The 57,671-nt window shown below is 73.4% G+C and carries 51 protein-coding genes and 1 pseudogene (1 of these 52 running past the window's edge); 29 read left to right on the top strand and 23 right to left on the bottom strand.

Going from position 1 to position 57,671, the window contains the following annotated elements; genetic code table 11:
* Positions 1–894, top strand: partial view of a leucyl aminopeptidase family protein gene (locus tag ACMXGY_RS07420; RefSeq protein WP_483776212.1) — the 3' portion only. 798 nt of this gene lie to the left of the window's left edge; the window shows 894 of its 1,692 coding nt (coding positions 799–1,692); the start codon falls outside the window, past its left edge; it ends in the stop codon at positions 892–894.
* A 7-nt stretch (positions 895–901) separates the two neighbouring features.
* On the opposite strand, the gene ACMXGY_RS07425 is transcribed toward ACMXGY_RS07420, so the two are convergent.
* Positions 902–1,567 carry an O-methyltransferase gene (locus ACMXGY_RS07425; protein WP_483776213.1) on the bottom strand — a complete coding sequence of 222 codons (666 nt, stop codon included), beginning with the start codon at positions 1,565–1,567 and terminating at the stop codon, positions 902–904.
* Positions 1,568–1,751: 184 nt separating this feature from the next.
* On the opposite strand from ACMXGY_RS07425, the gene sigE reads away from it, so the two are divergent.
* From sigE to ACMXGY_RS07460, 7 genes are all read left to right on the top strand, one after another.
* A complete protein-coding gene (gene sigE, locus ACMXGY_RS07430; RefSeq protein ID WP_483776214.1) occupies positions 1,752–2,399 on the top strand; it encodes an RNA polymerase sigma factor SigE in 648 nt (215 codons plus the stop codon).
* A complete protein-coding gene (locus tag ACMXGY_RS07435) occupies positions 2,396–3,319 on the top strand; it encodes a zf-HC2 domain-containing protein (protein WP_483776215.1) in 924 nt (307 codons plus the stop codon). Before sigE ends, ACMXGY_RS07435 begins: the two co-directional genes overlap by 4 nt.
* A complete protein-coding gene (locus tag ACMXGY_RS07440) occupies positions 3,316–4,797 on the top strand; it encodes a S1C family serine protease (RefSeq protein ID WP_483776216.1) in 1,482 nt (493 codons plus the stop codon). Before ACMXGY_RS07435 ends, ACMXGY_RS07440 begins: the two co-directional genes overlap by 4 nt.
* Positions 4,798–4,806: 9 nt before the next feature.
* Complete coding sequence (locus ACMXGY_RS07445) at positions 4,807–5,148, top strand: twin-arginine translocase TatA/TatE family subunit (RefSeq protein ID WP_483776217.1); 342 nt, start codon at positions 4,807–4,809, stop codon at positions 5,146–5,148.
* A 76-nt stretch (positions 5,149–5,224) separates the two neighbouring features.
* Positions 5,225–6,331, top strand: coding sequence for a tryptophan--tRNA ligase (gene trpS, locus ACMXGY_RS07450; protein ID WP_483776218.1), 1,107 nt, complete (start codon positions 5,225–5,227; stop codon positions 6,329–6,331).
* Positions 6,328–6,921, top strand: coding sequence for a 2'-5' RNA ligase family protein (locus ACMXGY_RS07455; protein ID WP_483776219.1), 594 nt, complete (start codon positions 6,328–6,330; stop codon positions 6,919–6,921). Before trpS ends, ACMXGY_RS07455 begins: the two co-directional genes overlap by 4 nt.
* Before the next feature lie 10 nt (positions 6,922–6,931).
* Positions 6,932–8,083 carry a YihY/virulence factor BrkB family protein gene (locus tag ACMXGY_RS07460; protein ID WP_483776220.1) on the top strand — a complete coding sequence of 384 codons (1,152 nt, stop codon included), beginning with the start codon at positions 6,932–6,934 and terminating at the stop codon, positions 8,081–8,083.
* Between the two features lie 617 nt (positions 8,084–8,700).
* On the opposite strand, the gene ACMXGY_RS07465 is transcribed toward ACMXGY_RS07460, so the two are convergent.
* Genes ACMXGY_RS07465 through sdhC form a run of 4 tightly spaced genes read right to left on the bottom strand, consistent with a single transcriptional unit; the run spans position 8,701 to position 12,197 of the window.
* On the bottom strand, positions 8,701–9,471 hold the full coding sequence (locus tag ACMXGY_RS07465) for a succinate dehydrogenase iron-sulfur subunit (RefSeq protein WP_483776221.1): 771 nt from the start codon (positions 9,469–9,471) through the stop codon (positions 8,701–8,703).
* Positions 9,471–11,303, bottom strand: coding sequence for a succinate dehydrogenase flavoprotein subunit (sdhA, locus tag ACMXGY_RS07470; protein WP_483776222.1), 1,833 nt, complete (start codon positions 11,301–11,303; stop codon positions 9,471–9,473). Before sdhA ends, ACMXGY_RS07465 begins: the two co-directional genes overlap by 1 nt.
* 52 nt (positions 11,304–11,355) lie before the next feature.
* Positions 11,356–11,814 (bottom strand): succinate dehydrogenase hydrophobic membrane anchor subunit, encoded by a 459-nt coding sequence (locus tag ACMXGY_RS07475; protein WP_483776223.1) that lies wholly within the window; start codon positions 11,812–11,814, stop codon positions 11,356–11,358.
* Entirely contained in the window at positions 11,814–12,197 is a 384-nt protein-coding gene (sdhC, locus tag ACMXGY_RS07480) for a succinate dehydrogenase, cytochrome b556 subunit (protein ID WP_205205172.1), read from the bottom strand. The genes ACMXGY_RS07475 and sdhC overlap by 1 nt, the downstream gene beginning before the upstream one ends.
* A 233-nt stretch (positions 12,198–12,430) precedes the next feature.
* On the opposite strand from sdhC, the gene ACMXGY_RS07485 reads away from it, so the two are divergent.
* The 13 genes from ACMXGY_RS07485 to ACMXGY_RS07545 all read left to right on the top strand — a co-directional run bounded on the left by ACMXGY_RS07485 (position 12,431) and on the right by ACMXGY_RS07545 (position 25,627).
* The gene (locus ACMXGY_RS07485) at positions 12,431–13,591 is read left to right on the top strand and encodes a mannose-1-phosphate guanylyltransferase (RefSeq protein WP_483776224.1); all 1,161 of its coding nucleotides are present in this window, start codon (positions 12,431–12,433) and stop codon (positions 13,589–13,591) included.
* Positions 13,588–14,817 carry an amidohydrolase gene (locus ACMXGY_RS07490; RefSeq protein ID WP_483776225.1) on the top strand — a complete coding sequence of 410 codons (1,230 nt, stop codon included), beginning with the start codon at positions 13,588–13,590 and terminating at the stop codon, positions 14,815–14,817. Before ACMXGY_RS07485 ends, ACMXGY_RS07490 begins: the two co-directional genes overlap by 4 nt.
* Before the next feature lie 226 nt (positions 14,818–15,043).
* Positions 15,044–16,138, top strand: a complete 1,095-nt coding sequence (locus ACMXGY_RS07495; protein WP_483776226.1) for a BMP family lipoprotein — start codon at positions 15,044–15,046, stop codon at positions 16,136–16,138.
* Positions 16,139–16,291: 153 nt separating this feature from the next.
* Positions 16,292–17,923 (top strand): ABC transporter ATP-binding protein, encoded by a 1,632-nt coding sequence (locus tag ACMXGY_RS07500; RefSeq protein ID WP_483776227.1) that lies wholly within the window; start codon positions 16,292–16,294, stop codon positions 17,921–17,923.
* A complete protein-coding gene (locus ACMXGY_RS07505) occupies positions 17,920–19,236 on the top strand; it encodes an ABC transporter permease (RefSeq protein ID WP_483776228.1) in 1,317 nt (438 codons plus the stop codon). Before ACMXGY_RS07500 ends, ACMXGY_RS07505 begins: the two co-directional genes overlap by 4 nt.
* Positions 19,233–20,534: an ABC transporter permease gene (locus ACMXGY_RS07510; protein WP_483776229.1), complete on the top strand. Its 1,302-nt coding sequence runs from the start codon at positions 19,233–19,235 to the stop codon at positions 20,532–20,534. Before ACMXGY_RS07505 ends, ACMXGY_RS07510 begins: the two co-directional genes overlap by 4 nt.
* Before the next feature lie 19 nt (positions 20,535–20,553).
* Positions 20,554–20,961: a cytidine deaminase gene (locus ACMXGY_RS07515; protein WP_483776230.1), complete on the top strand. Its 408-nt coding sequence runs from the start codon at positions 20,554–20,556 to the stop codon at positions 20,959–20,961.
* A gap of 68 nt (positions 20,962–21,029) precedes the next feature.
* Positions 21,030–22,373 carry a thymidine phosphorylase gene (locus ACMXGY_RS07520; RefSeq protein WP_483776813.1) on the top strand — a complete coding sequence of 448 codons (1,344 nt, stop codon included), beginning with the start codon at positions 21,030–21,032 and terminating at the stop codon, positions 22,371–22,373.
* Between the two features lie 2 nt (positions 22,374–22,375).
* Positions 22,376–22,798 (top strand): YidH family protein, encoded by a 423-nt coding sequence (locus ACMXGY_RS07525; RefSeq protein ID WP_483776231.1) that lies wholly within the window; start codon positions 22,376–22,378, stop codon positions 22,796–22,798.
* Positions 22,795–23,118: a DUF202 domain-containing protein gene (locus ACMXGY_RS07530; protein WP_483776232.1), complete on the top strand. Its 324-nt coding sequence runs from the start codon at positions 22,795–22,797 to the stop codon at positions 23,116–23,118. Before ACMXGY_RS07525 ends, ACMXGY_RS07530 begins: the two co-directional genes overlap by 4 nt.
* On the top strand, positions 23,115–24,182 hold the full coding sequence (locus tag ACMXGY_RS07535; RefSeq protein WP_483776233.1) for a hypothetical protein: 1,068 nt from the start codon (positions 23,115–23,117) through the stop codon (positions 24,180–24,182). Before ACMXGY_RS07530 ends, ACMXGY_RS07535 begins: the two co-directional genes overlap by 4 nt.
* Positions 24,183–24,193: 11 nt before the next feature.
* Entirely contained in the window at positions 24,194–24,433 is a 240-nt protein-coding gene (locus tag ACMXGY_RS07540) for a hypothetical protein (RefSeq protein WP_483776234.1), read from the top strand.
* A gap of 63 nt (positions 24,434–24,496) precedes the next feature.
* The gene (locus ACMXGY_RS07545) at positions 24,497–25,627 is read left to right on the top strand and encodes an adenosine deaminase (RefSeq protein WP_483776235.1); all 1,131 of its coding nucleotides are present in this window, start codon (positions 24,497–24,499) and stop codon (positions 25,625–25,627) included.
* 89 nt (positions 25,628–25,716) lie between these two features.
* Here the strand turns inward: ACMXGY_RS07545 and ACMXGY_RS07550 are convergent, their stop codons facing one another.
* The 5 genes from ACMXGY_RS07550 to ACMXGY_RS07570 are packed head-to-tail and all read right to left on the bottom strand — an operon-like array spanning position 25,717 to position 31,974.
* Entirely contained in the window at positions 25,717–26,670 is a 954-nt protein-coding gene (locus tag ACMXGY_RS07550; protein WP_483776236.1) for an aldehyde dehydrogenase family protein, read from the bottom strand.
* Positions 26,670–28,142: an aldehyde dehydrogenase family protein gene (locus ACMXGY_RS07555; protein ID WP_483776237.1), complete on the bottom strand. Its 1,473-nt coding sequence runs from the start codon at positions 28,140–28,142 to the stop codon at positions 26,670–26,672. The genes ACMXGY_RS07550 and ACMXGY_RS07555 overlap by 1 nt, the downstream gene beginning before the upstream one ends.
* 23 nt (positions 28,143–28,165) lie before the next feature.
* Positions 28,166–29,227 carry a deoxyribose-phosphate aldolase gene (gene deoC, locus ACMXGY_RS07560; RefSeq protein WP_483776238.1) on the bottom strand — a complete coding sequence of 354 codons (1,062 nt, stop codon included), beginning with the start codon at positions 29,225–29,227 and terminating at the stop codon, positions 28,166–28,168.
* 49 nt (positions 29,228–29,276) lie between these two features.
* A complete protein-coding gene (locus tag ACMXGY_RS07565) occupies positions 29,277–31,121 on the bottom strand; it encodes a phospho-sugar mutase (protein ID WP_483776239.1) in 1,845 nt (614 codons plus the stop codon).
* A 1-nt stretch (position 31,122) separates the two neighbouring features.
* On the bottom strand, positions 31,123–31,974 hold the full coding sequence (locus tag ACMXGY_RS07570; RefSeq protein ID WP_483776240.1) for a purine-nucleoside phosphorylase: 852 nt from the start codon (positions 31,972–31,974) through the stop codon (positions 31,123–31,125).
* 73 nt (positions 31,975–32,047) lie between these two features.
* Between ACMXGY_RS07570 and ACMXGY_RS07575 the strand changes: the two genes are divergently transcribed.
* Positions 32,048–33,502: an NAD(P)H-quinone dehydrogenase gene (locus tag ACMXGY_RS07575; protein ID WP_483776241.1), complete on the top strand. Its 1,455-nt coding sequence runs from the start codon at positions 32,048–32,050 to the stop codon at positions 33,500–33,502.
* Positions 33,503–33,527: 25 nt separating this feature from the next.
* On the opposite strand, the gene ACMXGY_RS07580 is transcribed toward ACMXGY_RS07575, so the two are convergent.
* From ACMXGY_RS07580 to ACMXGY_RS07590, 3 genes are all read right to left on the bottom strand, one after another.
* Positions 33,528–34,118 carry a shikimate kinase gene (locus ACMXGY_RS07580; RefSeq protein ID WP_483776242.1) on the bottom strand — a complete coding sequence of 197 codons (591 nt, stop codon included), beginning with the start codon at positions 34,116–34,118 and terminating at the stop codon, positions 33,528–33,530.
* Between the two features lies 1 nt (position 34,119).
* Positions 34,120–34,593, bottom strand: coding sequence for a hypothetical protein (locus tag ACMXGY_RS07585; RefSeq protein WP_483776243.1), 474 nt, complete (start codon positions 34,591–34,593; stop codon positions 34,120–34,122).
* An 842-nt stretch (positions 34,594–35,435) separates the two neighbouring features.
* On the bottom strand, positions 35,436–37,658 hold the full coding sequence (locus ACMXGY_RS07590; protein WP_483776244.1) for an endonuclease/exonuclease/phosphatase family protein: 2,223 nt from the start codon (positions 37,656–37,658) through the stop codon (positions 35,436–35,438).
* Positions 37,659–37,853: 195 nt separating this feature from the next.
* On the opposite strand from ACMXGY_RS07590, the gene ACMXGY_RS07595 reads away from it, so the two are divergent.
* The 5 genes from ACMXGY_RS07595 to ACMXGY_RS07615 are packed head-to-tail and all read left to right on the top strand — an operon-like array spanning position 37,854 to position 44,195.
* Positions 37,854–39,341 carry a CoA-acylating methylmalonate-semialdehyde dehydrogenase gene (locus ACMXGY_RS07595; RefSeq protein ID WP_483776814.1) on the top strand — a complete coding sequence of 496 codons (1,488 nt, stop codon included), beginning with the start codon at positions 37,854–37,856 and terminating at the stop codon, positions 39,339–39,341.
* A gap of 7 nt (positions 39,342–39,348) precedes the next feature.
* Positions 39,349–40,755 (top strand): aminotransferase class III-fold pyridoxal phosphate-dependent enzyme, encoded by a 1,407-nt coding sequence (locus tag ACMXGY_RS07600; protein WP_483776245.1) that lies wholly within the window; start codon positions 39,349–39,351, stop codon positions 40,753–40,755.
* Positions 40,756–40,780: 25 nt separating this feature from the next.
* Positions 40,781–41,617 (top strand): nitrilase-related carbon-nitrogen hydrolase, encoded by an 837-nt coding sequence (locus ACMXGY_RS07605; RefSeq protein WP_483776246.1) that lies wholly within the window; start codon positions 40,781–40,783, stop codon positions 41,615–41,617.
* Between the two features lie 36 nt (positions 41,618–41,653).
* Positions 41,654–43,090: a dihydropyrimidinase gene (hydA, locus tag ACMXGY_RS07610; protein WP_483776247.1), complete on the top strand. Its 1,437-nt coding sequence runs from the start codon at positions 41,654–41,656 to the stop codon at positions 43,088–43,090.
* A gap of 37 nt (positions 43,091–43,127) precedes the next feature.
* Positions 43,128–44,195: a TIGR03842 family LLM class F420-dependent oxidoreductase gene (locus ACMXGY_RS07615; protein ID WP_483776248.1), complete on the top strand. Its 1,068-nt coding sequence runs from the start codon at positions 43,128–43,130 to the stop codon at positions 44,193–44,195.
* 7 nt (positions 44,196–44,202) lie between these two features.
* Here ACMXGY_RS07615 and ACMXGY_RS07620 read toward each other — a convergent pair whose 3' ends face one another.
* Positions 44,203–44,748 (bottom strand): NUDIX hydrolase, encoded by a 546-nt coding sequence (locus tag ACMXGY_RS07620; protein ID WP_483776249.1) that lies wholly within the window; start codon positions 44,746–44,748, stop codon positions 44,203–44,205.
* A 40-nt stretch (positions 44,749–44,788) separates the two neighbouring features.
* A complete protein-coding gene (locus tag ACMXGY_RS07625) occupies positions 44,789–45,679 on the bottom strand; it encodes an SDR family oxidoreductase (protein WP_483776250.1) in 891 nt (296 codons plus the stop codon).
* 188 nt (positions 45,680–45,867) lie between these two features.
* On the opposite strand from ACMXGY_RS07625, the pseudogene ACMXGY_RS07630 reads away from it, so the two are divergent.
* Positions 45,868–47,103 (top strand): annotated as a pseudogene (locus ACMXGY_RS07630) (MFS transporter).
* Positions 47,104–47,258: 155 nt separating this feature from the next.
* Entirely contained in the window at positions 47,259–48,596 is a 1,338-nt protein-coding gene (locus ACMXGY_RS07635) for an MFS transporter (RefSeq protein WP_483776251.1), read from the top strand.
* A gap of 417 nt (positions 48,597–49,013) precedes the next feature.
* Here ACMXGY_RS07635 and ACMXGY_RS07640 read toward each other — a convergent pair whose 3' ends face one another.
* The 8 genes from ACMXGY_RS07640 to ACMXGY_RS07675 all read right to left on the bottom strand — a co-directional run bounded on the left by ACMXGY_RS07640 (position 49,014) and on the right by ACMXGY_RS07675 (position 57,560).
* Positions 49,014–50,813: an acetyl/propionyl/methylcrotonyl-CoA carboxylase subunit alpha gene (locus tag ACMXGY_RS07640; RefSeq protein ID WP_483776252.1), complete on the bottom strand. Its 1,800-nt coding sequence runs from the start codon at positions 50,811–50,813 to the stop codon at positions 49,014–49,016.
* 181 nt (positions 50,814–50,994) lie between these two features.
* Positions 50,995–51,666 (bottom strand): Maf family protein, encoded by a 672-nt coding sequence (locus ACMXGY_RS07645; RefSeq protein WP_483776253.1) that lies wholly within the window; start codon positions 51,664–51,666, stop codon positions 50,995–50,997.
* Between the two features lie 21 nt (positions 51,667–51,687).
* Positions 51,688–52,608: an AEC family transporter gene (locus ACMXGY_RS07650; protein ID WP_483776254.1), complete on the bottom strand. Its 921-nt coding sequence runs from the start codon at positions 52,606–52,608 to the stop codon at positions 51,688–51,690.
* A 71-nt stretch (positions 52,609–52,679) separates the two neighbouring features.
* Positions 52,680–54,419: a DUF885 domain-containing protein gene (locus ACMXGY_RS07655; RefSeq protein ID WP_483776255.1), complete on the bottom strand. Its 1,740-nt coding sequence runs from the start codon at positions 54,417–54,419 to the stop codon at positions 52,680–52,682.
* Between the two features lie 10 nt (positions 54,420–54,429).
* The gene (locus tag ACMXGY_RS07660; RefSeq protein ID WP_483776256.1) at positions 54,430–55,113 is read right to left on the bottom strand and encodes a hypothetical protein; all 684 of its coding nucleotides are present in this window, start codon (positions 55,111–55,113) and stop codon (positions 54,430–54,432) included.
* Positions 55,110–55,370, bottom strand: coding sequence for an acyl-CoA carboxylase epsilon subunit (locus ACMXGY_RS07665; RefSeq protein ID WP_483776257.1), 261 nt, complete (start codon positions 55,368–55,370; stop codon positions 55,110–55,112). The genes ACMXGY_RS07660 and ACMXGY_RS07665 overlap by 4 nt, the downstream gene beginning before the upstream one ends.
* Entirely contained in the window at positions 55,367–55,885 is a 519-nt protein-coding gene (locus tag ACMXGY_RS07670) for a hypothetical protein (RefSeq protein WP_483776258.1), read from the bottom strand. The genes ACMXGY_RS07665 and ACMXGY_RS07670 overlap by 4 nt, the downstream gene beginning before the upstream one ends.
* Before the next feature lie 34 nt (positions 55,886–55,919).
* Positions 55,920–57,560 (bottom strand): acyl-CoA carboxylase subunit beta, encoded by a 1,641-nt coding sequence (locus ACMXGY_RS07675; RefSeq protein WP_483776259.1) that lies wholly within the window; start codon positions 57,558–57,560, stop codon positions 55,920–55,922.
* Positions 57,561–57,671: the final 111 nt, after the last annotated feature.

The raw sequence follows: 57,671 nt of genomic DNA on the forward strand, positions 1-57,671 counted from the left end.
GACGCCGCCGGCCTCGACACCCGCGTGCGCGACGCGCACGAGCTCGAGGCCGAGGGCTTCGGTGCGATCCTCGCGGTCGGCGCCGGTTCGGCACGACCACCCCGGCTCGTCACGGTCACGTACGACCCGCGGGACCACGGCGTCCTCCCGGCACGCGACGGCGCGCCCCGCCACGTCGTCGTCGTCGGCAAGGGCGTCACGTTCGACACGGGCGGCCTGTCGATCAAGCCGCGCGAGGCGATGGTCCCCATGAAGACGGACATGGCGGGCGCCGCCGTCGCGCTCGCCGTGGTGCTGGGTGCCGCGCACGCGCGCTCGGACCGGCAGGTCACGGCGGTCCTGCCGCTCGCGGAGAACCACCTGGGCGCCGCGTCCTACCGTCCCGGGGACGTCCTGCGCACGTTCTCGGGGCGGACGGTCGAGGTCGCCAACACCGACGCCGAGGGGCGGCTCCTGCTCGCCGACGCGCTCGCCTACGCGGTGCGCGACCTCGCACCGGACGTGCTCGTCGACGTCGCGACCCTCACCGGCGCCGCGTCGCTCGGCCTGGGACGCGGGCACGGGGCACTGTTCGCGACGGACGAGTCGCTCGCCCGAGCGATCGAGGACGCGGCCGACGCGACGGGCGAGCGCGTGTGGCGCATGCCGCTCGTCGAGGACTACGCGGCCGCGCTGCGGTCCGACGTCGCCGACCTGCGGCACGTGCCCCTCGAGAACCCCGGCGGCGGGTCGATCACGGCTGCGCTCTTCCTGCGCGAGTTCGTCGGCGACGTGCCGTGGGCCCACCTCGACGTCGCGGGTCCTGCGCGCGCCACGGCCGACCGCCACGAGACCACGGCGGGCGCGACCGGCTACGGCGCCCGGCTGCTGCTCGAGGCGCTCGACCGGCTCTGACGCGAGGTCAGCGCCGCACGGCGAGCAGCAGGCCGTCGCCGCTCGGGAGGAGCGCGGGCAGGACGCGCTCGTCGGACCGCAGGGAACGACCGACCTCACGGACGATCGTCGTCACCTCGTCCCGGCGAGCCGGGTCGGCGACGCGGTCGTGCGACAGCGCGCCGTCGACCGCGAGCACGCCGCCCGGCCGCAGGAGGCGCAGCCCTTGCTCGACGTACTCCGGGTAGCTGTGCTTGTCCGCGCCGACGAGGACGAGGTCGTACGCACCGTCGGTGAGGCGGGGCAGGACCTCGCTCGCGCGGCCCGGGATCGTGCGCGTCCGGGTGGACGGCACGCCCTCCTCCGCGAACGCCTCCTTGGCGGCCCGCTGGTGCTCGACCTCGACGTCGATCGTGGTGAGCACACCGTCGGCGGGCATCCCGCGCAGGAGCCAGAGCGACGCGACGCCCGTCCCGGTGCCGATCTCGACGACCGAGCGCGCCGCCAGGGACGCGGCCAGGACCTGGAGCACCGCGCCCACGCCGGGCAGGATCGTCGGGCAGCCGAGCTCGGCGGCGCGGTCGCGCGCGCGCAGGAGGACCTCGTCCTCGGGGACGAACTCCTCGCTGTACACCCAGCTCGCGGCCTTGGCGCTGCGGTGGGTGCCGACGTCGCTGGTGATCGGTGCCTCCACGGGGCTGCGCGTGCGGATCCTTCGGCTGCCTCGGATCGTACTCGCCCCCGCCCACCCCGGCTCGACGCCGCGCCGTCGGGCGGGACACGCGTGTGTGTGCGGGGCGTGGACGTGCCGCACACGTCCGGCGCGGGGCGGGGAACACCCGCCGGGTGCCGGGCGTTCTTCTGGGACGATGGACGACGTGAGCGACAGACGACCGGTGACCACCACGGGCGGGACGGACGACGGGGGAGCGTGGGTTCCGCCGACGTGGGACGCGATCGTGCGCGAGCACTCGGCGCGGGTCTACCGGCTCGCGTACCGCCTGACGGGCAACCGGCACGACGCCGAGGACCTCACCCAGGAGACGTTCGTCCGGGTGTTCCGGTCGCTGTCGAGCTACACGCCCGGCACGTTCGAGGGCTGGCTCCACCGGATCACGACGAACCTCTTCCTCGACCAGGTGCGCCGCAAGCAGCGCATCCGCATGGAGGCGATGGGCGACGACGACGGGCTCTACCCGGCGCGCCCGGACGCCCAGCCCGAGCGCGGCTACGAGCACGCCAACCTCGACCACGACGTGCAGCGTGCGCTCGACGCGCTCTCCCCGGAGTACCGCGCGGCGGTCGTCCTGTGCGACATCGAGGGGCTGTCGTACGAGGAGATCGCGGTGACTCTCGGCATCAAGCTCGGCACCGTCCGGTCCCGGATCCACCGCGCCCGCTCACAGCTGCGCGCGGCGCTCCCGCACCGCGACCCCGCGGAGCGTCCGGCGTCCGACGACGTCGCCGGACCGTCTGCCGGTCCCTCCGCGCCGGTCTCCGCAGGGACGGTCCGGGGGGCCGCGTGACGCATCTGGGCTCGCGCCTCTCCGCGCTCGTCGACGGGCAGCTCTCGCCCGCCGAGAGCGAGCGCGCGCTCGAGCACGTGACCGCGTGCCCGCGGTGCGCGGAGGAGCTCGCCGCGGCGCGCGCCGCGCGGCGCGCGCTGAGCACGGCGGGGCCGGTCGAGCCGGCACCCGATCTCGCCGCGCGACTCCTCGCGCTGTCCGCGCAGATCCCGCCCGCGGTCGACGACCCGCTGCGCCGCCCGCCCGCCGCGAGCGAACCGTGGACGGACCCCGTGGCGCTCCCGCGGGGCGCGTGGAGCGGGGAGCTGCGCGGCGGTGCGCTCCGTCGCCGCGTCGTCGGTCTCGTCGTCGGGGGCATGGGGGTCGCGGCCGCAGGTCTGTTCGTGCTCGGCGAGAGCCCGACCGTCACGCCGAACCTCCACCGGACCGACCCCCTCACCGTGCTCGCCCACGCCGCGCCCCTCACCACGAGCGCGTCGACGACGGGGGCGCCCGACGACGACGCGTCCGTCCTGGGCGCCCTGGCGCGCCAGGGGTGGACGTGCCCGACGGCGCTGCCCCCCGGGTTCGACGTCCTCGACGTCCGCGACGACACGGCCCGCCAGACCCTCGAGATCGACCTCGCCGCGCCGGGGGGCGAGGTCGTCGTCCGCGAGCAGGCCGGCCGCCTGGACACGGCCGCGCTCGCGGGCGCGACGACGTGGGACGTCGACGGACAGGCGGTCCACGTGCTGTCCGACGAGCCGTGGCACGTCGTGTGGCAGTCCGGGGACACCGTGATCGATGTCGTCGCCGACACGGAGCGGGAGACGCTCGACGCTCTCGTGGCAGCGTTCCCCGCGCGTGACTACGATGCCGGGGTCCCGGCGCGCATCTCCCGGGGCTGGACGACCATGACAGGAGCGCTCGGCACCTCATGACGGACCCCCAGACCGGCCCTCAGGACGGACCCCGCAGCGGCTCGGGCGGCACCGACAGCCCCCAGGGTCGCCCGGACGGGTCCCACAACCCGTTCGCGCCGCCGTCCGCCTACCGCAGCGTGCCGCCCGTGCCGTCGTCGACGCCCGGCCCTGTCCCGCACCCCGGTCCGGGTGCGTCGCCGACGCCGGCGTCCGGCCCCGCGACGACGCCGGTCCCGCCACCTCCCGGCGCGGCGCCCGGCCACGGCGGACACGTCCCGGCCCGGCCGTCGGACCCGTGGGAGACGCTGCGGTCGTTCGGGGAGCCCGAGCAGGGCGCGCCGACCCGGCCTGGCGGTTCCGTCGACCCGACGCTCGTCGCGGCGCCGGTGCCCCCGCGACAGCGCCGCGGTGTGCGGCCGGTCGCCGTGGCCGGGGTCGTCGCCCTGAGCCTCCTCGCGGGGGGAGTCGGCGGCGTCGCCGCGGACCGGTTCCTCGCGCAGGGTGGCGAGAGGGCGGTCACGTCGACGCTCCCGCCGGCGAGCGTCGAGCCCGGTGCGGACCGCCCGCCCGGCTCGGTCGCGGACATCGCGGCGACGGTCCTGCCGAGCGTGGTCTCGCTCCAGGTGCAGGGTGCGGAGGGCGTCGCCACGGGCTCCGGGTTCGTCCTGCGTGAGGACGGGTACATCCTCACGAACAACCACGTCGTGGCGGGCGCCGCGGAGGGTGGGGACGTCGTCGTGCTGTTCGCGGACGGCCACGAGAGCCCGGCGGAGCTCGTCGGGCGCACGGTCGACTACGACCTCGCCGTCGTCAAGGTCGAGGACACGGGCCTCACGCCGCTCGCGCTCGGCGACTCCGACACGGTGCTCGTCGGGGACCCGGTCGTCGCCGTCGGGGCCCCGCTCGGCCTCAACGGGACCGTCACCACGGGGATCATCAGCGCGCTGAACCGTCCCGTGCAGGCCGGCGCGGCCGCCGAGACGGCCTTCATCAACGCCCTCCAGACCGACGCGGCCATCAACCCGGGCAACTCGGGCGGGCCGCTCGTCAACGGCCGCGGCGAGGTCGTCGGCATCAACTCCGCGATCGCCCAGCCGCCGGGGAGCACCGCGGCGACGGGCAGCATCGGCCTGGGCTTCGCGGTCCCGTCCAACCAGGCGCGGCGGACCGCCGAGCAGCTCATCGCGGACGGCGTCGCGACGTACCCGGTGATCGGCGTGCTGCTCGACCAGCGCTACCAGGGCGAGGGTGTGCAGGTGTCCACCGACGCCCAGGGCGGTACGCCCGCCGTGACGCCCGACGGGCCTGCGGAGGCGGCCGGCATCCGACCCGGCGACGTCATCCTCTCGATCGACGGCCGGCCGGTCACCGAGTCCGACGAGCTCATCGTCGCGATCCGCGCCAAGGCACCCGGGGACGCGGTGACGCTCCGGGTGCGCACGGGCGACCAGGAGCGCGACGTGCGGGTCGTCCTCGACGAGGCCACGAGCGAGTAGTCTGTCGACGTGTTCGGGATCAACGGAGCCGAGTTCGTCGTGCTCCTCGTCGTGGCGGTGGTCATCATCGGTCCCGAACGCCTGCCCCGGTACGCCGAGCAGCTCGGCTCGTTCGTCCGGTCGGCGCGCGGGTACCTGCGCGACGCGAAGGCCCGCGTCGACACCGAGCTCGGGGACGAGCTGGGGGACGTGGACTGGTCCAAGCTCGACCCCCGGCAGTACGACCCGCGGCGCATCGTGCGCGAGGCGCTCCTCGACGACGAGCCGGCTCCCGGCCGCGTCTCCCCGCCGCCGCCCCCGGCGCCCGCGGTCCCGAGCGGCCCCGCGCCGTTCGACGACGAGGCGACCTGACGCGCTCGGCCGTGGCGCCTGGCCGAGGCCGTCAGGCGATTCGTTCCGGCGGCGGGCGACCTGTCAGAATGGGGCAATGTCCATCGAGGCGACACAGATCGGGTCGGCGAGCACCGGTTCGGCCCCGGTTCCGGTGACCACGCAGCAGACCGGGACCACAGGAGCGACCAGGCCCCGCATCCTCTCGGGGATGCAGCCCACCGAGGACTCGCTCCAGCTCGGCAACTACATCGGCGCCCTGCGCCAGTGGGTCGCCCTCCAGGACTCGTACGACGCGCTGTACTGCGTGGTCGACCTCCACGCGCTGACGGTGAACCCCGACCCCGAGAAGCTGCGCGAGCGCACCCGGCGCACGGCTGCGCAGTACCTCGCGGGTGGCGTCGACCCGGAGCGCTCGGCGCTGTTCGTCCAGTCGCACGTCCCCCAGCACGCGGAGCTCTCCTGGGTGCTGTCGTGCCAGACGGGTTTCGGCGAGGCGGGCCGCATGACCCAGTTCAAGGACAAGTCGGCCAAGCAGGGTACCGAGGGCACGACCGTGGGCCTCTTCACCTACCCGGTCCTCATGGCCGCCGACATCCTGCTCTACGACGCGGCGTTGGTCCCCGTCGGCGAGGACCAGCGCCAGCACCTCGAGCTCACGCGCGACCTCGCCGAGCGGCTCAACGCGCGGTTCGGTGACGGGACCGCCGTCGTGCCGGAGGCGCACATCGTGCGCTCCGTGGCGAAGATCTACGACCTCCAGGAGCCGACGGCGAAGATGAGCAAGTCGTCGTCGAACGGCAAGGGCGTGATCTGGCTGCTCGACGACCCGAAGGTCGCCGCGAAGCGCATCCGCTCGGCCGCGACGGACTCCGGGACCGAGGTCCGTTACGACCCGGTCGCGAAGCCCGGCGTCTCCAACCTCCTGACGATCTACTCGGCGCTCACGGGCCGCGACGTCGAGGCCATCGCCGCCGAGTACGACGGGCGGGGCTACGGGCACCTCAAGGTCGACCTCGCGGACGTCGTGGTCGAGTTCCTCACGCCCTTCCAGGAGCGGGCGAACGCCTACCTGGCCGACCCTGCGGAGCTCGACGCCGTGCTCGCCCGTGGCGCGCAGAAGGCCCGTGAGATCGCCGCCGGGACGCTCGCCCGGATCTACGACCGCGTCGGACTCGTTCCTGCGGGCGGGTCGGCGGCGTGAACCTCCCCGAGCGTGGGCCGGACCAGGTGCGGATCGGCATCGCGATCGAGGTTCCCGAGCCCTACGCGACCCAGCTCCAGGATGCGCGCGCCCGGTTCGGGGACCCGCTCGCGCGGTCGATCCCCCCGCACGTGACGCTCCTCGGACCCACCGTCCTCGACCCCGACGGTCTCGTCGCCGCGCGCGCCCACCTCGAGGCCGTCGCGGCGCAGGCCGCCCCCTTCCTGGTCCACCTCCGCGGCAGTGCGACGTTCCGGCCCGTCTCCCCGGTGGTGTTCATCCAGGTGGTCGAGGGGATCGCGGAGTGCGAGCACCTCGAGAGCGCCATCCGCACCGGGCCGCTCGCGCAGGAGCTGCGCTTCAACTACCACCCGCACGTGACGGTCGCGCACGAAGTGCCTGACGCCGCGCTCGACGCGGCGTTCGACGAGATGGCGGTGTACGAGGCGCGCTTCGACGTCACGGGCCTGTCTCTCTACGAGCACGGTGACGACGGCGTCTGGCGCCCCGAGCGGGTCTTCCCGCTCACGGGGGCCGCGGAGCCGGCGCACGCCCGTCCCGAGGATGCCGGGCCGTCCGACGCCTCGTAGGGTTCGGGTCGTGACGCCGCGCGACGCCGCCCCGAGCACCGTCTCCCGTGCGACGCAGCGCACGCGCGACGTCGTCGAGTGGTGGAAGGACAGCCGCCCGGGGCGCGCGACGTACCGGTACCTCTACGCCCGCGGTGCCCTGCTCTGCGGCGGCATCGCGTACTCGGCGCTCTTCTCGCTCTTCGCCGCCCTGACCATCGGCTACACGATCTTCATGCAGGTGCTCGGCGGACGCCGGGAGCTCATGGACGCCGTGTTCGCCGAGCTCAACGACCTCGTCCCCGGCCTCATCGAGGTCGAGGGCTCCCCGGGCGTGATCCAGCCCGAGGACCTCCTGCTCGAGCCGGGGCTCAGCATCACGAGCATCGTCGCCGGGGTCGTCCTGCTCTTCTCGGTCGTGTCGTTCATGTACCACCTGCGTGGTGCCGTGCGGACGATGTTCGGGGTGAGCGACGTCGGGCAGAGCGCTCTGCTCGCGCGGTTGCGCGCGCTCCTGGGATTCTTCCTCCTGGCGCTCACGATGCTCGTCTCCGCGGTCGCGAGCATCACCGTCACGACCCTCGGGAACCGCGTCCTCTCGGCGCTCGGGCTCGCCGGCGGACCGGCCGTCCTCGTGACCGGAGCCGGGCTGCTCGTGAGCGTCCTGCTCGACGCGCTGCTGGTCGTGGTCGTCGTGACGCTCCTCGCCGGGGTGCCCGTCCGACGGCGCGACCTCCTCGTGGGCTCGCTCACCGCCTCCGTGGGGTTCGGCGTCCTGCGCTACCTCGGGTCGTCGTTCGTCGCGAGCACCGCGAGCCGCAACGCGCTGCTCGCCTCGTTCGCCGTCCTCGTCACGCTCCTGCTGCTCGTGAACTTCACGGCCCGGATCCTCCTCGCGGTCAGCGCATGGATGGCCGACCCGCCGCGACCACCGGAACCCGAGCCGGGCGGGCCGCGCCACGCGCGCGACGGCCGCCCGGAGCTTCCCGTCCTCGACGGCGTCCGCCCGGCCGAGGGCCGCCACGTCCGCGCGGCGAGGCACGCCACGGAGGACGACACCGCTCCGCGCGTCGGTGCCGTGCCTTCGGCCGAGGAGCGGGTCCGCGCCGGCCAGGGCTCCGGCAAGCCGTGGAGCCCGATCGTCCGCGGCTACCGCCGCGCCCACGTCCCGCGCGACGTCTAGGTCAGGGACGCCCGCTCTCGTGGTTGCGTCCGCTCTCTCGTGGTTGCGTCCGCTCTCGTGGTTGCGTCCGTTCTCGTGGTTGTGTCCGCGGTGGGGGCGGCCCGTGTGCTCGGACTGGCGCGCCGTCGCCGTGGTCGTTCGTCTCGCGTTCGCGAGCGCGCCTTGACGTCCTTCGCACACGGCCCGCCCCCACCGCTCGTCCTGTCCGGCGCCGACACGGTCGGCGAGGTCGACGGCGCGGTACGTCGCGTGCCTGCTCGATACCTCGAGCAGCCGAGCGGTGCGCGAGGTGCCGAGCGGTGCACGAGGCGCCGAAGGGTGCGGGTGGAGTCGGGTCGGTGGTCGTCCGGCTGTGGTGCGGGCCGGTCGGGGTGGGTCGAGGAGGGTCGGGGCGGGTGGTGCGCGAAGGGCGTCAGAGCCGCGCTCCCAGGAGCGAGGACGAACGACCGGGGTCACGGCGCGGCAGCCCGAGCGCGCCACCCGCCCCGACCACCCAGCCCGACCACAAGTCCGTCGCCCAGCCCGACCGTTCGGCGACTGGCCGTCAGCCGGGCGGCACGACGAAGGGCGCCGACTCGAGTCGAGTCGGCGCCCTTCGTGCAGGAACGAGCGGTGGCTCAGAAGGCGCGCGTGATCATCGCGCGCTTGACCTCCTGGATCGCCTTGGTGACCTCGATGCCGCGGGGGCAGGCCTCGGTGCAGTTGAAGGTCGTGCGGCAGCGCCACACGCCCTCCTTGTCGTTGAGGATCTCCAGGCGCTGCGTGGCGCCCTCGTCGCGGCTGTCGAAGATGAAGCGGTGCGCGTTGACGATCGCGGCGGGGCCGAAGTACTGGCCGTCGGTCCAGAACACGGGGCACGACGACGTGCACGCGGCGCAGAGGATGCACTTGGTGGTGTCGTCGAAGCGCTCGCGCTGCTCGGCGGACTGCAGGCGCTCCTTGCTCGGCTCGTTCCCGGACGTGATGAGGAACGGCATGATCTCGCGGTACGACGCGAAGAACGGCTCCATGTCCACGACGAGGTCCTTGACCACGGGAAGGCCCTTGATGGGCTCGACCGTGATGGGCTTGTCGGGGTTGACGTCCTTGAGCAGCGTCTTGCACGCGAGGCGGTTGCGGCCGTTGATGCGCATCGCGTCAGACCCGCACACGCCGTGCGCGCACGAGCGGCGGAACGTCAGCGAGCCGTCGTGCTCCCACTTGATCTTGTGCAGGGCGTCGAGCACGCGGTCGGTGCCGTGCGCGAGGACGGTGAACTCGTCCCAGTACGCGTCCTCGCCGTGCTCCGACTCGGGGGAGTACCGCCGGATGCGGAGGGTGACCTCGAACGAGGGGATCTCGCCGGCCTTGGCCTCGGGGGCGACCGGGCTCTCGAGTGTGGCAGTCATCAGTACTTCCGCTCCATGGGCTCGTACCGGGTCTGGGTGACGGGCTTCGAACCGAGGGCCACCTTGTAGCCGTCGAACGACTCGACGTGGTCGAAGTAGCCCGCGACGTGCCCGTCGGCGACATCGCTGGCCGACGTCGGACGGCGGTACGCCATCGTGTGCAGCATGTAGTTGGCGTCGTCGCGGTCGGGGTAGTCCTCGCGGTAGTGCCCGCCGCGCGACTCCTTGCGGTTGATGGCGGCGACGACGGTGACCTCGGCGATGTCGAGGAGGAACCCGAGCTCGATCGCCTCGAGCAGGTCGGTGTTGAACATCCGGCCCTTGTCCTGGACCGAGACGTTCTTGTACCGCTTCTGCAGGTCGCGGATGTCGGCCAGCGCCTGGTCGAGCGACTCGCCGGTGCGGAACACCTGCGCGTTGGCGTCCATCGTCTCCTGCAGGGCCTTGCGCACCTCGGCGACGCGCTCGCCGTCGGGACGGTTGCGCATCTCCTCGAGCTGGGCGATCACGGCCGCGGCGGGGTTCTCGGGCAGCTCCGAGTACTGCGCGGTGGCCGCGTAGGCGGCGGCCGTGCGGCCGGCGCGCTTGCCGAAGACGTTGATGTCGAGGAGCGAGTTCGTGCCCAGGCGGTTCGAGCCGTGGACGCTCACGCACGCGACCTCGCCGGCGGCGTACAGGCCCTTGACGACGTGGCTGCTGTCGCGCAGCACCTCGGCGTCGACGTTGGTCGGGATGCCGCCCATCGCGTAGTGCGCGGTGGGGTAGACGGGCACGGGCTCGGTGTACGGCTCGATGCCGAGGTAGGTGCGCGCGAACTCGGTGATGTCCGGGAGCTTCGCGTCGATGTGCGCGGGCTCGAGGTGCGTGAGGTCGAGCAGGACGTAGTCCTTGTTCGGTCCGGCGCCGCGGCCCTCGCGGACCTCGTTGGCCATCGAGCGGGCGACGATGTCGCGTGGCGCGAGGTCCTTGATGGTGGGCGCGTAGCGCTCCATGAAGCGCTCGCCGTCGGAGTTGCGCAGGATGCCGCCCTCGCCGCGAGCGGCCTCCGAGAGGAGGATCCCGAGACCGGCGAGGCCTGTTGGGTGGAACTGGAAGAACTCCATGTCCTCGAGCGGCAGGCCACGTCGGTAGGCGAGCGCCATGCCGTCGCCCGTGAGCGTGTGCGCGTTGGACGTCGTCTTGAAGATCTTGCCCGCGCCGCCGGTCGCGAAGATGATCGCCTTCGCCTGGAAGACGTGGATCTCGCCGGTCGCCAGGTCGTAGGCGACGACGCCCGTCGCTGTGACCGTCTCGTCGTCGGCGATCTCGCCGGCCGAGAGGTCGTGGTCCGTGATGAGGTCGAGGACGTAGAACTCGTTGAAGAACTCGACGTCCTGCTTGACGCACTGCTGGTAGAGCGTCTGGAGGATCATGTGCCCGGTGCGGTCCGCGGCGTAGCACGAGCGGCGCACGGCAGCCTCGCCGTGGTTGCGGGTGTGCCCGCCGAACCGGCGCTGGTCGATGCGACCCTCGGGCGTGCGGTTGAACGGCAGGCCCATGCGCTCGAGGTCGAGGACGGCGTCGATGGCCTCCTTGGCCATGATCTCGGCCGCGTCCTGGTCGACCAGGTAGTCACCGCCCTTGACCGTGTCGAACGTGTGCCACTCCCAGTTGTCCTCCTCCACGTTCGCGAGCGCGGCGCACATGCCGCCCTGCGCGGCGCCCGTGTGCGAGCGCGTGGGGTACAGCTTGGAGATGACGGCCGTACGGACCTTGCCGGACGACTCCAGCGCCGCGCGCATCCCGGCGCCGCCTGCGCCGACGATGACGACGTCGTACTGATGGGTTTGCATCGGGGTCGATGCCTCCTGGGAGAGAGGGTGGAGCGAGAGGGGCGTAGGGGGATCAGGCCGTGCAGAACGACGCGAGCAGCTCGGCCGGCGCGTTCGCGGGGCACGGGTCGAACGTGAAGATCACGAGCGTGCCGAGGACCGTGACGATCGTGAACGCGAGGTACAGCGCGAGCTTGAGGACGAGGCGAGTGCCGTCCCGCTCGGCGTAGTCGTTGATGATCGTGCGCACGCCGTTGGTGCCGTGGAACATGGCCAGCCACAGCATGAGCAGGTCCCAGATCTGCCAGAACGGCGAGGCCCACTTGCCGGCGACGAAGCCGAAGTCGATCGCGTGCACGCCCTCGCCGACCATGAGGTTGACGAACAGGTGCCCGAAGATGAGGACGATGAGCACGACGCCGGACGCGCGCATGAAGACCCAGCTGTACAGCTCGAAGTTGCTGCGCGTGGACTTGCGGCGCTTGTACGGGTCGCGCGGCGCGGCGACCTCCACCGTGGGTGCGGCGGCCATCAGTGCCCCCCTCCGAAGACGTTCATGAGGTGACGCGGCAGGAAGCCGGCCATCGTCACGACGAAGAGACCGACGACGATCCACAGCATCGTCCGCTGGTACCGCGGGCCCTTGGCCCAGAAGTCGACGAGGATGATGCGGATGCCGTTGAAGGCGTGGAAGACGATCGCGGCGACCAGTCCCGCCTCCCCGATGCCCATGATCGGCGTCTGGTACGTGCCGATGACGGCGTTGTACGCCTCGGGCGAGACCCGGACCAGCGCGGTGTCGAGCACGTGGACGAGCAGGAAGAAGAAGATGAGGACGCCGGTCACGCGGTGCGCGACCCACGACCACATGCCTTCACGGCCGCGGTAGAGCGTGCCGGCGGGTGCACTGGGCACTTTGGGGGCCTCCTGGGCGAGATCAGGGGGGAGATGTCGGCTCTCGGTCACGCCCCGGAACTTCCTCAGTCCGGGGCGAGCGGCCGTCGTCGGCATCGGTCTCAGGGCTTCCACCATAGTGACATCGGCGTCATGATGAGGACCGCCGGGCGGCGTCCGGCGGCCCCGCGCGGCGTGTTTGTGACTGATCCCACAGCCCGCTGGGGAACTCGTGGCCTCACTATGCTGCCCCCATGGCCTCCTCGCCTCCTCCGTCCACCGATCGTCCGTCCGGCCGCGCGACGACGCCGATCCTCGGGTTCCACGCCGTCGTCCCCGCGGGGGGCGCCGGCACACGCCTCTGGCCGCTCTCGCGCGCCGGGTCGCCCAAGTTCCTGCTGGACCTCACCGGCTCGGGACGCTCGCTCCTCCAGGCCACGGTCGACCGGCTGACGCCCCTCGCCGGAGCGGACGGGATCGTGCTCGTCACGGGGGACCGGCACGTCGCGTCGGCGCGCACGCAGCTTCCCGGGCTGCCCGCGGACAACGTCCTCGCGGAGCCCTCGCCCCGTGACTCGATGGCCGCGATCGGGCTCGCCGCCGCGGTCCTCGAGGAGCGGCACGGCGACGTGGTCGTGGGGTCGTTCGCCGCGGACCAGGTGATCCGGGGCCAGGACGCGTTCGAGGCGTCGGTGCGCGAGGCCGTGGAGGCCGCGCGCGCCGGGTACGTCGTGACGATCGGGATCGCGGCGTCGCGGCCGTCCACCGCGTTCGGCTACGTGCACAGCGGCGATCCCCTGGGCGTCGAGGGGGCGCCGAGCGCGCAGCACGTGCGCGGCTTCACGGAGAAGCCGGACGCGGCCACCGCGCAGCGCTACCTCGCCTCGGGGGAGTACCGGTGGAACGCGGGCATGTTCATCGTGCGGTCGTCGGTGCTGCTCGGGCACCTGGCCGACCAGCGTCCGGAGCTGCACGACGGCCTGCGGACCGTGGCCGCGGCCTGGGACGGTCCCGACCGGGAGCGCGTGCTGCGCGAGACCTGGCCCGCCCTGGAGAAGATCGCGATCGACCACGCGGTGGCCGAGCCGGTCGCGGCGGTCGGCGGGGTCGCCGTCGTGCCCGGCACGTTCGGCTGGGACGACGTCGGCGACTTCAACTCCCTCGCCGCGCTGCTGCCGTCCGTGGACGGCGCCGGGTCGAAGGTGCTGGGCGACACGGGGAAGGTCGTGCGCAAGGAGAGCGCGGGGTCGGTCGTGGTGCCCGCGAGCGACCGGGTCGTCACCGTCCTCGGCCTGGACGACGTCGTCGTGGTCGACACCCCCGACGCGCTCCTCGTGACGACGCGCGCCCGGGCACAGCAGGTCAAGGCGATGGTGGACACGGTGCGCGAGCTCGGGCTGGACGAGCTGCTGTGAGCGCCGACGTGACCCTCGCCGCGCGGATCGCCGCGGCCGCCGCACGGCACGCGGACGAGCTCGTCGCCGTCCGTCGTGACATCCACGCGCACCCGGAGGTCTCGCGCGCGGAGACGCGCACGACGGCGCTCCTCGCCGAGCGGCTCCGCGCCGCGGGCCTCGAGCCCCGGCTCCTGCCCGGCACGGGGCTCGTGTGCGACGTCGGTCCGGAGCCGGGCGACGTCCTGCCCGGTGGCGACGACGGCGAGGTCGTCGTGGCTCCCGGCCGCGTCGCCCTGCGGGCCGACATCGACGCCCTGCCGCTGCAGGACCGGTGCGCCCTGCCGTGGGCCTCGACCGTGCCGGGCGTCGCTCACGCGTGCGGGCACGACGTGCACACGGCCGTGGTGCTGGGTGCCGGGCTCGTCCTGGCGGACCTCCACGCGCAGGGCGGCCTGCGCCGCGGCGTCCGCCTGGTCCTCCAGCCCGCCGAGGAGGTCCAGCCGGGCGGGTCCCTCGACGTGCTCGCGGCCGGCGGGCTCGACGGCGTGGACGAGATCTACGCGGTGCACTGCGACCCGAAGGTCGACGTCGGGCAGATCGGCACGCGCATCGGACCCATCACCTCGGCCTCCGACGAGGTGTCGGTGACGATCGCGTCGCCGGGCGGCCACACGTCGCGCCCGCACCTGACGGGGGACGTCGTGTACGCGCTGGGCCAGGTCATCACGCAGGTGCCCGCCGTCCTCGGCCGGCGCCTCGACCCGCGCTCAGGGGTCAACCTCACGTGGGGCGCGGTGCACGCGGGCTCGGCGCACAACGCCATCCCGAGCACCGGCACCGTGCGAGGCACGCTCCGCTGCCTCGACGTGCGCGCGTGGGAGTTCGCGGGCCAGGTGCTGCACGACGCCGTCGAGCAGGTGGTCGCGCCGTACGAGGTCGAGGTGACCGTGCACCACAAGCGCGGCGTCCCCCCGGTCGAGAACGACGAGCGCTGCACCGGCGTGCTCGAGGCCGCCGCGCGCGACGTGCTGGGCCCGGACTCGGTCCTGCTCACCGAGCAGTCTCTCGGTGGCGAGGACTTCGCGTGGTACCTGACGAAGGTGCCGGGCGCGATGGCGCGGCTCGGGACGCGCACGCCGGGCGGTCGCAGCTACGACATCCACCAGGGCGACCTGCAGGTCGACGAGCGCGCGATCGACGCCGGGGTGCGGCTGCTCGCGCGCGTCGCCGCGGGCATCGGGTGAAGCGGTCCCGACCCGTGGACAGGGGTGTGTCACGCCTCAGACGCAAAGTGACGCTTGCATAACGAAGCAGGCGCGTTACCGGCAAGTAACGTGCGGGACCCCTGAGGCTGATTAGTGTTCGGTCGTATAGAGGCCGACGGACCGGTCCTCCCGTGCAACGGCGCTCGGGAGGGCCCAGGGGTCCTTCCCTGCGCGGCCCTGCTACGAGAACGACAGGAGCTATCAGGTGAAGAGAGCGACTCAGGTCACCGCGCTCGCGGCGGTCGCCGCGCTGGCGCTGGCCGCGTGCGGCGCCGCACCGGAGGACGACGAGACGACCGGCGGCGGCGAGGACACGGCCGGGGGCAACTCCGACTTCTCCGCGTGCATGGTCTCCGACGCGGGCGGGTTCGACGACCAGTCCTTCAACCAGGCCGGGTTCGAGGGCCTGGAGCAGGCGAAGGACGAGCTCGGGATCGAGGCCGTCGAGGTCGAGTCGTCCGCCGACACGGACTACGCGCCGAACATCGACAACCTCGTCCAGCAGGGCTGCAACCTCGTCATCGGTGTCGGCTTCCTCCTCGAGGACCCGATCCAGGCGGCGGCCGAGGCGAACCCGGACACGAACTTCGCGCTGATCGACTCGTCGTTCTCGGACGCGGAGTTCGCGCCGGTCGAGCTCGACAACGCCAAGCCGATCCTCTTCAACACGGCCGAGGCCGCGTTCCTCGCGGGATACCTCGCCGCGGGCATGAGCGAGACGGGCACGGTCGCCACGTTCGGCGGCATCCAGATCCCGTCCGTCGCGATCTTCATGGACGGGTTCGTCGACGGCGTCGCGAAGTACAACGAGGACAACGGCACCGCCGTGAAGACCCTCGGCTGGGACAAGGAGGCCCAGACGGGCTCCTTCACCGGTGACTTCGAGAACCAGGCGAACGGCCAGAACCTCGCCCAGGGCTTCATCGACCAGGGCGCGGACATCATCATGCCCGTGGCCGGGCCGGTCGGCCTCGGTGCGGCGGCTGCCGCGCAGAGCGCCGGGGCGAAGATCATCTGGGTCGACTCGGACGGCTTCCTCACGACCGAGTACGGCGACATCATCATCACCTCCGTCATGAAGCAGATCGGCCCGGCCGTCTTCGACACGGTGAGCGAGTCGGTCGACGGCAACTTCACGAACGAGCCCTACGTGGGCACGCTCGAGAACGAGGGCGTTGGCCTCGCCCCGTTCCACGACTTCGAGGACGCGGTGCCGGCCGAGCTGCAGGACCAGCTCGCCCAGTACCAGGAGCAGATCATCGCCGGGGACCTGGTCGTGGAGTCGACGAACACCCCGTGACGACCCGATGAGACCGTCGGTCGCGGTGCCGGAGCGCCCGCGGCCGACGGGACGGTGGCCCGGGCGAGCCTGCCCGGGCCACCGTCGTCATGATGCGACGACACGACGGAAGTGCGGTTCGATGGAGTTCCCTGTTCTCAGAGAGGCCGGCCGGTGAAGCTGGAGCTGCGCGGGATCACGAAGGTGTTCGGGTCCCTGGTCGCCAACGACCACATCGACCTGGTCGTCGAGCCAGGTGAGATCCACGCCCTGCTCGGCGAGAACGGCGCCGGCAAGAGCACGCTCATGAACGTGCTCTACGGGCTGTACGACCCGGACGACGGAGAGATCCTCGTCGACGGCGCCCCGGTGCACTTCACGGGCCCGGGCGACGCGATGGCGGCCGGCATCGGCATGGTGCACCAGCACTTCATGCTCGTGCCGGTGTTCACCGTCGCCGAGAACGTCGCCCTGGGTCACGAGCCCGTCAAGGGCGCAGGGCTGATCGACGCGCGTCGTGCGCGGCGGCTGGTCCAGGAGATCTCGGACCGGTTCGGGTTCGAGGTCGACCCGGACGCCATGGTCGAGGACGTCCCCGTGGGCGTGCAGCAGCGCGTGGAGATCATCAAGGCGCTCTCGCGCGACGCGCGCGTGCTCATCCTCGACGAGCCCACCGCGGTCCTCACCCCGCAGGAGACCGACGAGCTCATCACGATCATGCGCCAGCTGAAGGCTGCCGGGACGTCGATCGTCTTCATCACCCACAAGCTGCGCGAGGTGCGTGCCGTCGCGGACCGCATCACCGTCATCCGCCGTGGCAAGGTCGTCGGCACGGCCGACCCCACCACGAGCGAGAAGGAGCTCGCGTCCCTCATGGTGGGTCGGTCCGTGACCCTCGGGGTCGACAAGGCGCCCGCCGAGCCGGGGGACGCCACGTTCCGCGTGGACGACCTCACGGTCATGGACGACGTCGGCACGGCGGTCGTCGACCGGGTGAGCCTCGAGGTCGCGCGGGGCGAGATCCTCGTCGTGGCGGGTGTGCAGGGCAACGGCCAGACGGAGCTCACGGAGACGATCGTCGGGCTGCGCAAGCCGGTCGCCGGTTCGATCACGCTCGACGGCAAGGAGCTCGTCGGGCGCGGCGTGTCCGACGTCCTCGCCGCGGGCGTGGGGTATGTGCCCGAGGACCGGAGCACCGATGGGATCGTCGGCACGTTCTCCGTCGAGGAGAACCTCGTCCTCGACCTCTTCGACGGCGCGCCGTACTCGCGTGCGGGGTCGCTCGACAAGCGGGCCATCCGCGAGAACGCGGAGCAGCGTGTGGTCGAGTTCGACGTCCGCACCCAGACCGTGGAGGTCCCCGCCGGGACGCTCTCAGGTGGCAACCAGCAGAAGGTCGTCCTGGCCCGCGAGATGTCGCGCCCGTTGCGGCTGCTCATCGCGTCGCAGCCGACGCGCGGGCTGGACGTCGGCTCGATCGAGTTCGTCCACGGCCGCGTCGTCGCGGAGCGCGACAAGGGGACCCCCGTGATCATCGTGTCGACCGAGCTCGACGAGGTGCTCGCGCTCGCCGATCGCATCGCGGTGATGTACCGAGGGCGCGTCGTCGGTGTCGTCCCGGGCGACACCGACCGCGACGTCCTCGGTCTGATGATGGCCGGGGTGCCGCTCGAGGAGGCGGTCGTCCAGGCCGCGGAGCACCACACGACGCTCGGCGGCGCCGACCTCGTGGCCGAGGACGCGCCGTCGGACACCGCTGTGCACGGCACGGCCGACGCGGACGCCCGCGAGGAGGAGATCCAGTGACCCAGGCAACGCCGGACAACGCGGCGGCGCTCCCGCCGACGCCCGCACCCCCGAGCGACCCGGAGACCCCCAAGGCACCCGCCGGGCAGGGCGTCCTGCGCGAGATGCTCGAGAGCAGCTGGCTCGTGTCGCTGCTCGCGATCGTCGCCGCGCTGGTCCTCGGGGGCGTCCTCATCGCGGCGGCGGACCCCGAGGTCCAGGAGGCCGCTACCTACCTCTTCGCGCGTCCCTCGGACTTCTTCGAGGCCGTCTGGGACGCCGTGTTCGGTGCATACAGCGCGCTCTTCCAGGGCGCCGTCATCAACTTCTCCGCGCCCGACCTCCAGCGGGCGCTGCGCCCGCTGACCGAGACGATGACCGTCTCGACGCCGCTCATCCTCGCAGGCCTCGGTCTCGGCATCGGCTTCCGCGCCGGCCTGTTCAACATCGGCGCGCAGGGCCAGATCATCCTGGGCGGCATCTTCGCCGGCTTCATCGGCTTCACGTTCGCGCTCCCGCCGGGCCTGCACCTCGTGCTCGCCGTGCTCGGCGCCGCGCTCGGTGGCGCGATCTGGGCGAGCATCGCCGGCGTGCTCAAGGCGCGGACCGGGGCGCACGAGGTGATCGTCACCATCATGCTCAACAACATCGCGATCTACCTGGTCGCGTACCTGCTCACGACCCCGGCGTTCCAGCGTCCGGGGAGCAGCAACCCGATCAGCCCGCCGATCCCCGGCTCCGCGACGTTCCCGCTCCTGCTCGGAGAGGGCTTCCGGCTCCACCTCGGCTTCGTGCTCGCGCTGCTCGTCGCGGTCGGGGTCTGGTGGCTCATGGAGCGCTCGACGCTGGGCTTCCGCTTCCGCGCGGTCGGCGAGAACCCGAACGCCGCGCGCACGGCGGGCATCTCCGTCGCATGGGTGACGGTGTGGGTCATGGCGATCGCCGGTGCGCTCGCGGGTCTCGGGGGCGCTGCACAGGTGCTCGGCACCGAGAAGGTGCTCACCGCGGGCGTCGCCGCGAGCTTCGGCTTCGACGCGATCACGGTCGCCCTGCTCGGCCGGTCGCGACCGCTCGGCACGGTCCTCGCCGGCCTGCTCTTCGGTGCGCTGCGCGCCGGCGGGTTCGCCATGCAGGCCCGTACCGGCACACCGATCGACATCGTGCTCGTGGTGCAGTCGCTCATCGTGCTGTTCATCGCCGCACCGCCGCTCGTCCGCGCGATCTTCCGGCTCCCGACGCCAGGCGGCCCGACCCGGGCCGAACGGCACGCCGCGCGCCGTCGGACGCGCGCGACGTCCTCGACCACCCCGACGACGCAGGAGGCCGGCGCATGAGCACCGCGACCACCCCGGCCCCCGCCGCACCGGCGGCAGCACGGCCCGCCACGGCCAAGCCGCTGCCCCCGATCAGCTGGCGAGCACCGATCGCGTACACCGTCATCGGCCTGCTGTCGCTGGTCTTCTTCGCCCTGCTGCCCGACGGCGGGAAGCAGACGACGTTCCGCCTGTCGACCGAGAGCGACTTCTTCCAGATCGCACCGGTGACCGTCAGCTCGACCGGGGCGGCGCTCGTCCTGTCGATCCTCGCCCTCCTGCTCGCCGGGCTGTCCTTCTGGGCGGCGCGCGACCGGCGCAAGGTCGGGATCTGGCTGCCGATCGTGTTCGGCGTGCTCGTGGTCTTCGCGTTCCTGTCCTGGGCCGGTGCCGGGAAGGCAGCGATCCCGCTCACCGGGCTCCTGCAGGGTTCCCTGTTCCTCGCGGTGCCGCTCGTCTTCGGTGCGCTCTCCGGCGTCCTGTGCGAGCGCGTCGGCATCATCAACATCGCGATCGAGGGGCAGCTCCTCGCGGGCGCGTTCCTCGCGGCGGTCGTCGCGTCGCTCACGTCGAGCGCGTACGCCGGGCTCATCGCCGCGCCGATCGCGGGTGCGCTGGTCGGCGTGCTGCTCGTGATCTTCTCGGTCAAGTACTGGGTGAACCAGATCATCGTCGGCGTCGTGCTCAACGTGCTCGTCGTCGGCGTCACGAGCTACCTGTACTCGACGGTGCTCACCGAGGACCCGGGGACGTGGAACACGCGCACGCCGCTGCCCGTCCTGGAGATCCCGGTGCTGTCCCAGATCCCCGTGATCGGGCCGGTGCTGTTCCGTCAGACCCTGCTCGTGTACCTCATGTACGTCGTCGTGATCCTCCTGCAGATCTTCCTCTTCCGGAGCCGGTGGGGCCTGCGCCTGCGGGCCGTGGGCGAGCACCCCAAGGCGGCCGACACGGTCGGCATCAAGGTCAACGCGACGCGCGTGCGCAACACGATCCTCGGCGGTGCCGTCGCCGGCCTGGGCGGTGCGTTCTTCACGGTCGCCGCGGGACTCGCGTTCGGCAAGGAGATGACGGGCGGCAAGGGGTTCATCGCCCTCGCGGCGATGATCCTCGGGCGCTGGAACCCGGTCGGGGCGCTCGTCGCGGCGCTCCTGTTCGGGTTCTCCGACAACCTCCAGACGGTGCTCGGCATCGTCGGGACGCCCATCCCGAGCCAGATCATGCTCATGACGCCCTACGTCGTGACGATCTTCGCCGTCGCCGGCCTCGTCGGGCGCGTGCGCCCGCCGGCCGCCGAGGGCATCCCGTACATCAAGTGAGGACGACGGTGACCACGACATGACACCTGCCGGCACGATCGACTGGGAGGCCCTGCGCGACGCGGCGCGCGAGATCATGGCCCGCGCGTACGCGCCGTACTCGGGCTTCCCGGTCGGCGCGGCGGCCCTCGTCGACGACGGCCGCGTCGTCGTCGGGTGCAACGTCGAGAACGCCGCGTACGGCGTGACGCTGTGCGCCGAGTGCTCGCTCGTGAGCTCGCTCGTCGGGACGGGCGGCGGGCGCCTCGTGGCGTTCGCGTGCGTGGACAAGCACGGCGCGACGCTCATGCCGTGCGGCCGGTGCCGACAGCTCCTGTGGGAGCACGGGGGGCCCGACCTGCTGGTCGACACGGTGCGTGGTATCAAGACGATGAGGGACGTGCTGCCCGACGCCTTCGGGCCCGAGGATCTGGAGGAGCGCTCGTGACCAGCGACGACGTGGCCCCGCAGGACGGCGGGACCGAGGAGCAGGAGAGCGCGACGGCCGTGGCCGACGTGACCGCGCGACCGGACGGCACCGCGCCCGGTGCCGAGGAGGGCCCGGCGCCCGAGCCGTTCGACGCCGTCGACGTCATCCGCACCAAGCGTGACGGGCAGCGGTTCGACGCCGCGCAGATCGACTGGGTCATCGACGCGTACACGCGTGGTGTCGTCGCGGAGGAGCAGATGGCCGCCCTCGCGATGGCGATCTACCTCAACGGCATGGACCGCACGGAGATCGGGCGCTGGACGCAGGCGATGATCGCGTCGGGCGAGCGCATGGACTTCTCGGGCCTGACCCGCCCCACCGCCGACAAGCACTCGACGGGCGGCGTGGGGGACAAGATCACGCTCCCGCTGGCCCCGCTCGTCGCGGCGTTCGGCGTGGCCGTGCCGCAGCTCTCGGGCCGTGGCCTCGGGCACACGGGCGGCACGCTGGACAAGCTCGAGTCCATCCCCGGCTGGCGTGCGGCACTGACGAACGCGCAGATGATGAACGCGCTCGAGCACGTGGGTGCGGTCATCTGCCAGGCGGGTTCCGGGCTCGCTCCCGCGGACCGCCTGCTGTACGCGCTGCGCGACGTCACGGGCACGGTCGAGTCGATCCCGCTCATCGCGAGCTCGATCATGAGCAAGAAGATCGCGGAGGGCACGGGGGCGCTCGTCCTCGACGTCAAGGTCGGGTCGGGCGCGTTCATGAAGGACCTCGACTCGGCGCGCGAGCTCGCGCGGACCATGGTCGACCTGGGCACCGACGCGGGGGTGCGCACGGTCGCGCTCCTCACCGACATGTCCACGCCGCTCGGCCTGACGGCCGGCAACGCGCTCGAGGTCCGGGAGTCGGTCGAGGTCATGAAGGGCGCCGGCCCGCAGGACGTCGTCGACCTCACCGTGGCGCTCGCCCTCGAGATGCTCGCGGGCGCCGGACGCCCGCAGGACGAGGACGACGTCCGGCACGCGCTCGTCGGCGGCCGGGCCTTGGACAAGTGGCGCGCCATGATCGCCGAGCAGGGCGGCGACGCTCGCGCACCCCTGCCGGTGGCGCGCGAGCGCGAGCACGTCGTCGCCGACCGTGACGGGGTCCTCACGCACCTCGACGCCTACGCGGTCGGTGTCGCGGCGTGGCGCCTCGGCGCGGGCCGGGCGCGCAAGGAGGACCCGGTGCAGGCGGGTGCGGGCGTCGAGCTGTTCGCGAAGCCGGGGGACCCCGTCCGCAAGGGCCAGCACCTCATGACGCTGCACACCGACACCCCGGAGCGCTTCGAGCGCGCCGTGGAGGCGCTCGACGGCGCGTGGGGGATCGCGGCGCCCGGCACCGCGGTCGAGCGGCACCCCGTCGTCCTGGACCGCGTCGACTGACCGTGGGAGCCGAGGAGCAGGAAGCGGTCGAGACGCCGGACGAGCGGCGCCCCCGCTCCGTCTACGGCGTGGGGACGGAGCCGGACGCACGGTTCAGCCTCGCGAACGAGCGCACCGCGCTCGCCTGGGTCCGCACGGGCGTCGGGCTCGTCGCCGGCGGGGTGGCGCTGACGTCGTTCTCGACGTTCGCGGACCTTCCCGGCCTGGTCGACCTCGTCGCGGCCGTCGCGTGCCTCGTGGGCGGCGGGGCCGCCGTGTACGCGCTCGTGTCGTGGCGACGCAACGAGCGTGCGCTGCGCCTGCGGCAACCGCTCCCGGCCCCGGGCGGGCTGCCGGTGATCGTCTCGAGCGTGGTCCTGCTCGCGGTCCTCATCGCCGCGTACGCGGCGGCGGCGGGCCTCGGCGAGGCGGCAGTGCTGCCGTGAGCGCCCCCGAGCGCGACGAGGGCCTGCAACCCGAACGGACCGCGCTCGCGTGGCAGCGCACGGTGCTCGGCGTCGTCGTCGGCGCGTTGCTCCTGGGGGCGGCCGGGCTGCGCAGCGGGCACGCACTCGTGGTCTGGGCTGCCGTCGCGATCGCCGTCCTCGCGCTCGTCCCGGCGGTGCTGCGCCAGCCGACGGGCGGGCTCCCCGGGCACGGACGGCTGTACTCGTGGTCGTTCCTCGTGCGGGTCGTCGGTCTCGTCCTCGTCCTGGCGGCGGTCGGGACCGCGTGGGCGCTGAGCCGCGCGCTGGGCGCGCGGTGAGCCGTCTCCCTGCGCCGGCCGGGCTGCGGCTCACGAGCCTCGCCCGGCTCGTCCCGCCCGCACCGCTGCCACCGCTGCCTCCCGCCGGTCCCTACCTGGTCGACGACGCGCTCGTGCACGCGCTCGACCTCGCCCGCCGCGCCGGGCACCCCGCGGCGGTCGTGGCGTGGCTCGCTGCCGCGCTCGAGGTGCTCGACGACCGCGCCCGGAGTGCCGTCGTCGACCCGCTCGAGCGCGTCGCGGTGCGTGCTGGCGGGGCGACAGGACCGGGCGTGCGGCCGCTGCGGATCGGCGGCGCCGTCGCGCGCCAGACGGACGGGACGACGTGCGGCTCCGCCGTGCTCGCGCTCCTCGCCGCGGCGGGCGACCCGGTGCTCGCGCTGTGGCTGACCACGGGGCGCAGGCCCGGGGACGGGGCGCTCGAACGCCGAGGCCCACCGGGGCCAGGGCCCGGTGACGCATCCGGTGCGTCGGCACGCTTCCGGTCGCTCCAGCAGACGGTCAAGCGGTGGACCAACCGCGGTGCGCTGGGACCGCTGCCCTGGCCGTCCGCGCTCGGGACGCCGCCCTGGGGCGCGGCGCGCGTCGCGCGGTACGCCGACGTGCGGTTCGCGCACCGGATGGTCGACGCGGACACCTCGCCCGGCGCGCGCGTCCTCGGGGCGGCGCTCGACGCCGCGGCGCGCGGCGTGCCGGTCCCGCTCTTCACCGGGGGCGACCTGGGCCTCGGTGTCGCGACCGCCGTGCCCCGCCACGTCGTGCTCCTCACCTCCGCCGACCCGGCTCCCGAGACAGGGGCGGCGGCCGGCGCCGACCCCGCGCCCGGCGCGAGGCGGTGCTGGGTCTACGAGCCGTCGTCGGGCACGGTGCACCGCCTCGACGCGAACGACCTCCTGGACGGGTCGGCGCACGGCGCCGTGCGCCGTGCGCTCGGTGGCTGGCCGCACGTGTGCTGGGCGCTCCTGCCCGCCCGCCGGGCTGGCGAGGTGCACCGCCCGGCGGGAGGATGGACGGACCCGCGGACGCGGGGTGAGCACGCAGGGGGATCCGTCGAGGGACGCTGAGAGGAGTCGCGATGAGCACCGTGCCCGGGGACGACGCGTGGCGGGACGCAGGCCTGGTCGACCAGGGTGAGGACGTGGTGAGCCTCGTCGAGGAGGTCGAGAGCGACGACGACGGCGTCGAGGACGCGGAGCACGAGACCGACGAGTACACGCCGCGGACACCGCGTCCCGACCTGGACGGCGAGGCGAACGAGGCCGACGTCGTCGAGCAGGCGTCCGCCGTCCCGGGGGACGAGGACGACTACGCCTGAGCCCTCCGGGGTGCGAGCCCCGCTCGGCGCGAGCGAGCGCGGACCGGCCGGTACCGTGAGCGCATGACCACCGAGAACGCCCCGCTGACGGTCGACGTCATCCGCTCCCTGCCCAAGGTCGTCCTGCACGACCACCTCGACGGCGGGCTGCGGCCCGCGACGATCCTCGAGCTCGCCGCCGACGTCGGGCACCAGCTGCCCGCCACGGACGCCGAGGCGCTCGGCGCATGGTTCGCCGAGTCCGCGGACTCGGGTTCGCTCGTGCGCTACCTCGAGACGTTCGACCACACGATCGCCGTCATGCAGACCCGCGAGGCGCTCACCCGCGTGGCGCGCGAGGCCGTGCTCGACCTCGCGCGCGACGGCGTCGTCTACGCCGAGCAGCGCTGGGCGCCCGAGCAGCACCTGCAGCGCGGCCTGACGCTCCAGGAGACCGTCGACGCCGTACAGTCCGGCATCGAGCAGGGCGTCGCCGAGGCGGCCGCCGAAGGACGGACCATCCGCGTCGGTCAGCTCGTCACCGCCATGCGGCACGCCGACCGGTGGCAGGAGATCGCCGAGCTCGCCGTCGCGAACCGGGCGAACGGCGTCGTCGGCTTCGACATCGCCGGCGCCGAGGACGGCTTCCCGCCCTCGCGGCACGCCGAGATCTGGCGCTACCTCGCCGAGCAGAACTTCCCCGTGACGATCCACGCGGGCGAGGCCGCCGGACCGGAGTCGATCGCCGAAGCCGTGCACCTCGGCCAGGCGAGCCGGATCGGGCACGGCGTGCGGCTCGTCGAGGACATCGCCTTCGACCCGGAGCACCCCCACAGCGTCGAGGGCGAGGCCGGCACCGCTGCGCTCGGGCAGCTCGCGCACTGGGTCCGCGACCACCAGATCACGCTCGAGCTGTGCCCGTCGTCCAACGTCCAGACCGGGGCGGCGACGTCGATCGCCGCGCACCCGATCACGCGGCTCAAGGAGCTCGACTTCGCCGTCACGCTCAACACCGACAACCGCCTCATGTCGCGCACGACCATGACGCAGGAGATGGCCCTGCTCGTCGAGCACGCCGGCTGGACCATCGACGACCTCGCCGACGTGACGATGACTGCCGCGTGGAGCGCGTTCGTGCACCACGACGAGCGTCGCGCGCTGGTCGACGACGTGATCCTGCCGGGCTACCAGGAGGTCCAGGGCGCGCTGCTCTGAGCAGACCTGCCGTCCCGCCCGGGTTGCCGAGCACGACTGTGGTGCCGTTATCGCGTCGATAACGGCACCACAGTCGTGCTCGGCGGGGGTCAGACGCCCTTGGGGTGCCAGACCGTCTTGGTCTCCGTGAACGCGAGGATGCGCTGGGGACGCGGGGACTCGGTCCAGTCCGGCTCGGTGTCGTCGCCGCGGCGTCCGACGGCGGGGCGCAGGACGCGCTTGACCGAGTCCGCGGCGGCGGCCTCGAGCTCTCCCCAGCTGACACCTGCGACGCCGTCGGCGCCCACGGCGCCGGCGAGGTCGATCGCGTTGACGTCGAGGTGCGACGCGAGCGGGGGAGCGAGCTCCTTCGTGAAGCCCGTGAGGATGTTGACGACGCCGCCCGGCACGTCCGAGGTTGCGAGCACCTCGGAGAGGGTGACCGCGGGGATCGGGCGTCGCTCGCTCGCGACGACGATCACGGCGTTGCCCGTGACGAGGGGCGGGACGATCGTCGACACGAGGCCCAGGAGCGACGAGCGCTGGGGGGCGAGGACCACGACGACGCCCGTCGGCTCGGGTGACGACATGTTGAAGTACGGGCCGGCGACGGGGTTGGCGGACCCGGCGACCTGCGCGACCTTGTCGGTCCACCCGGCGTACCAGACCCAGCGGTCGATCGCCTCGGAGACGGCGAGCTCGGCCTGGCGGGCCGTGAGCCCCTCGCCCGCCATGACCTCGGCGACGAACTGGTCGCGACGCCCCTCGAGCATCTCCGCGACGCGGTAGAGGACCTGGCCGCGGTTGTACGCGGTCGCGCCGGCCCACTTCGGCTGCGCGGCACGCGCCGCGACGACGGCCTCGCGCGCGTCCTTGCGCGAGCCCTGCGCGACGTTGGCGAGGAAGCGGCCCTTGCTGTCCGTCACCTCGTAGGTGCGGCCCGACTCGCTGCGCGGGAACTTCCCGCCGACGTAGAGCTTGTACGTCTTGCGGACGCCCAGGCGCTCCGGGGCAGGCGCGGTGCGGGCCGCCGTCGTGCGTGCGGCGCTCGTGCTGCGGGCCATCAGTAGGTGCTCCCCTCGATCAGGTAGGGCGCCAGGCCGTGCCGGCCGCCCTCGCGTCCGTAGCCCGACTCCTTGTACCCGCCGAACGGGCTGGTCGGGTCGAACCGGTTGAAGGTGTTGGACCACACCACGCCTGCGCGCAGCTGGTCGGCCATCCAGAGGATGCGCGACCCCTTCTCCGTCCAGATCCCCGCCGACAGGCCGTAGGGGATGTTGTTCGCCTTGGCGACGGCCTCGGCGGGCGTGCGGAACGTGAGGACGCTCAGCACCGGGCCGAAGATCTCCTCGCGCGCGATGCGGTGCGCGGCGGAGACGCCCGTGAACAGCGTCGGGGCGAACCAGTACCCCGAGGACGGCAGCTCGCAGTCCGGGCTCCACCGGGTCGCGCCCTCGGCGGAGCCGGCCTCGGTCAGCTCGGTGATGCGTGCGAGCTGCTGGGGCGAGTTGATCGCGCCCACGTCGGTGTTCTTGTCCATCGGGTCGCCGACGCGCAGCGTCCCGAGGCGGGACTTGAGCCGGTCGACGAGCTCCTCGGCGATCGTCTCCTGCACGAGGAGGCGCGAGCCGGCGCAGCACACCTGGCCCTGGTTGAAGAAGATGCCGTTGACGATGCCCTCGATCGCCTGGTCGATCGGCGCGTCGTCGAACACGATGTTCGCGGCCTTGCCGCCGAGCTCGAGCGTCGCGTGCTTGCGCGTGCCCGCGATCTCCCGCGCGATGCGCTTGCCCACCGCGGTCGAGCCGGTGAACGCGACCTTGTCGACGCCCGGGTGCCCGACGAGCGCCGCGCCCGTGGCGCCGGCACCGGTCACGATGTTCACGACGCCGGGGGGCAGCTCGGCCTGGCGCAGCAGGTCCGCGAAGAGCAGCGCGGTGAGCGGCGTCGTCTCGGCGGGCTTGAGCACGACCGTGTTGCCCGTCGCGAGGGCTGGCGCGATCTTCCACGCGAGCATGAGCAGCGGGAAGTTCCAGGGGATGACCTGGGCCGCGACGCCGTGCGGGCGGGGATCGGGACCGTAGCCGGCGTGCTCGAGCTTGTCCGCCCAGCCGGCGTAGTAGAAGAAGTGCGCGGCCGCCGTCGGGACGTCGACGTCGCGCGACTCGCGGATCGGCTTGCCGTTGTCGAGCGTCTCGAGCACCGCGAACTCGCGCGAGCGCTCGGCGAGCAGGCGCGCGATGCGGAACAAGTACTTGGCGCGCTCGCGGCCCGGCATGGGCCCCCAGACCTTCTCCTGCGCGCGGCGTGCGGCGCGCACGGCACGGTCGACGTCCTCCTCGGTCGCCTCGGCGACCTCGGCGAGGACCTCCTCCGTGGCCGGGTTGACGGTCTTGAACGAGCCGTCGTCGGACGCGGGCGTGAACTCGCCGTCGATGAACAGGCCGTACGACGACGCGATGTCGACGACCGCACGCGACTCGGGTGCGGGTGCGTACTCGAACGGCGAGCCGGCCGTGATTGCTGACGTGGTCATGATGCTGGTGTCCTCTGTCCCGCTCAGTCGACGGTCACGTAGTCGGGGCCCCAGTAGGCACCCGTGGCGAGCTTGTTGCGCTGCATGAGCACGTCGTTGAGCAGCGACGAGGCGCCGAACCGGAACCAGTCCGGGTCGAGCCAGTCGCCGCCCGCGGTCTCGTTGACCGCGACGAGGTACTTGATGGCGTCCTTCGACGTGCGGATGCCGCCCGCGGGCTTGACCCCGATCGGGACGCCGGTGAGGGCGCGGAAGTCGCGCACGGCCTCGAGCATGACGATCGTGACCGGCAGCGTCGCGGCGGGGGAGACCTTGCCGGTGCTCGTCTTGATGAAGTCGGCGCCGGCGAGCATCGCGAGCCACGACGCGCGGCGCACGTTGTCGTACGTCGCGAGCTCGCCCGTCTCGAGGATGACCTTGAGGTGCGCGTGGTGCCCGTTCGCGCGGCACTCCTCGCGCACGGCGACGATGTCCTCGTAGACCTGGGAGTAGCGCCCCGAGAGGAACGCCCCACGGTCGATGACCATGTCGATCTCGTCCGCGCCCGCCTCGACGGCCTCGCGCGTGTCCGCGAGGCGCACGGCGCGGCTCGCGCGACCCGAGGGGAACGCCGTCGAGACCGCGGCGACCTTCACGCCGGTCCCGGCGAGCGCCTCGACGGCGACGGGGACGAGGTCGTTGTAGACGCACACCGCCGCGGCGGACGGGCAGGTCGGGTCCGCCGGCTCGGGTCGCACCGCTTTCGCGGCGAGCGCCCGCACCTTGCCCGGGGTGTCCGCGCCCTCGAGCGTCGTGAGGTCGACCATGCGGATGATCGTGTCGAGCGCCCACGCCTTCGACGTCGTCTTGATCGAGCGCGTGCCGAGTGCTGCAGCGCGGCCGTCGGCACCCACCTTGTCCACGCCCGGCAGGCCGTGCAGGTAGCGCCGCCAGGCGGTGTCGTCGAGGAGGGCGGAGCCCGTCACGGACCGCGCGATGTCGGCGATCTCGGCAGCGTGACGGTCGACCGATCCCGGGGTCGCCGGGACCGTGGCCGAGCCCGCCGGGCCGGTCTCGGTGACCGCCGTCGGTGTCGTTGTGCTCATCGCACCAGGTTACCCGTCAGTACGGTGCGCGGCGGGGCGTCGCTGACTGCTACAGACCCAGCGCGCGCTGCATGTCTGCCTTGACGCGGTCGAGGCGGACGCGGGCGGCGGCCCGTGCGGCCGTGAGGTCGTCGTGGGACGCGTCGGGAGCGACGGACAGCACGACCTCGAGGTAGCACTTGACCTTGGGCTCGGTCCCGCTCGGGCGCACGATCACGCGCGTCCCGTCGGCGGTGAGGATCCGGACGCCGTCGGTGGGCGGCAGCCCGTCGAGTCCCGCGGACAGGTCCGCGACGTCGGACACGCCCGACCCCGCGAGCGTGCGCGGGGGAGCCGAGCGCAGGTGCGTCATCGTCGCGCCGATGCGGTCGAGGTCGGTGAACCGCGCGGAGAGCTGGTCGCTCACGTGCAGCCCATGGGCGCGCGCGAGGTCGTCGAGCGCGTCGACGAGCGTGCGCCCCTGGGCCTTGAGCCGGTTCGCGAGCTGCGCGACGAGCAGCGCGGCGCTGATGCCGTCCTTGTCGCGCACGTGCTCCGGGTCGACGCAGTAGCCGAGCGCCTCCTCGTACCCGAACACGAGCCCGTCGACGCGCGAGATCCACTTGAAGCCCGTGAGCGTCGTGGCGAAGCCCAGGCCGTGCGCGGCGGCGATGCGGCTCAGCAGGCGCGACGACACGACCGAGCATGCCAGCACCCCGCCGGGCGCCGCGGACGAGGCGGCCCGTCGGGCGACGTCCTCGCCCAGCAGCGCGCCCACCTCGTCGCCGTGCAGCATGCGCCAGCCGTTCGACCGGGCCGTCTCGGCGCCCTGGTACGTCCCGACGCGCGGGTCGAACACCGCGACGGCGCACCGGTCGGCGTCGGGGTCGTTGGCGAGCACCACGTCGGCGCTCGCGTCCTGCGCGACGGCGAGCGCGAGGTCCATCGCGCCCGGCTCCTCGGGGTTGGGGAACGCGACGGACGGGAAGTCCGGGTTCGGGTCGAGCTGCTCCTCGACGGGGATCACGGTCGTGAAGCCCGCGTCCCGCAGGACGTGCGCGACGGTCTCCCCGCCCACGCCGTGCAGCGCGGTGGTGACCACCTTGAGGCGGCGCGGTGCACCGTCGGACAGCGCGAGGACGGACCGGACGTATGCGTCGACGACGTCGCGACCCAGGACGGTCCAGCCGTTCTGGGCGCGCGGCACCGACCGTGCCGGCCCGACGGCGTCGATCGCCGCGGCGATGCGTGCGTCGTAGGGCGGGACGATCTGGGCGCCCTGACCCGAGTCGGTCACGACGCGGCCGCCGAGGTAGACCTTGTAGCCGTTGTCCGCCGGGGGGTTGTGGCTCGCGGTGACCATGACACCCGCGTCGGCGCCGAGGCGACGCACCGCGAACGCGAGCACCGGCGTCGGGAGCGCCGACGGCAGCACGAGGACCTCGACGCCGGCCGCCGTGAGCACCGCCGCGCTGTCCACCGCGAACGTCCGCGAGCGGTGCCGCGCGTCGAACCCGACGACGACGCGGGGGCGTGCGCCGCCGCCCGCACCTGCCGGGCCGAGGGTGTCGAGCAGGTATGCGCCCAGTCCCGCCGCCGCGCGGATGACGACGGCCCGGTTCATGCGGTGCGGCCCCGCGGCCATCCGCCCACGAAGCCCCGCGGTGCCGAACTCGAGCGGCCCGGAGAACCGGTCCAGCAGCTCGGCGGACGCGGCCACGCGCACGTCGTGCTTGCGCGGGTCGGGAGAGTCCGCCAGGTCGAGCAGGTGCCGCAGCTCCGCCTGGTCGGACGGGTCGACGTCGTCGTCGATCCACGCCGCGACCCGCTCGAGGAAGGCCGAACGGTCGATGCCGGGGTCGAAGGCCGGGTCGTCGGCGGCGTCGGTGCGGTACCCCGCGGTGCGGTCGCTCATGTCACACCAGCTTCGCGATCTCGGCCAGGAGGGAGCTGATCCGGGGCCCCGCGGCCTGGCCGGCCTCGATGACCTCGGCGTGGGAGAGCGGCGTCGGGCTGATCCCCGCCGCGAGGTTCGTCACGAGCGACAGCCCGAGCACCTCGAGCCCGCAGTGCCGCGCGGCGATGGCCTCGAGCGTCGTCGACATGCCGACGAGGTTCGCCCCGAGGATCCCGGCCATGCGGACCTCGGCCGGCGTCTCGTAGTGCGGGCCGGGGAACTGCGCGTAGACGCCCTCGTCGAGCGTCGGGTCGACGCGGCGCGCGAGCTCGCGCAGCCGCGGCGAGTAGACGTCGGTCAGGTCGACGAACGTCGGGCCCTCCAGCGGGCTGCGCCCGGTGAGGTTGAGGTGGTCGGACAGCAGCACGGGCGTCCCCGCCGCCCAGCTGAGGTTCAGCCCGCCGCAGCCGTTGGTGAGGATCACGGTCTCCGCGCCCGTCGCGGCAGCGGTGCGCACGCCGTGCACGACGGCGCGCACCCCCTTGCCCTCGTAGAGGTGGGTGCGGGACCCGAGAACGAGCGCGTGGCGCACCGACCCGTCCGCACGCTCGACGCGGATCGAGCGCGTCACCGACAGGTGGCCGGCGACCGACGGCGCCGAGAAGCCTGGGATCTCGTGCGTCGGGACCTCGGCCACGACGTCGCCCAGCAGCTCGGCCGCACCGCCCCACCCCGAGCCCAGGACGAGGGCCATGTCGTGACCGTCGATGCCGGTGGCCTGCGCGATGTGGTCGGCGGCCGCCCGGGCCACGAGGAACGGGTCGGTCGCGGGATCGTCGAGCGTGGGTGTGCTCACGGGCGTCGTCGTCATGGTCGCAAGGCTAGTCCGTCGTCCAGGACGCGACCCGGTGAGGGCGCCGGGCGGCACGCGCCGGCCTGACACAATGACCCCCGTGACGAACGAGAGCACCGACCCCCTGACCACCCGGACCGCACCCCGGATCGTGATCGTGGGAGGTGGCCCCGGCGGGTACGAGGCCGCTCTCGTGGCCCGCCGGCTCGGCGGCGACGTCACCGTGGTGGAGCGTCAGGGGCTCGGCGGTGCCGCGGTGCTCACCGACGTCGTCCCCTCCAAGACCCTCATCGCGACCGCCGACTGGATGACGATCGCCGAACGCGCGGCCGACCTCGGCATCCGCCTCCCCGTCGACACCGCGAAGGCGCAGCACCCCGCGATGCGACGGCACATCGTCGACCTCGAGGCCGTCAACACCCGCGTCATGGCGCTCGCGGCCGCGCAGTCCGCCGACATCCACGCGCGCCTCGAGCGCGAGGGCGTGCGCGTCGTCATCGGCGAGGGGCGGCTCGACGGGCCGGGGCGCGTGGTCGTCGACGACGGCGACGAGCCGCTCGGGTTCGACGCCGACGTGATCCTCCTCGCGCTCGGCGCCACGCCTCGCGTGCTCCCGACGGCGCAGCCCGACGGCGAGCGCATCCTCACCTGGACGCAGCTCTACAGCCTGACCGAGCTGCCGGAGCGCCTCATCGTCGTCGGGTCCGGCGTCACGGGGGCCGAGTTCGCGGGCGCCTACAACGCGCTCGGGTCGGACGTGGTGCTCGTGTCGAGCCGCGACCGCGTCCTGCCCGGCGAGGACGCCGACGCCGCCGAGCTCCTGGAGGGCGTCTTCCGCTCGCGCGGCATGACGGTCATGTCCCGGTCGCGCGCCGAGTCGGCCGAGCGCACGGAGGACGGCGTGCGCGTGACGCTCGCCGACGGGCGCGTCGTCGACGGCTCGCACGTCCTCATCGCGGTGGGCGCGATCCCCTCGACGCAGGGCATCGGGCTCGAGGAGGCCGGGGTCCGGCTCACGCCGAGCGGGCATGTCGAGGTCGACAAGGTGTCGCGCACGTCGGTGCGCGGCATCTACGCCGCCGGCGACTGCACGGGCGTCCTGCCCCTCGCGTCCGTCGCCGCGATGCAGGGACGCGTCGCCATGTCGCACGCCCTCGGCGACGCCGTCGCGCCCATCAAGCTCCGCACCGTCGCCGCGAACATCTTCACCGCGCCCGAGATCGCGACCGTCGGGTACAGCGAGGAACAGCTCAAGGCGCAGAACAGCAAGTACGTCACCACGACGCTCCCTCTCGCCCGCAACCCGCGCGCCAAGATGCTCGGCATGCGTGACGGGTTCGTCAAGCTCTTCGCGCACCCCGAGGCGAGCGTCGTCCTGGGCGGGGTCGTCGTCGCGCCCCGCGCGAGCGAGCTGATCTTCCCCATCACGCTCGCCGTCTCGCACCGCCTCACGGTCGACGACGTCGCGTCCGCCTTCACGGTCTACCCGTCGCTGTCCGGGTCCATCGCCGAGGTCGCGCGCATGCTGCACCACCGCGAGGACTGAGCGCGCTCGCCGCGGCGCCCGTTCCTCAGCCGAGCGACGCCGCGAGCCGCCGGGCGCACGCGTCCGGCGGCTCGGAGCCGGTCACGAACGTGCGGTGCGCCAGGGCTCGCGTCCCCGGGTCGTCGAACCACTCGGCCAGGAAGTCGTGGCCCGACGAGATCCAGTCCGTCCCCTTCGACGCGAGCGCCCGGGCGCGCAGCGTGGCCAGCGCATCGTCGCGGTCCGCCGAGGGCAGGACGAGGACGACGTGCGGAACCCGCGCGAGCGCCGAGCGGACCTGGGCATGGCAGGCCGGGTCGGTGAACGACGCGTGCCCGGCGCCGAGAGCGAGCACCGCGCCCGGGTGCTCACGCGCCGCGCGCTCCACCGCGTGGGCGCGCGCCGGTTCCCACTCCCGCTCGGCCGGGACACGACCCACCACGCCGACCCGTTCCACGAGCCGGTCGACGCTCCACCCGACCTCCTCGTAGTAGCTCCCGGCGACCTCGTCGAGGTCCACGAACGGCCGCGCGGTCAGGTCCGCGACGAGCGCTCCCAGCGTCGACTTCCCGGCAGCCGCGGGGCCGAGCAGCACCAGGGCCGGGGCCGCGCCAGCGGCCGTGTCCGACCGGGGCACGTCAGAGCGCGCCCTCGAGTCGCAGTGCCCCGCCGGCGTATGCCAGGTCGGTGATCTGCAGGCCCGGGAAGGTCTGCGCGAGCACCGCGCCGAGGAGGGCCTGGAGGTCGATCGCGACGCGGGCGTCAGGCAGGACGCGCACAGCCTCCGGCGGGAGGCCCTTGCCACGCAGCGCGCTCTGCAGGGGCGCCTCGACGAAGCCGAGAAGCTTGTGCGCGGGCAGGCCCGCGGCGTTGGCCTCGACGGCGAGGACGGCCGTGCCCGCGACGACAGACTCCACGCGCAAGGTCGCGCGCACGACCGGCACCAGTCGCGCGGCGAGCCGCAGGGCCGACGGCGGGTCGGGCACCTCGCGCAGGTCGACGACGACGCGCACGTCGTCGCCCTCCCCGGTCACCGAGCGCACGTACGGCGGCAGCCCGCCCGTCGCGCGGGCGATCTCCACGGCCTCGGTCACGGTCAGCTCGATGCGCATCCGCCGACCCTAACCCGCCGAGGTAGAACCCCGGTCGCGCGAGGTAGAACCGTGGTTGCGCGAGGTAGAACCGTGGTCGTGTCGGACGGCGCGTGGTCGCCCTGGGTGTCGGGGTGGGTGGGGGCGCCGCGTCTTCCATCCGCCGCTCGTTCCTCGCGGCTCCCGCCAGGCCCGACCACGACGCGGCGCCCCCACCCACCCCTCCGGCGTCGTCTCGCCCAGGTCGGTGCTCACCCGGGCGACCGCCCGGGCGTTCGGCGAGCATGTCTTTGCGGCTCATCCTGGTCGTCTGACGGGCCATGACGGTATGCTCGACCGGCCGGAACCGCATGGTCGCCACGGCCACGGCCACGGCCACGGCCACGGCCACGGCCACGGCCACGGCCACGGCCACGAGCCGCCTCGCGCTGCCCCGGGCCAGCGGTCGCCGTCGCCAGACCACGGTTCTACTTCGGCAGACCGGGGTTCTCCTTCGGTGGGGCCCACGGCCGGACATCCGCTTGGGTGAGGTGATGGTGGAGCGGGTGGGGCGGCGTCGGATGCGAAGGGCGTCAAGGCCGCGCTCCTAGAACCCACGCCCGACAGACCACGGTGACGGCGCGGACAGCCCGAGCACCGACGCCGCCCCACCCGCGGACCCGACCACAGCACGCCCAACCCGGCCCGAGCACCGGCGCCGCCCCACCCGCGGACCCGACCACAGCACGCCCAACCCGGCCCGAGCAACGGCGCCGCCCCACCCGCGGACCCGACCACAAGCCGCCCAACCCGATCCGAGCACCGACACCGAGCCGCACGCGGACCCGACCACGGACCGCCCGACGCTGGCCGCCCAGCGCGGGTCAGTCGGTCGTGCGGAGGTCGGCGAGGAGGGGGCGGTGGTCGGCGGCCGTGACGTCGAGGACGTCGAACGACCGGAACGTCACGGCGTCGGAGCCGAAGATCCAGTCGATGCGGTGCGCCGGGGTGACGGACGGTGACGTGAGGGCGTCGGGGTCGCCTGCGACGTCCTGTCCGCTCTCGAGGCCCTGCTCCTCGAGGAGCACGATCTCGTCCCAGCCGGGTTCGGCGTTGAGGTCGCCCGCGAGGACGTACGCGCCCTCGACCGGCTCGTCCATGAGCAGCGACTCGAGCTGGTCGAGGCGGGTGGGGGTGTTCTCCTCGCGGTGCTGCAGGTGCACGGAGGTGACGCGCACGGGGACCCCGGCGGCGTCGACGGTCGCGGAGATCGCCGAGCGTTCCTGCGGGCCGGCGCCGTAGGGCAGCGCGTGCCGCTCGACGTCGGTGAGGTCGCCGCGCAACGGGTCCCACAGGATGGCGTTGCCGAACTGGCGGTCGGCCGCGGGCGCGAACACGACGCGCATGCCCGTCTCGCGCGCGAGGTACGTCGCCATGTCGGCACCGCCGCCGAGCACCCACCCGCGCGACACCTCCTGCAGGGCGACGACGTCCGCGCCCGAGTCCTCGATCGTCTCGACCATCTCGTCGAGCCGCACGGACGGGTCGGCGCTCACGCCGTAGTGCAGGTTCCAGTCGAGCACGCGCAGGTCGCCCACCGGGTAGTCCGCGACGGCCGACGTCGTCGTCGGCACGTGGACCTGCGTCAGCCCGACGAGCGCGAGCACGGCGACGGCCCCGCCGAGCGCGAGGGCGGGTGTGTACCGTGGCGCGCCGCGGGTAGGCGAGCCGTCCGACGCCGGTCCCCGCCCGGACGATCGGTCCGCCTCGGCGCGCCGGGCCTCCGCCCGGCTGCCCTCGGGCGGGAGCGCGACCGGCTCTGCGGGCTCGGAGGCACGCACCCGCAGCCCCCGGAGGACCGCGGGGACCGCGAGCGCGACGGCCGCCGCGACGGGCACGAGCGTGTGGGGGAAGGGCAGAGGGATGTCGTACTCGAGCTGGTAGACGAGCAGGGGGAGCGCGAGGCCGAGCCCGGCGGCCGTCGCGGAGCCCGCGAGGCGCAGCCACGTCAGGTGTCGCGCCGGGCGCGTGAGGCACAGGGCGAGCGTGCGCGCGGCGAGGGGCACGAGCAGGGTGAGCAGGACGACGAGCGCCCACCCTCCGACGGCGCCCGGCCCGTGCACGCGCGGGACGGCGAGGAAGGCGACCGCGACGCCGACCACCAGGACGGCGGGCGCGAGCCAGGGCGAGCCCGGGAGGCGTCGGGGGCGACCCGCCCACGGCACGAACCAGGCCGTGAGCAGGGCGGCGACGGCGAGCGCGGCGACAGCGGTCGGCAGCGCCACGCCGGCCTGCGACGCGACGAACGCCGGGTTGGCGAGCGCCAGCACCGCGAGCGCGACGAACGGTCCGAGGACCCACAGGCCCCGGGAACCGGGCAGCGCGTCCCGGCCCCGCACGACCCACGCGCACCCGAACGCCGCGGCGGCGAGGACGACCGTCACGACCCACGCCGCGACGTCCGCGCGCCAGTAGGCGTCCCAGGTCCCGAGCACGGCGCTGAGCGCCGCCGCGAGCAGCGCACCGAGCGTCACGCCGAGGGCGACGAGGCCACCGCGCGCCAGGACGTCGGACGTCGGGCCCCTCCGGGCGGAGGCGAGCGGGGCAGCCGTGCTGCGCTCGTCGTCGGCCACCTCGCCGCCGGGGGACCGCGACCCTGCCGGCCCCTCGGCCGTCGCGCCGTCCGCCCGGACGCCGCTCGCGAACGCCGCGACCACGACGAGCACCGCGATGCCCAGGGCCACGGCCGCGAGCCCGACCCCGTAGCGCACGACCCCGAGGTCGGCGCCGGAGGCGATGGCGGTCCCCAGGCCCTGGAGCAGGAGCCGCGCCACGACGAGGGCGGAGACGGCGAGGAGCACGACCCTTCCCGTGAGCTCGAGACGCGCGGCGATCATCACGACGAGCACGCCGGGCGCGGCGTAGGTCGCGAGGGCGGTGAGCGCGACGGTGACGACGCTCGCGGCGAACGCGTGGTCGAGCAGCGGGCCGCTCGACCGCACGAGCTCGACGACCATCGCGGTGACGGTCGCGACGAGGAGGAGCGGGACGAGGGCAGACCGCCCGGTCCGCGGGATCGGGTCGGTGCCGGGCTGCGCTGCGCTCACGGGGCACGACGCTACCGGGGAGGGCCTGTGATCCGCACCACACGATCGGGCCTTCCGTGCCAGACTGGGGGATCGGCTGCGACGGCGCGCCACCACCTCGGCGCGCGAGGAGGCGAGGACGTGGACAGCACGGTGGAAGACACCACCCGGTACGCGGCGGGCGTCACGCACGACCATGACGCGGCTCCGCGCACGATCGGCCACTGGGTCGGCGGTGCGTTGCGCACCGAGGCCGAGCGGTTCGGCCCGGTCCACGACCCGGCGAGGGGCGCGGTCACGGGACGCGTCGCGCTCGCGTCCGCCGACGACGTCGACGCCGCGGTCGCGGCCGCGCGCGAGGCCTTCCCCGCGTGGCGCGCGACGAGCGTGTCGCGGCGGGTCGAGATCCTCTTCGCGTTCCACCAGCTCCTCGTCACCCACCGCGACGAGATCGCGGCGGTCGTGAGCGCCGAGCACGGCAAGGTGCTGTCCGACGCGGCGGGCGAGGTTGCCCGCGCGCTGGAGTGCGTCGAGTTCGCGTGCGGGATCGGACAGCTTCTCAAGGGCGGGTACACCGAGCAGGCGTCGTCGGGCGTGGACGTGCACGAGGTGAAGCAGCCCCTCGGCGTGGTCGCGTGCATCACGCCGTTCAACTTCCCGGCGATGGTGCCGCTGTGGATGATCCCGAACGCGATCGCGTGCGGGAACACGGTCGTGCTCAAGCCGAGCGAGCGGGACCCGTCCGCGTCTCTCGTCGTCGCCCGCCTCCTCCAGGAGGCAGGGCTGCCCGACGGCGTCGTGAACGTCGTGCAGGGCGACCGCGTCGCGGTCGAGCGCCTGCTCGAGCACCCGGACGTCGAAGCCGTGAGCTTCGTCGGCTCGACACCGGTCGCGCGCCACGTCTACGAGACGGGAACCCGGCACGGCAAGCGGGTCCAGGCCCTCGGCGGCGCGAAGAACCACATGGTCGTCCTGCCCGACGCGGACGTGGACGTCGCGGCCGACGCTGCGGTCTCCGCGGCGTACGGGTCGGCGGGGGAGCGGTGCATGGCCGTGTCGGTGCTCGTCGCGGTCGGCACCGTGGCCGACCCCCTCGTCGAGGCGATCCGCGAGCGCGTGGCGCGCCTCGTCGTCGGGCCGGGGGACGACCCCGCGTCCCAGATGGGCCCGCTCATCACGGCCGAGCACCGCGACCGCGTGGCCGCGCGGGTGGGCACGGCGGCGGAGGAGGGCGCGACGCTCGTCGTCGACGGGCGCGAGGCACCCGCCGGTTCGTCCGGGCTCGGCGAGGGCTTCTTCCTGCACCCGACGCTCGTCGACCACGTGCGGCCCGAGCACACGGTGTACCGCGAGGAGATCTTCGGTCCGGTCCTGTCCGTCGTCCGGACCGAGACCTACGACGAGGCGGTCGGGCTCGTCAACGACAACCCGTACGGCAACGGCGCGGCGATCTTCACGCGCGACGGCGGCGCGGCACGTGCGTTCGAGGTCGACGCCCGGGCGGGGATGATCGGCGTCAACGTCCCCATCCCGGTGCCGGTCGGGTACTACTCGTTCGGCGGCTGGAAGAGCTCCCTGTTCGGCGACCTGCACGTCTACGGGCCGGAGAGCGTGCAGTTCTACACGCGGACGAAGGTCGTCACGACGCGCTGGCCCGACCCGTCGACCGCGGGCGTCGACCTCGGATTCCCCCGGACGCGGTGAGCGCCCGATGACGACGGAGGAGCTGGCGAGCCGCACGTCGCGCACGCGCGCCGACGACCGGTACGTCTTCCACTCGTGGTCGGCGCAAGGCGCGATCGACCCGCTGCCCGTCGCCGGGGGTGACGGCGCGTGGTTCTGGGACGAGGACGGCAACCGCTACCTCGACTTCGCCTCGCAGCTCGTCAACCTCAACCTCGGCCACCAGCACCCGCGACTCGTCGCGGCCATCCAGGCGCAGGCGGGACGGCTCGCGACCGTCGGGCCGACGTTCGCGAACGACGTGCGGGGCGAGCTCGCCCGGCTCATCACCGAGCGTGCCCCCGGTGCGGGCGGCGGCTCGAGGAGCGCGACGAGCGACGCCGACCGGCGCTGGCGCGTGTTCTTCACCAACGGCGGCGCGGACGCCGTCGAGAACGCCGTGCGCCTGGCCCGCCTGCACACCGGCCGCGCGACCGTGCTCGCCGCGTACCGCTCGTACCACGGCAACACCACGACGGCGATCTCCCTCACGGGCGACCCGCGGCGCTGGCCCAACGAGGTCGCGCCCGACCCGCACGTGCGCCACTTCCTCGGGCCGTACGCCTACCGCTCGTCGTTCGGTGCGCGGGACGACGCCGAGGAGGGCCTGCGCGCGCTCGCCCACCTGCGCGAGGTCGTGCAGCTCGAGGGCCCCGGGAACGTCGCGGCGATCCTGCTCGAGACGATCGTCGGGACCAACGGCGTGCTGGTCCCGCCCGACGGCTACCTCGCGGGCGTGCGCGCGCTGTGCGACGAGCACGGCATCCTGCTGGTGACCGACGAGGTGATGGTCGGCTTCGGGCGCGTCGGGGAGTGGTTCGCCGTCGACCGGTGGGGCGTCGTGCCGGACCTGGTGACCTTCGCCAAGGGCGTGAACTCCGGGTACGTGCCGCTCGGCGGTGTCGTCATCGGCGAGCACGTCGCGCGCACGTTCGACGACCGCGTGTTCCCCGGCGGCCTCACCTACTCGGGTCACCCGCTGGCGTGCGCCGTCGGCGTCGAGTCGATCCGGGTCTTCGAGGACGAACGCATCCTCGAACGCGTCCGGTCGCTCGGCGCCGACCTGATCGGCCCCCGGCTGCGCGAGATCGCTGCCCGGCACCCCAGCGTCGGCGACGTGCGCGGGCTCGGGTTCTTCTGGGCGGTCGAGCTCGTGCGCGACCGCGAGACGCGCGAGCCCCTCGTCCCGTTCAACGCCAGCGGACCGGCCGCCGCCCCGATGGGTGCCGTCGTCGCCGCGGTCAAGGAGCGCGGCGTGTGGCCGTTCGTCCACTTCAACCGCCTGCACGTCGCGCCGCCGCTCGTCACCTCCGCGGAGGACCTCGAGCACGGCCTCGCTGCGATCGACGCCGCGCTCGACGTCGCCGACGAGCAGGCCGAGGCGGTACGGGAATGACAGACCGGACACCCGAGGAGGGTTCATGACCACCGTGCGTGCCGCGCTCACCCAGGTCCGCTGGACGGGCGACAAGGAGTCGATGATCGACGTCCACGAGAAGCACCTGCGCGACGCCGCCGACCAGGGGGCGAGGCTCGTGTGCTTCCAGGAGCTCTTCTACGGGCCGTACTTCTGCCAGGTCCAGGACGCCGCGTACTACGCGTACGCCGAGTCCGTCCCGGGACCGACGGTCGAGCGGTTCTCGGCGCTCGCGGCCGAGCTGGGGACCGTCGTCGTGCTGCCGGTGTACGAGGAGGAGCAGCCGGGCGTCCTCTACAACACCGCGGCCGTCATCGACGCGGACGGGCGCTACCTCGGCAAGTACCGCAAGACGCACATCCCGCACGTGCGCGGGTTCTGGGAGAAGTTCTACTTCCGCCCCGGCAACCTGGGCTACCCGGTGTTCGACACCGCCGTCGGACGGGTGGGCGTCTACATCTGCTACGACCGGCACTTCCCGGAGGGCTGGCGCGCCCTGGGGCTCAACGGGGCCGAGATCGTGCTCAACCCGAGCGCGACGAGCCGCGGGCTGTCGAACTACCTGTGGCGGCTCGAGCAGCCGGCAGCGGCGGTCGCGAACGAGTACTACGTCGGCGCCATCAACCGCGTCGGCGTCGAGGACCTCGGCGACGACGACTTCTACGGCACGTCGTACTTCGTCGACCCCGAGGGCGCGTTCGTCGGGGACACCGCGGACGACCACGAGGAGGAGCTCATCGTCCGCGACCTCGACATGGACCTGCTGCGGGTCGTGCGCGACCGCTGGCAGTTCTACCGGGACCGTCGGCCCGACGCCTACGACGACCTCACCCGGCCCTGAGCCGGGCCCGGACATGTACCGAGGGGAGACCGCGCGATGCCGCACACGCTGATCCGGGGAGGGACCGTCGTCGGGCCCACGGGCTCGACCCTCGCCGACGTGCTCGTCGACGGCGAGCAGGTCGCCGCACTGCTGCGGCCCGGCGACACGAGCCTCGGTGCCGACCTCGCCGCTACCGCCGAGCGCGTGGTCGACGCGACCGGGAAGTACGTCGTCCCGGGCGCGGTGGACTGCCACACGCACATGGAGCTGCCGTTCGGCGGCACGGCCGCGTCCGACACGTTCGAGACCGGTACGCGCGCCGCGGCCTGGGGCGGCACGACGACGATCGTCGACTTCGCGGTCCAGCGCACCGGCGAGCGGGTCCAGGACGGGCTCGCCGCGTGGCACGAGAAGGCAGCCGGCAGCTGTGCGATCGACTACGGGTTCCACCAGATCCTCGGCGGTGTGGACGACGACGCGCTCAAGGCGATGGACGAGCTCGTCGCCGAGGGCATCACGAGCTTCAAGCTCTTCATGGCCTACCCCGGCGTGTTCTACAGCGACGACGGCCAGATCCTCCGCGCGATGCAGAAGGCGCGCGACAACGGGTCCGTGATCATGATGCACGCCGAGAACGGCATCGCGATCGACGTGCTCGTGCGCCAGGCCCTGGACCGCGGAGACACGGCTCCGTACTTCCACGGCACGAGCCGCCCGTGGGAGACCGAGGAGGAGGCGACGCACCGCGCGATCATGCTCGCGCGCCTCACGGGTGCGCCGCTGTACGTCGTGCACATGTCCGCCAAGCAAGCCGTGGCGACGCTCGCGCGGGCGCGCGACGAGGGGCTCGACGTGTTCGGCGAGACGTGCCCGCAGTACCTCTACCTGTCGCTCGAGGAGCAGCTGGCCGCGCGCAGCGAGGAGTGGGGTGACTTCGAGGGCGCCAAGTGGGTGTGCTCGACCCCGCTGCGTTCGCGTGCCGAGGGGCACCAGGACGAGCTGTGGCGGTACCTGCGCACGGGCGACCTGTCCGTCGTGAGCACCGACCACTGCCCGTTCTGCATGAAGGAGCAGAAGGAGCTCGGCCGCGGCGACTTCTCGAAGATCCCCAACGGGATCGGCGGCGTCGAGCACCGGCTGAACCTGCTCTACCAGGGAGTGGTCGACGGGCGGATCTCGCGCGAACGCTGGGTCGAGCTGTGCTGCACGACGCCGGCGCGCATGTTCGGGCTCGACGGCCGCAAGGGCGTGCTCGCCCCGGGTGCCGACGCCGACGTCGTCGTGTACGACCCCGCGGGCCACACGTCGATCGGGTACGACACGACCCACCACATGAACATGGACCACTCCGCGTGGGAGGGGTACGAGATCGACGGGCACGTGGACCTCGTCATGTCCCGCGGCAGGGTGATCGTCGAGGACGGCGAGTACCACGGCAGCCCGGGGCACGGGCAGTTCGTGCGCCGCGGGCTCTCGGCGTACCTGCGCTGAGCGGCGCGAGCGGGCTCGGACCGGAAGGGGAACGCGCATGGACCTCGGCGTGGTGCTGCAGAACGACCCGCCCGCGTGGCGGGTCGTGGAGCTCGCACGGCAGGCGGAGACCTACGGGTTCAGCCACGTGTGGACCTTCGACTCGCACCTGCTGTGGGAGGAGCCGTTCGTCGTCTACTCCCAGATCCTCTCGGCCACGCACCGGGTCACGGTCGGCCCGATGGTCACCAACCCCGCGACCCGCGACGTCACCGTCACGGCCTCGCTCTTCGCGACCCTCAACGAGATGTTCGGCAACCGGACGATCTGCGGCATCGGTCGCGGAGACTCGGCGGTCCGGGTCATCAACGGGCGACCCGTCACCCTGGCCGAGCTCCGCGAGGCGATCGGTGTGATCCGCGGCCTCGCGTCCGGGCAGGCGGTCGAGTACCGCGGCTCGACGCTGCGCCTGCCGTGGAACCCGGACTCCCGCCTGCCGGTGTGGGTCGCGGCGTACGGGCCGAAGGCGCTCGCCCTCACGGGCGAGGTGGGCGACGGGTTCATCCTCCAGCTCGCCGACCCCGACGTCGTCGCGTGGTCCGTCGCCGCCGTGCGCGCCGCCGCCGAGCGCGCGGGCCGTGACCCCGACGCGGTGAGCATCTGCGTGGCCGCGCCCGCCTACGTGACGAGCACGGCGCCGTCGAACGGTGAGGGGCGTCGGGCGCTCGCGCACGCGTACGACCAGTGCCGCTGGTTCGGCGGGATGGTCGGCAACCACGTGGCCGAGATCGTCGCGCGCTACGGGCCCGGCGGCACGGAGGAGGCCGCGGAGGTGAGGATCCCGCGCGCGCTCACCGACTTCGTCGACGAGCGCGAGGGATACGACTACAACGAGCACGGACGGGCGGGCAACACGCACACCGCCTTCGTCACCGACGAGATCGTCGACCGGTTCTGCCTCGTCGGCCCGCCCGAGCGGCACGTCGAGCGACTGCGCGAGCTCGCCGCGCTCGGCGTCGACCAGTTCGCCCTCTATCTCCAGCACGACGCCAAGGACGAGACGCTGCGCGCGTACGGCGAGACGATCGGCCCAGCCGTGCGCGACCTCGCGCCCGCGCGGGGGTGACGCCGGCTCAACGGGCCGACGCGCCGCCGTCGAGCAGCTCGCGCAGCGCCGGCCAGGCGTCCGCGAAGGCGGGGAGCAGGTCGAGAGCGGCGACGTCGTCGACCGGGACCCACCGCACCTCGACGCTCTCCGCGTCCGTCGCGTGCGCCTCCACGGTCGCGCCGTCCGCGACCTCCGCGAGGACGGTCGTGTAGCGCCACGGGCCGTGGTCGAGCACGCGCTCGCCCACAACCCGCACGCTCGCAGGGCCGATCCCGGCCTCCTCCTCGGCCTCGCGCAGCGCCCCCTGCGCGGGTGTCTCGTCCGGCCCGACGGCGCCGCCCGGCACGCCCCACGTCCCGCCCTGGTCGGACCACGGCGCGCGGTGCTGCAGGACGACGTCGGTCAGCCGTCCCTCGCCGTCGCGCCGCCCCAGCAGGAGGCCGGCCGCGCCGAAGAGCCCCCAGTGCCGCCGTCCGCAGTCGCACTCGACCCACCCGTCGCCGGGCTGCAGGTGGCGGGGGAGCCGTGGCGGCGGCTCGCTCGGGTCGCGCGGCGCGGTGGGAATCGTCACGGGGCCATGCTGCCAGGCTCCGACGACGACCGGGGCCGGGTCAGAACAGGCGACCTCCGGTGACGGCGAGATGGTCGCCCGTGACGTAGCTCGACTCCTGCGACGCGAAGAACACGTACACCGGCGCGAGCTCGGCCGGCTGCCCGGCTCGGCCGAGCGGCGTGTCGGCACCGAACTGCTCGACCTTCTCCGGCGGCATCGTCGCGGGGATCAGCGGCGTCCAGATCGGGCCAGGGGCCACCGCGTTGACGCGGATCCCCTCCTCGGCGAGCTGCTGGGCGAGCCCGCGCGTGAAGTTGAGGATCGCCGCCTTCGTCGTGGCGTAGTCCAGCAGCTGAGGGCTCGGCTCCGACGCCTGGATCGACGTGGTGTTGATGATCGCGCCGCCACGAGGCAGGTGCTCCAGCGCGGCCTGCGTGATCCAGAACAGGGCGTAGACGTTGGTCTTGAGGACCCGGTCGAGCTGCTCGGTCGAGATGCCCCGCAGGCCGTCGTCCTGCGACATCTGGTACGCCGCGTTGTTGACGAGCACGTCGAGGCCGCCCAACCCCTCGACCGCGTCCTCGACGAGCTGGCGGCAGAAGGACTCCTCGCGGATGTCGCCAGGCAGCAGGACGGCCGTGCGGCCCGCCTCCTCGACCCAGCGCGCCGTCGTGCGGGCGTCCTCCTCCTCCTCGGGCAGGTAGACGATCGCGACGTCGGCACCCTCGCGGGCGAAGGCGATCGCGACCGCGCGCCCGATGCCGGAGTCGCCGCCCGTGATGAGCGCGCGCTTGCCCTCGAGCCGGCCGGAACCCTCGTACGTCGACTCTCCGTGGTCCGGCTCCTGCGACATCTCGGCGGTGCGGCCGGGCGGCTCCAGGTCGTCCGCCGGCTGCTGCGGGCGGGGCTGCTGAGTGGTCGGGTCCTGCGGGGTGGTCTGGTCGGACATCTGCGGCTCCTGCGTGTCATGGCGTCAGGGACTCGTCCAGCATGCGCACAGGCCGCGCCGCTCGCACCGGCGGCGGCACACGGTCGGGTGGTGACCTGCTGCGCGAGCGAGGAGCCGAAGGCCGTGTCCGCGCCGCGTACGATCTTCCGCTTGTGAGCAAGGTCGGGGAGATCGTCGCGCCACGGCGCATGGGCACCAGCTTCCGCTGGTTGCTGTCGTCGTCGTGGGTGAGCAACGTCGGCGACGGGATAGCGCTGGCGGCAGGACCGCTGCTCGTCGCGTCCCAGACGGACTCCGCGTTCCTCGTCGCTCTCGCCGCACTCCTGCAGCGCCTGCCGTGGCTCCTGTTCGGGCTGTGGGCGGGGGCGCTCGCGGACCGGCTCGACCGGCGCGTCGTCGTCATGGTCGCGAACGCGCTGCGCGCAGTCGTCGTGGTGGCTCTGTGCGTCGTGATCGCGACGGGGCACGTGAGCATCGGCGTCGTGCTCGCCGTGATGTTCCTCTACGGCGTGGCCGAGGTCTTCGCCGACTCCGCGTCCCAGACGCTGCTGCCGATGCTCGTCGAGCCGCGCGACCTGGGCACCGGCAACGCGCGCCTGCAGGCAGGGTTCCTCGCCGCCAACCAGCTGCTCGGGCCGCCCGTCGGGGCGTTCCTCTTCGCGGCCGGGATGGTGTGGCCGTTCGTCGTGCAGGTCGTGTGCGTCGCGCTCGCCGTCGTGCTGGTGAGCCGCATCGCGACGCCGCCCGGCGGCGTCCGCGACGTGCACACCCACGTGCGGCAGGACATCGCGGAGGGCGTGCGGTGGATCCTCTCCAACGCGCCCGTGCGCACGCTCGCGCTCGTCATCCTCGCCTTCAACGTCACGTGGGCCGCGCCGTGGGGCGTGCTCGTGAAGTACGCGCTCGACCACCTGCAGATGGGTGAGGTCGGCTTCGGTCTGCTCACGACCGCGTCGGCGATCGGGGGCGTCCTCGGCATCGCGTCGTTCGGATGGCTCGAGCGGCACGCGAGCCTCGCCCTGCTCATGCGCGTCTGCCTCTCGCTCGAGGTCGTCATGCACCTCGCGCTCGCGCTCACGACGACGGGCTGGGTCGCGCTCGTGATCATGGTCGTCTTCGGTGCGTAGGCGTTCGTGTGGGGGACGGTGTCCAGCACGATCCGTCAGCGTGCCGTGCCGACCGAGTTCCAGGGCCGCGTCGGCTCGGTGTACATGGTCTGCGTGTTCGGCGGCATCGCCCTCGGGCAGGCGCTCGGCGGGGTCCTCGCCGAGACGTGGGGCATCACGGCACCCTTCTGGTTCGCGTTCTTCGGGGCCGGGCTGACCCTCGCGCTCGTGTGGCGGCAGCTCGCGCACATCGCCCACGTAGGTTCGGTGGACCCCGAACCCGACCCCGAACCCGACCCCGAGGCCGCGCCGAGCTGAACCCTCGCGCCGAGGAGCCGAGGTGACCTGACGCCGTGGGCAGGTGCGACACCGTGGTGCGTCGGGCGACGAGGCACGGTCGGCGAGCGAGCTGGCCCGTCCGCTCTCCGGAGAATCCCGTGGACCGTGTCGGACCCTCGCGGCAGGATGTGTCCGTGAGCCATACGCCGTACGACAATGACCCGACCTCCGTGCCCGGCGAGGCACAGCCCGTCACCGGGTCGGCGGCCGCGACGGACGTGACCGACGCGCCCGCCGACGACACGCTCGCGATGCCCCGATGGCGTCGGGACGCGACCGTCTTCCTCTCGGGGCAGACCGTCTCGTTGTTCGGCTCCATGCTGGTGCAGTACGCCGTCATGTGGCACCTGACCATCGAGACGAAGTCCGGGTCGGTGCTCGCGCTGAGCACGCTCTTCGGCTTCCTGCCCCAGGCCGTCGTCTCGATCTTCGGCGGCGTGTGGGCCGACCGCGTGAACCGCAAGGCGCTCGTCATCGCAGCGGACGGCACCATCGCCGTGACCACGCTCGCCCTCGCGCTCCTCATGCTCGGTGGCGCCGACGACCTGTGGCTCATCTACGCCGCCCTCGCGATCCGCTCGACCGGCGCGGGGATCCAGACGCCGGCCGTCGCCGCGCTGCTCCCGCAGATCGTGCCGACGAGCCGGCTGATGCGGGTCAACGGGATCAACCAGTCGATCCAGTCGGCCATGATGCTGCTCGCGCCGGCCGTCGCGGCGGCCGTCTACGCGAGCACGACCATCGTCGCGGTGTTCTTCATCGACGTCGTCACCGCCGTCGTCGGCATCGGCCTCCTCCTGCTCGTCCCCGTCCCGACGTTGGCGCGCGCCGCGGCCGACGGCGAGCGCGCCGGGTACTTCGACGACCTCGTCGAGGGATTCCGGTACCTCGGCTCGCACCCGTTCGTGCGCTGGGTCCTCGGGCTCTACGCCGTGGTGTTCCTGCTCATCGTGGCGCCGTCCTACCTGACGCCTCTCATGGTCGCGCGCACGTTCGGCGAGGAGGTCTGGAAGCTCACCGTCAACGAGATCGCGTTCTCCGTCGGCATGCTCCTCGGCGGCGTGCTGCTCGCCACCTGGGGCGGGCTCAAGAACCGCATCGCCATGATCGTCGGCGCCACGTTCGTGTTCGGGCTGCTCTCCGTCGGGATGGGCCTGTCCACGAACATGTGGGTCTTCTTCGCCTTCATGTTCCTGCTCGGCCTGTCCGTCCCGCCGTTCTCCACGACCTCGATGACCGTGCTCCAGGAGACCGTCGAACCCGAGCGCCAGGGCCGTGTCTTCGGCTTCGTCGGCATCGTCATGGCGGTCTCCATGCCTCTCGGCATGGTGGTCTTCGGCCCGCTCGCCGACCGGTACTCCGTGGAGTCCCTGCTGATCGTCTCCGGGATCCTCATGTTCCTGGTCATCGCGATCGCCGTCGCGCTCCCCTCGGGCCGTCGCGCCATGCGGGCCGCCGGAGAGGCCCGCTAGCCGCGAGGGTCGGGTCCGCGGTGCGAGCGGACCATGTGCCCGGACTGGCGCGCCGTCACCGTGGTCTGTCGTCCCACGCTCTCGAGCGCGCCTTGACGTCCTTCGCACACGGTCCGCCCCCACCGCTCGCCCCCGTCGCCGGGCCCGACGGCGCAGCATCGGCTTTCTCCGCCGGCCGACGGTCGGTCGTCGTCGCGGGGGCCGCGCCCCGACAGGGGTGGGACGGGGCCGGGTCAGGTGGGTGGGGTGCGAAGGGCGTAGAGCCGCGCTCGTGAAGCGAGGACGAACGACCGGGGGCGACGGCGCGGCAGCCCGAGCGCGCCACCCCCCTGACCACGCGGGTCGTGAACCCGACCCAGCCTGCGGCACCCATGCCGACCACGCGGGCCGTGAACCTGGCTGGGCCCCCGAGGAGGGTCAGTCGACGATCTCGCAGATGGCGGTGCCCGAGCTCACGCTTGCGCCGGCCGCCGCGGTGAGGGAGCGGACCGTTCCGGCGCGGTGGGCGAGGAGGGGCTGCTCCATCTTCATGGCCTCGAGGACGACGACGAGGTCGCCCTCGGCGACCTGGGCGCCGTCGGCGACCGCGACCTTGACGATCGTGCCCTGCATGGGCGACGCGAGAGTCGTGCCGGACGCTGCACCGTTGGACTTCGTGGCGGCTCGACGCGCGGGGCGGCGCGCGGCGTTCGCGGTGCGCGCACGACCCGCGGCCATGCCCAGCCCCGCAGGGAGGACGACCTCGAGGCGCTTGCCGCCGACCTCGACGACGACGCGCTCGGTCGCGAGCGGCTCGTCGTCCTCGTCGGCGGGGGTCGCGGGCGCGGGGGCGAGGGCCGCGAGCTCGTCGGCGAACTCGGTCTCGATCCACCGGGTGTGGACGCGGAAGGGCTCGTCACCCGCGGGGACGAACGCCTCGGCGTCGAGCACCGCGCGGTGGAACGGGACCACCGTCGGGATGCCCTCGACCTCGAGCTCGCGCAGCGCGCGGCGTGCGCGCTGGACGGCCTGCTCGCGCGTGGCGCCAGTGACGATGACCTTGGCGATCATGGAGTCGAACGCACCGGAGATCGTGTCGCCCTCGACGACGCCCGAGTCGACGCGCACGCCGGGACCGGACGGGAAGCGCAGGCGCGTGATGCGGCCGGGGGCCGGGAGGAAGTTCGCGGCCGGGTCCTCGCCGTTGATGCGGAACTCGATCGAGTGGCCGCGCACCTGCGTCGACGTGTAGCCGAGCGCCTCGCCCGCGGCGATGCGCAGCTGCTCGCGCACGAGGTCGATGCCGGTGACCTCTTCGGAGACGGGGTGCTCGACCTGCAGGCGCGTGTTGACCTCGAGGAAGGAGATCGTGCCGTCGGCTCCGACGAGGAACTCGCACGTCCCCGCGCCGACGTACCCGGCCTCGCGCAGGATCGCCTCGGACGCCTTGTACAGCTCGGCCTCCTGCTCGGCGGTGAGGAACGGCGCGGGCGCCTCCTCGACGAGCTTCTGGTGGCGGCGCTGCAACGAGCAGTCGCGCGTCGAGACGACGACGACGGTGCCGTGCTCGTCCGCGAGGCACTGGGTCTCGACGTGCCGAGGGGTGTCGAGGTAGCGCTCGACGAAGCACTCGCCGCGCCCGAACGCCGCCGTCGCCTCGCGGACCGCGGACTCGAAGAGCTCGTCGATCTCGTCGGCGGTGCGCGCGACCTTGAGCCCGCGGCCCCCACCGCCGAACGCGGCCTTGATCGCGACGGGCAGACCGTTCGCGGCGGCGAAGGCGTGCACCTCGCTCGCGTCGGCGACGGGGTCGGGGGTGCCGGGGACGAGCGGGGCCCCGGCGCGCTGCGCGATGTGCCGCGCGCTCACCTTGTCGCCGAGCGCCTCGATCGCCGCCGGGGGCGGCCCGATCCAGACGAGACCGGCGTCGAGGACGGCCTGCGCGAACTCGGCGTTCTCCGCGAGGAACCCGTACCCCGGGTGCACGGCGTCGGCGCCGGAGCGGCGCGCGACGTCGAGCAGCTTGGCGATGTCGAGGTAGGTCTCCGCGGCGCGCGCACCCCCGAGCGCGAACGCCTCGTCGGCGAGGTGCACGTGCAGCGCCTGCCGGTCGGGGTCGGCGTAGACCGCAACGGACGCGATGCCGGCGTCGGCGCAGGCGCGGACGATCCGGACGGCGATCTCGCCACGGTTGGCGACGAGGACCTTGCGCAGGGGGCGGGAGGGGTTCGCGGGCACGGCTCACGGTAACGCGTGCGCGCGGCGGCGATCACGCTCCCGGGCCGGGTGCCGGGCAAGATTGGAGAAGCAACCAAGGCACGTCGGGGTCGATTGGAGGAAACCTCCATAGCGGCGCGCTCCAGCGGCTCTCAAGGCACCGGTCGTTGTCCGCCCTCGACAACGGAGCGCCGGGGCCTGGTCAGGAGCGCAGCTCGTGCCAGGCGACGCCGACCCCGCGCAGCAGAGAGCGCAGCAGCGGCAGGCTGATGCCGACGACGCCGTGGTGGTCGCCCTCGATGCGCTCGACGTACGGACCGCCGAGACCGTCGACCGTGAACGCGCCCGCGACGTGCAGCGGTTCGCCGGTCGCGACGTACGCGTCGATCTCCTCGTCCGAGAGGTCGGCGAAGTGGACGGTCGTCGAGCTGGTCGCGCCGCTCGCCGAACCCGTGCCGCCCGGCCCGGGAGCGCGCAGGTCGACGAGCCAGTGGCCCGTGTGCAGCACGCCCGCCCGGCCGCGCATCGCGCGCCAGCGGGCCCGCGCGTCGTCGGCGTCCGCCGGCTTGCCGAGCACCGCGCCGTCCAGCTCCAGCATCGAGTCGCAGCCCACGAGGAGCGCCCCGTCCGGAGCAGTCCTTTCGAGGCCCTCGGCGGCGGCCTCTTCCGTCAGGCCGCGCACTACCTCCTCCGCCTTCGCGCGCGCGAGGACCAGCACGGCGTCGACCGGCTCGAGTCCGTCGCGAGCCTCGGCGGCCGCCCGCAGGATCGCGTCCTCGTCGACGCCCGAGACGCGGACGAGCGGTTCGACGCCCGCTGCCCGCAGCGTCGCGAGGCGGGCGGGGGAGCGGGAGGCGAGGACGAGGCGAGGCACCCGCGCAGACTACCCGGCCGGTTACGCGACGAGCAGGGCGGCGACGAGGAGGACGACCGGCGAGCCCAGGGTCGTGACGAGGATCGTGTCGCGCGCGAGGATCTCGCCCCGGCCGAACCGCGCGGCGTAGTTGTAGATGTTCTGGGCGGTCGGCAGTGCGGCGAGCGTGACCGCGGAGGCCACGACGGCGTCGTCGAGCCCGAACGCGAACCGCGCCACGACGAACGCGACGACCGGCATGACGAGCAGCTTGGCCGCGCTCGCCACGCCGACGGCGGCACGCGGCTCGCCGCGCCGCAGCGGCTTCGTGCCGTGCAGGGACATGCCGAACGCGAGCAGGATCATGGGGATCGCCGCTCCGCCCAGGATGTCGAGCGGCGCCATGACCGCCACGGGTGGCGTCCAGCCGGTCACCGACACGACGGCGCCCGCGAGCGACCCGAGGATGATCGGGTTGCGCACCGGCTGCGCGAGGACGAACCGCCACGAGAGCCGTCCGCTCGTCGTCGCGTCGAGCACGAGGAGCGCGACGGGCGCCAGGACGAGGAGCTGGAGCAGGATCACCGGCACGACGGCGGTCGCGTCGCCCAGCACGTAGACCGCGACGGGCAGGCCGATGTTGTTCGCGTTCACATAGCCGGAGCCGACCGCGCCGATGGTCGCCTCCGGCGCGGGCAGACGCAGCCACAGCCGGTCGAAGAGGACGAACACGCCCGCGGTCACGACGGCCGAGGCCGCCGCGACCGCGAGGGGTGCCTGGAACAGCTCACCGACGTCGGCGCGCGCGAGCACCGTGAAGAGCAGAGCAGGGCTGGCGACGAAGAAGCCGATCCGGTTGAGCGCCGTCCTCGCCTCGGGCCCGCCGATGCCGAGGCGCGCGGTGACGTACCCGGCGGCGACGACCACGCCGATGATCGCGAAACCGGTGAGGACGGCGCCCACGCGTCAGCCCCTGAGGGGACCGGTCGGCGTCGTCGCCCCCGCCAGGGCGACGGACCGTAGCTGCGCTCGGCTCACGCGAGCGCGTCGCGCAGCACGTCGAGGCCCACCGAACCGAGGTTCAGCGCGCGCTCGTGGAACGCCTTCGCGTCGAACGTCTCGCCGCGGGCCTCGGCGGCCGCGCGTGCGTCGTCGCGCGTCGCCTCCCACAGGCGCTGCCCGACCTTGTACGACGGCGCCTGGCCGGGCCAGCCGAGGTAGCGGTCGAGCTCGAAGCGCACGAACGAGTCGGGCATGTTGACGTTGGCGCGCAGGAAGGCGAGCGCCTTGTCGGCGTCCCAGGTGCCGCCGCCCCATTCCTCCGGTGCGGGGAGCCCGAGGTGCACGCCGATGTCGAGCACGACGCGCGCGGCGCGCATGCGCTGCGCGTCGAGCATGCCGAGCCGGTCGCCGTCGTCGTCGAGGAACCCGAGGTCCGCCATGAGGCGCTCGGCGTACAGGGCCCAGCCCTCGCCGTGGCCCGAGACCCAGCACGCGAGGCGGCGCCACGTGTTGAGCGTCGCGCGCGCGTACACGGCCTGGCCGCACTGCAGGTGGTGGCCGGGGACGCCCTCGTGGAAGACGGTCGTCTTCTCGCGCCACGTGTTGAACTCGGTGACGTCCGCGGGGACGGACCACCACATGCGGCCGGGTCGCGAGAAGTCGTCGCTCGGGGGCGTGTAGTAGATCCCGCCGGTCTGCGTCGGCGCGATCATGCACTCGAGGTCGAGCACGGGCGTCGGGATGTCGAAGTTGACGCCGTTCAGCGCGGTGATCGCGGCGTCGGACGTCTCCTGCATCCACGACCTCAGGGCGTCGGTGCCGAGCAGCTTGCGGGACGGGTCGGCGTCCAGCGCCGCGACCGCGTCCTCGACGCTCGCGCCCGGGCCGGCGATGCGGCGCGCGATCTCCTCCTGCTCGGCGACGACGCGCGCGAGCTCCTCGAGGCCCCACGCGTACGTCTCGTCGAGGTCGACCTCGGCGCCGAGGAAGGTGCGGGAGAAGAGCCGGTAGCGCTCGCGCCCGACGGCGTCCTCCTGGCGCGCCTGCGGCGCGAGGCTGGTCTCGAGGAAGTCGGCGAGCCGGCCGTACGCCTCGCGGGCCGCCGTCGCGCCGTGCTCCAGCTCCTTGCGCACGAGCGAGCACGCGGCAGAGTCGTCGAGGACGGCGTCGGCCTCGGGCCCGGCGACGAACGTCGTGAAGAACGAGGTCGTGGCGTCCGCGAGCTCGCGCGACTGCTGGACCCCGATGCGCACCTGGCGGATCGCGGCGACGTTGCCTCGCGCTGCGGCCTCGGTCAGCGACGCCATGTAGCCGTCGATCGCGGTGGGCAGTCCGTTCAGGCGCGACGCGATGTTCTCCCACGCCTCGACGGTCCCCGTCGGCATGATGTCGAAGACGTCGCGCAGCTCCTGCACGGGGGACGCGATGTTGTTGAGGCTCGCGAGCGGCTCGCCCGCCTCGTGCAGCTCGAGCTGCAGGCCGACGCGCTCGCGCATCGCCGCGAGCGTGACGCGGTCGACCTCGTCGACCGGCTCGAGGCCGTCGAGCTCGCGCAGCACCGCGCGGTCGGCCTCGGCGCGCGCCTCGTGGCCTGCGGGGGAGAGGTCGGTGACGAGGTGGTCGTAACCCGAGAGTCCCATCGCGGTCGCGGAGATCGGGTCGAGCTCGGCGACGCGCTTGACGTACGCCTCGGCGACGGCGTCGATCGGCGTGGGTGTGCGGTCGGGGATCCCGGCGGACGCGCCGGCAGCTGTGGTGGTCGTGTCGCTCACCCGGACGAGACTACTCGGCGCGAGGGCCTCCCTCGTCGTCCGTGGAGGGCGGTGCATCCTCGTCGGCGGGGCGACGCAGCGCCGCGACGAGGTCGTCCGCCCACGCCCGGTGGTAGCGCACGAGGAGAACACCGGTCGCGTCCTCGTCCTGCGCGGCGTGCCAGACGGCGACCGGGTCGCCGGACCGTGGGTCCTCGACCTCCGCGGGGACGACGACGCGTACCGGGCGCGCGAGCGCCTCGCCCGACGCCGGGGTCACCACGAGCGTCCCTCGCAGCGCCTGGGCGCCGTCGGCCTGGGGGCGCGCGCCGTCCGCCCCGACCTCGAGCGTGAGGGTGCCGGTCGTGCGCACGGGCGCGGTGAGCAGGGCCTCGCGACCACGGTCGAGAGCCGCGGCGGACCGGTCGTCCTGGTAGCGCACGAGCGCGAGGAGCGCCGTGGCGAGCAGGCCGAGCGTCGCCGCCACGACGACGGCGTCCGGGACCGGCCAGTCCCGGCCGGCCGCGACGCGCTGGTACACGATCGCCGCCAGGGTCGGCACGAACGCGACGGCCCACCCCCACCGGCGCCACGCCGCGACCGGCGCACCGGCGGGAAGCGTCTCCGGGTCCGCCTCGACGGCCTCCGCGGAGCCCGGCAGCTCGACGAGCACGGCTCGCTCGGGCAGACGGCGTCGGCGCGGCTGTGCGCTCACGAGCGCAGGCTCCAGCGCCAGGCGTCGGCGTTGTGGCGCCCCGCGCGCCCGCCGAAGCTCTTCGCCGTGGCGCCGTCGCCGGCGCCACGCAGCCCGCGCGCGTGGTTGGTCCACTCGTCGACGGGCGCGACGTCGTCGGGCAGGTCTCCTGCCGCGGCCGCCGCCGCGAGGCCGGCGACGAGGGCGGCGACCTCGAGCTCGTCCGGCGCGCCGCGCACGACGCGCACGTTCGGGGCGTCGGACCCGGGCGTGCTCACTCGTCGTCCTCGTCGTGGTCGTGGTCGTCCGCGCCGCGCCCGACGCCCCACTCGGGGACGGCGTAGCCCGCCTCGACGAGACGCTCGCGCGCCTCGTGGCCCCACCGGTCGAGGAGCCCGACGACGTCGTCGAGCTCCGGCCCGCCGGGCCGGGTCATCACGACGTAGTCGAGGGTGAAGGTGTCGTCCTCGATGTCCGCCGGCGACGCGTCCTCGTCGTCGGGCGCCTCGTCGGCGCCCGGGTCCCACACCGACGTCGTGAGGTCGGCGTGGATGCCGAGCGAGCCGTGGAGCTCGTCGAACAGCCGGGCGTTGAGCGCGCCGATGCGGCTCTCGAGCGCGAGCACCCGCGGGTCCTCGTCCGCCTCGGACGCCCCGAACTCGGCCCGCACCCCGACCGCGGTCTCGACGTACTCGTGCAGCGCCGCCGTGAGCGCGTCGACCGCGGCGTGCAGCGGCGCCGGGTCCACCGACCCGAGCGGCACGGGGCCGTGCGCGGCGTCGTCGTGGCTCATTCCTGGTCCTCCTTCACGGAGCTCGTCGCGGCGGTCACAGCGGGATGTTGCCGTGCTTCTTGGGGGGCAGGCTCGCGCGCTTGGTGCGCAGCGCGCGCAGCGCTCGCACCACCTGCACGCGCGTCTCGGACGGGCGGATCACCGCGTCGACGTAGCCGCGCTCGGCCGCGTCCCACGGGTTGACGATCGCGTCCTCGTACTCGGCGACGAGCCGGGCGCGCTCCGCGTCGACGTCGTCCCCGGCGTCCGCCGCACGCTTGAGCGCGGCCCGCTGCAGGATGTTCACCGCGCCACCCGCGCCCATGACGGCGACCTGCGCCGTCGGCCACGCGAGGTTGACGTCCGCGCCGAGCTGCTTGGACCCCATGACGATGTACGCGCCGCCGTACGCCTTGCGCGTGATCACCGTGACGAGCGGGACCGTCGCCTCCGCGTAGGCGTAGATGAGCTTCGCGCCGCGGCGGATGATGCCCTGGTGCTCCTGGTCCACGCCCGGCAGGAAGCCCGGGACGTCGACGAGCGTGAGCACGGGGATGTTGAACGCGTCGCACGTGCGCACGAACCGTGCCGCCTTCTCCGCCGCGTCGATGTCGAGCGTGCCCGCCATCGCGAGCGGCTGGTTCGCGACCACGCCGACCGACTGCCCCTCGACGTGCCCGAACCCGACGAGCACGTTCTTCGCGAACAGCGGCTGCACCTCGAGGAACGCGCCCTCGTCGAGCACGTGCTCGATCACCGAGCGCATGTCGTACGGCTGCGAGTCCGAGTCGGGGATCAGCGCGTCGAGCTCGAGGTCCTCCTCCGTGACGTCGAGCTCGACGTCGTCCGGCGGGAACGACGGCGCGTCCGAGAGGTTGTTCTGCGGCAGGTAGGACACGAGGTGGCGCACGTAGTCGATCGCGTCGTCCTCGTCGCTGCCCAGGTAGTGCGCGACCCCCGACTTCTCGTTGTGCGTCAGGCCGCCGCCGAGCTCCTCGAAGCCCACGTCCTCGCCCGTGACCGCGCGGATCACGTCAGGGCCCGTGATGAACATGTTCGACGTCTTGTCGGCCATGACGATGAAGTCGGTCAGCGCGGGGGAGTACACCGCACCGCCCGCGCTCGGACCGAGGATGAGCGAGATCTGCGGGATCACACCCGACGACGCCACGTTGCGGCGGAAGATCTCCGCGAACTGCGTCAGCGCCGCCACACCCTCCTGGATGCGCGCCCCGCCGCCGTCCGAGATGCCGATCAGCGGCACCCCCGTGCGCAGCGCCAGGTCCTGCACCTTCGTGATCTTCTGCCCGTGCACCTCGCCGAGGCTCCCGCCGAACACCGTGAAGTCCTGGCTGTACACGCACACCTGACGGCCGTCGATCGTGCCGTGCCCCACGACGACGCCGTCGCCCGCCAGGCGCTTCTTCTCCAGCCCGAAGTTGTACGAGCGGTGCTTCGCGAACGCGTCCAGCTCGACGAAGCTGCCCTCGTCGAGCAGCGCCTCGATGCGCTCGCGCGCCGTCTTCTTGCCGCGCGCGTGCTGCTTGGTCCGCGCCGCCTCCTCCGGCAGCTCGGTCGCCTCGGCGCGCCGCCGGTCGAGGTCGGCGAGCTTCGCCGCCGTGCCGACGAGGTGGGGAGCGTCGGGAGACTCGGTCGTGGGCGAGGTCGCCGCAGGGGTCGTCGCAGATTCCGTCACGGACCCGAGCCTAGTTGGCGGGTGGGACCAACTCGATGCGGTCGGCGCCAGTGCGGTGGGGTCGGCCGTTGGTGGGAGTCGACAACGCGGTGTGTCAGGCGGCTCTCGGTC

The sequence above is a fragment of the Cellulosimicrobium sp. G4 BAM 1002 genome, assembly GCF_057126935.1.

Coding starts and splice junctions, on each gene's coding strand:
- ACMXGY_RS07540 (WP_483776234.1), top strand. CDS start 24,194: ATGAGCACCGTGCCCGGGGACGACGCGTGGCGGGACGCAGGCCTGGTC.
- ACMXGY_RS07585 (WP_483776243.1), bottom strand. CDS start 34,593: ATGCGCATCGAGCTGACCGTGACCGAGGCCGTGGAGATCGCCCGCGCG.
- ACMXGY_RS07600 (WP_483776245.1), top strand. CDS start 39,349: ATGACGACGGAGGAGCTGGCGAGCCGCACGTCGCGCACGCGCGCCGAC.
- ACMXGY_RS07510 (WP_483776229.1), top strand. CDS start 19,233: ATGAGCACCGCGACCACCCCGGCCCCCGCCGCACCGGCGGCAGCACGG.
- ACMXGY_RS07670 (WP_483776258.1), bottom strand. CDS start 55,885: ATGAGCCACGACGACGCCGCGCACGGCCCCGTGCCGCTCGGGTCGGTG.
- ACMXGY_RS07465 (WP_483776221.1), bottom strand. CDS start 9,471: ATGACTGCCACACTCGAGAGCCCGGTCGCCCCCGAGGCCAAGGCCGGC.
- ACMXGY_RS07485 (WP_483776224.1), top strand. CDS start 12,431: ATGGCCTCCTCGCCTCCTCCGTCCACCGATCGTCCGTCCGGCCGCGCG.
- ACMXGY_RS07570 (WP_483776240.1), bottom strand. CDS start 31,974: ATGACGACGACGCCCGTGAGCACACCCACGCTCGACGATCCCGCGACC.
- ACMXGY_RS07440 (WP_483776216.1), top strand. CDS start 3,316: ATGACGGACCCCCAGACCGGCCCTCAGGACGGACCCCGCAGCGGCTCG.
- ACMXGY_RS07565 (WP_483776239.1), bottom strand. CDS start 31,121: ATGAGCGACCGCACCGCGGGGTACCGCACCGACGCCGCCGACGACCCG.
- ACMXGY_RS07625 (WP_483776250.1), bottom strand. CDS start 45,679: ATGTCCGACCAGACCACCCCGCAGGACCCGACCACTCAGCAGCCCCGC.
- ACMXGY_RS07575 (WP_483776241.1), top strand. CDS start 32,048: ATGACCCCCGTGACGAACGAGAGCACCGACCCCCTGACCACCCGGACC.
- ACMXGY_RS07605 (WP_483776246.1), top strand. CDS start 40,781: ATGACCACCGTGCGTGCCGCGCTCACCCAGGTCCGCTGGACGGGCGAC.
- trpS (WP_483776218.1), top strand. CDS start 5,225: ATGTCCATCGAGGCGACACAGATCGGGTCGGCGAGCACCGGTTCGGCC.
- ACMXGY_RS07545 (WP_483776235.1), top strand. CDS start 24,497: ATGACCACCGAGAACGCCCCGCTGACGGTCGACGTCATCCGCTCCCTG.
- sdhA (WP_483776222.1), bottom strand. CDS start 11,303: ATGCAAACCCATCAGTACGACGTCGTCATCGTCGGCGCAGGCGGCGCC.
- ACMXGY_RS07615 (WP_483776248.1), top strand. CDS start 43,128: ATGGACCTCGGCGTGGTGCTGCAGAACGACCCGCCCGCGTGGCGGGTC.
- ACMXGY_RS07515 (WP_483776230.1), top strand. CDS start 20,554: ATGACACCTGCCGGCACGATCGACTGGGAGGCCCTGCGCGACGCGGCG.
- ACMXGY_RS07555 (WP_483776237.1), bottom strand. CDS start 28,142: ATGACCACGTCAGCAATCACGGCCGGCTCGCCGTTCGAGTACGCACCC.
- deoC (WP_483776238.1), bottom strand. CDS start 29,227: ATGAGCACAACGACACCGACGGCGGTCACCGAGACCGGCCCGGCGGGC.
- ACMXGY_RS07475 (WP_483776223.1), bottom strand. CDS start 11,814: ATGGCCGCCGCACCCACGGTGGAGGTCGCCGCGCCGCGCGACCCGTAC.
- ACMXGY_RS07550 (WP_483776236.1), bottom strand. CDS start 26,670: ATGGCCCGCAGCACGAGCGCCGCACGCACGACGGCGGCCCGCACCGCG.
- hydA (WP_483776247.1), top strand. CDS start 41,654: ATGCCGCACACGCTGATCCGGGGAGGGACCGTCGTCGGGCCCACGGGC.